General features: G+C 64.2%; 44 protein-coding genes and 6 rRNA genes (1 of these 50 running past the window's edge). 27 read left to right on the top strand and 23 right to left on the bottom strand.

Annotated elements, in window-relative coordinates:
• A protein-coding gene (locus LFT46_RS19795) for an ATP-binding protein (protein WP_236800226.1) crosses the window boundary here: on the bottom strand, positions 1-341 show its beginning. It extends 976 nt beyond the left edge of the window; 341 of the gene's 1,317 nt are visible here — the first part of the coding sequence; the start codon lies at positions 339-341; its stop codon lies off the left edge, out of view.
• 74 nt (positions 342-415) lie between these two features.
• Entirely contained in the window at positions 416-1,363 is a 948-nt protein-coding gene (locus LFT46_RS19790) for an L-lactate dehydrogenase (RefSeq protein ID WP_236800225.1), read from the bottom strand.
• Between the two features lie 87 nt (positions 1,364-1,450).
• On the opposite strand from LFT46_RS19790, the gene ggt reads away from it, so the two are divergent.
• Entirely contained in the window at positions 1,451-3,283 is a 1,833-nt protein-coding gene (ggt, locus tag LFT46_RS19785) for a gamma-glutamyltransferase (protein ID WP_236800224.1), read from the top strand.
• 91 nt (positions 3,284-3,374) lie between these two features.
• On the opposite strand, the gene LFT46_RS19780 is transcribed toward ggt, so the two are convergent.
• The 8 genes from LFT46_RS19780 to LFT46_RS19745 all read right to left on the bottom strand — a co-directional run bounded on the left by LFT46_RS19780 (position 3,375) and on the right by LFT46_RS19745 (position 12,053).
• On the bottom strand, positions 3,375-4,889 hold the full coding sequence (locus LFT46_RS19780) for an amino acid permease (protein WP_236800223.1): 1,515 nt from the start codon (positions 4,887-4,889) through the stop codon (positions 3,375-3,377).
• Between the two features lie 22 nt (positions 4,890-4,911).
• On the bottom strand, positions 4,912-6,342 hold the full coding sequence (locus LFT46_RS19775; RefSeq protein WP_236800222.1) for an aspartate ammonia-lyase: 1,431 nt from the start codon (positions 6,340-6,342) through the stop codon (positions 4,912-4,914).
• Between the two features lie 8 nt (positions 6,343-6,350).
• Positions 6,351-7,433 carry an asparaginase gene (locus LFT46_RS19770; RefSeq protein WP_236800221.1) on the bottom strand — a complete coding sequence of 361 codons (1,083 nt, stop codon included), beginning with the start codon at positions 7,431-7,433 and terminating at the stop codon, positions 6,351-6,353.
• 30 nt (positions 7,434-7,463) lie between these two features.
• Positions 7,464-8,171, bottom strand: coding sequence for a FadR/GntR family transcriptional regulator (locus LFT46_RS19765; protein ID WP_236800220.1), 708 nt, complete (start codon positions 8,169-8,171; stop codon positions 7,464-7,466).
• Positions 8,172-8,213: 42 nt separating this feature from the next.
• Positions 8,214-8,849 (bottom strand): DedA family protein, encoded by a 636-nt coding sequence (locus LFT46_RS19760; protein ID WP_236800219.1) that lies wholly within the window; start codon positions 8,847-8,849, stop codon positions 8,214-8,216.
• A 182-nt stretch (positions 8,850-9,031) separates the two neighbouring features.
• The gene (locus LFT46_RS19755; RefSeq protein ID WP_236800218.1) at positions 9,032-9,649 is read right to left on the bottom strand and encodes a uracil-DNA glycosylase; all 618 of its coding nucleotides are present in this window, start codon (positions 9,647-9,649) and stop codon (positions 9,032-9,034) included.
• Positions 9,650-9,751: 102 nt separating this feature from the next.
• A complete protein-coding gene (locus LFT46_RS19750; RefSeq protein WP_236820794.1) occupies positions 9,752-10,633 on the bottom strand; it encodes a cytochrome c oxidase assembly protein in 882 nt (293 codons plus the stop codon).
• On the bottom strand, positions 10,620-12,053 hold the full coding sequence (locus tag LFT46_RS19745) for an HNH endonuclease (protein WP_236822090.1): 1,434 nt from the start codon (positions 12,051-12,053) through the stop codon (positions 10,620-10,622). Before LFT46_RS19745 ends, LFT46_RS19750 begins: the two co-directional genes overlap by 14 nt.
• A gap of 210 nt (positions 12,054-12,263) precedes the next feature.
• Between LFT46_RS19745 and LFT46_RS19740 the strand changes: the two genes are divergently transcribed.
• Positions 12,264-12,776, top strand: a complete 513-nt coding sequence (locus LFT46_RS19740) for a hypothetical protein (protein WP_236820793.1) — start codon at positions 12,264-12,266, stop codon at positions 12,774-12,776.
• 17 nt (positions 12,777-12,793) lie between these two features.
• Here the strand turns inward: LFT46_RS19740 and LFT46_RS19735 are convergent, their stop codons facing one another.
• From LFT46_RS19735 to LFT46_RS19715, 5 genes are all read right to left on the bottom strand, one after another.
• Complete coding sequence (locus LFT46_RS19735) at positions 12,794-13,177, bottom strand: RNA-binding S4 domain-containing protein (protein WP_236820792.1); 384 nt, start codon at positions 13,175-13,177, stop codon at positions 12,794-12,796.
• Positions 13,178-13,211: 34 nt separating this feature from the next.
• Positions 13,212-14,327: a sulfite oxidase gene (locus tag LFT46_RS19730; protein WP_236820791.1), complete on the bottom strand. Its 1,116-nt coding sequence runs from the start codon at positions 14,325-14,327 to the stop codon at positions 13,212-13,214.
• Between the two features lie 91 nt (positions 14,328-14,418).
• A complete protein-coding gene (locus tag LFT46_RS19725; protein ID WP_442863700.1) occupies positions 14,419-15,216 on the bottom strand; it encodes an SDR family oxidoreductase in 798 nt (265 codons plus the stop codon).
• A gap of 63 nt (positions 15,217-15,279) precedes the next feature.
• Positions 15,280-16,284: an aldo/keto reductase family protein gene (locus LFT46_RS19720; RefSeq protein WP_236820790.1), complete on the bottom strand. Its 1,005-nt coding sequence runs from the start codon at positions 16,282-16,284 to the stop codon at positions 15,280-15,282.
• Between the two features lie 39 nt (positions 16,285-16,323).
• Positions 16,324-16,974: a hypothetical protein gene (locus LFT46_RS19715; protein WP_236820789.1), complete on the bottom strand. Its 651-nt coding sequence runs from the start codon at positions 16,972-16,974 to the stop codon at positions 16,324-16,326.
• Positions 16,975-17,170: 196 nt separating this feature from the next.
• On the opposite strand from LFT46_RS19715, the gene LFT46_RS19710 reads away from it, so the two are divergent.
• Positions 17,171-17,539, top strand: coding sequence for a YchJ family protein (locus tag LFT46_RS19710; protein ID WP_236822089.1), 369 nt, complete (start codon positions 17,171-17,173; stop codon positions 17,537-17,539).
• Here LFT46_RS19710 and LFT46_RS19705 read toward each other — a convergent pair whose 3' ends face one another.
• The 3 genes from LFT46_RS19705 to LFT46_RS19695 form a co-directional block, all read right to left on the bottom strand.
• Positions 17,540-18,448 (bottom strand): TIGR04086 family membrane protein, encoded by a 909-nt coding sequence (locus LFT46_RS19705; protein WP_236820788.1) that lies wholly within the window; start codon positions 18,446-18,448, stop codon positions 17,540-17,542. It lies immediately after the preceding gene.
• Positions 18,449-18,512: 64 nt separating this feature from the next.
• Positions 18,513-20,513, bottom strand: a complete 2,001-nt coding sequence (locus LFT46_RS19700; RefSeq protein ID WP_236820787.1) for an acyl-CoA dehydrogenase family protein — start codon at positions 20,511-20,513, stop codon at positions 18,513-18,515.
• Between the two features lie 61 nt (positions 20,514-20,574).
• Positions 20,575-20,877, bottom strand: coding sequence for a hypothetical protein (locus tag LFT46_RS19695; protein ID WP_236800206.1), 303 nt, complete (start codon positions 20,875-20,877; stop codon positions 20,575-20,577).
• A 267-nt stretch (positions 20,878-21,144) separates the two neighbouring features.
• Here LFT46_RS19695 and LFT46_RS19690 point away from each other — a divergent pair, with 267 nt between their 5' ends.
• The 4 genes from LFT46_RS19690 to LFT46_RS19675 all read left to right on the top strand — a co-directional run bounded on the left by LFT46_RS19690 (position 21,145) and on the right by LFT46_RS19675 (position 27,693).
• The gene (locus LFT46_RS19690) at positions 21,145-22,602 is read left to right on the top strand and encodes a DUF3375 family protein (RefSeq protein ID WP_236820786.1); all 1,458 of its coding nucleotides are present in this window, start codon (positions 21,145-21,147) and stop codon (positions 22,600-22,602) included.
• Entirely contained in the window at positions 22,595-23,413 is an 819-nt protein-coding gene (locus tag LFT46_RS19685; RefSeq protein ID WP_236820785.1) for a DUF4194 domain-containing protein, read from the top strand. The genes LFT46_RS19690 and LFT46_RS19685 overlap by 8 nt, the downstream gene beginning before the upstream one ends.
• Positions 23,410-26,886 (top strand): ATP-binding protein, encoded by a 3,477-nt coding sequence (locus LFT46_RS19680; RefSeq protein ID WP_236820784.1) that lies wholly within the window; start codon positions 23,410-23,412, stop codon positions 26,884-26,886. The genes LFT46_RS19685 and LFT46_RS19680 overlap by 4 nt, the downstream gene beginning before the upstream one ends.
• Positions 26,887-27,009: 123 nt before the next feature.
• Complete coding sequence (locus tag LFT46_RS19675; protein WP_236820783.1) at positions 27,010-27,693, top strand: hypothetical protein; 684 nt, start codon at positions 27,010-27,012, stop codon at positions 27,691-27,693.
• 76 nt (positions 27,694-27,769) lie between these two features.
• Here the strand turns inward: LFT46_RS19675 and LFT46_RS19670 are convergent, their stop codons facing one another.
• Positions 27,770-28,264: an FBP domain-containing protein gene (locus LFT46_RS19670; protein ID WP_236820782.1), complete on the bottom strand. Its 495-nt coding sequence runs from the start codon at positions 28,262-28,264 to the stop codon at positions 27,770-27,772.
• Positions 28,265-28,618: 354 nt separating this feature from the next.
• Here LFT46_RS19670 and LFT46_RS19665 point away from each other — a divergent pair, with 354 nt between their 5' ends.
• The 6 genes from LFT46_RS19665 (at position 28,619) to LFT46_RS19640 (ending at position 34,911) form a co-directional block, all read left to right on the top strand.
• Positions 28,619-29,707: an iron-siderophore ABC transporter substrate-binding protein gene (locus LFT46_RS19665; RefSeq protein ID WP_236820781.1), complete on the top strand. Its 1,089-nt coding sequence runs from the start codon at positions 28,619-28,621 to the stop codon at positions 29,705-29,707.
• A 4-nt stretch (positions 29,708-29,711) separates the two neighbouring features.
• Complete coding sequence (locus tag LFT46_RS19660; protein ID WP_442863699.1) at positions 29,712-30,800, top strand: FecCD family ABC transporter permease; 1,089 nt, start codon at positions 29,712-29,714, stop codon at positions 30,798-30,800.
• A 20-nt stretch (positions 30,801-30,820) separates the two neighbouring features.
• Positions 30,821-31,894 carry a FecCD family ABC transporter permease gene (locus LFT46_RS19655; RefSeq protein ID WP_236822088.1) on the top strand — a complete coding sequence of 358 codons (1,074 nt, stop codon included), beginning with the start codon at positions 30,821-30,823 and terminating at the stop codon, positions 31,892-31,894.
• A 1-nt stretch (position 31,895) separates the two neighbouring features.
• On the top strand, positions 31,896-32,711 hold the full coding sequence (locus tag LFT46_RS19650) for an ABC transporter ATP-binding protein (RefSeq protein WP_236820779.1): 816 nt from the start codon (positions 31,896-31,898) through the stop codon (positions 32,709-32,711).
• Between the two features lie 59 nt (positions 32,712-32,770).
• Entirely contained in the window at positions 32,771-33,778 is a 1,008-nt protein-coding gene (locus tag LFT46_RS19645) for a siderophore-interacting protein (protein ID WP_236822087.1), read from the top strand.
• 290 nt (positions 33,779-34,068) lie between these two features.
• Positions 34,069-34,911 (top strand): SGNH/GDSL hydrolase family protein, encoded by an 843-nt coding sequence (locus tag LFT46_RS19640; protein ID WP_236800197.1) that lies wholly within the window; start codon positions 34,069-34,071, stop codon positions 34,909-34,911.
• Here the strand turns inward: LFT46_RS19640 and LFT46_RS19635 are convergent.
• On the bottom strand, positions 34,908-35,213 hold the full coding sequence (locus LFT46_RS19635) for a YciI family protein (protein ID WP_236800196.1): 306 nt from the start codon (positions 35,211-35,213) through the stop codon (positions 34,908-34,910). The two genes, LFT46_RS19640 and LFT46_RS19635, sit on opposite strands and share 4 nt — an antisense overlap.
• Before the next feature lie 59 nt (positions 35,214-35,272).
• On the opposite strand from LFT46_RS19635, the gene LFT46_RS19630 reads away from it, so the two are divergent.
• Entirely contained in the window at positions 35,273-35,758 is a 486-nt protein-coding gene (locus tag LFT46_RS19630; RefSeq protein WP_236800195.1) for a MarR family winged helix-turn-helix transcriptional regulator, read from the top strand.
• A gap of 56 nt (positions 35,759-35,814) precedes the next feature.
• The gene (locus LFT46_RS19625; protein WP_236800194.1) at positions 35,815-36,576 is read left to right on the top strand and encodes an SGNH/GDSL hydrolase family protein; all 762 of its coding nucleotides are present in this window, start codon (positions 35,815-35,817) and stop codon (positions 36,574-36,576) included.
• Between the two features lie 30 nt (positions 36,577-36,606).
• Here the strand turns inward: LFT46_RS19625 and LFT46_RS19620 are convergent, their stop codons facing one another.
• The 3 genes from LFT46_RS19620 to LFT46_RS19610 all read right to left on the bottom strand — a co-directional run bounded on the left by LFT46_RS19620 (position 36,607) and on the right by LFT46_RS19610 (position 39,414).
• Positions 36,607-37,155: an FAD:protein FMN transferase gene (locus tag LFT46_RS19620; protein WP_336885538.1), complete on the bottom strand. Its 549-nt coding sequence runs from the start codon at positions 37,153-37,155 to the stop codon at positions 36,607-36,609.
• A 247-nt stretch (positions 37,156-37,402) separates the two neighbouring features.
• Positions 37,403-37,948, bottom strand: a complete 546-nt coding sequence (locus tag LFT46_RS19615; protein ID WP_236800192.1) for an FMN-binding protein — start codon at positions 37,946-37,948, stop codon at positions 37,403-37,405.
• On the bottom strand, positions 37,945-39,414 hold the full coding sequence (locus LFT46_RS19610; protein ID WP_236820778.1) for a ferredoxin reductase family protein: 1,470 nt from the start codon (positions 39,412-39,414) through the stop codon (positions 37,945-37,947). The genes LFT46_RS19615 and LFT46_RS19610 overlap by 4 nt, the downstream gene beginning before the upstream one ends.
• A gap of 314 nt (positions 39,415-39,728) precedes the next feature.
• On the opposite strand from LFT46_RS19610, the gene rpmB reads away from it, so the two are divergent.
• The 12 genes from rpmB to LFT46_RS19550 all read left to right on the top strand — a co-directional run bounded on the left by rpmB (position 39,729) and on the right by LFT46_RS19550 (position 57,586).
• Positions 39,729-39,965 (top strand): 50S ribosomal protein L28, encoded by a 237-nt coding sequence (gene rpmB / locus LFT46_RS19605; protein WP_003798559.1) that lies wholly within the window; start codon positions 39,729-39,731, stop codon positions 39,963-39,965.
• Positions 39,965-40,132: a 50S ribosomal protein L33 gene (rpmG, locus tag LFT46_RS19600; protein WP_013602737.1), complete on the top strand. Its 168-nt coding sequence runs from the start codon at positions 39,965-39,967 to the stop codon at positions 40,130-40,132. The genes rpmB and rpmG overlap by 1 nt, the downstream gene beginning before the upstream one ends.
• 2 nt (positions 40,133-40,134) lie before the next feature.
• Positions 40,135-40,440: a 30S ribosomal protein S14 gene (rpsN, locus tag LFT46_RS19595; RefSeq protein ID WP_009358853.1), complete on the top strand. Its 306-nt coding sequence runs from the start codon at positions 40,135-40,137 to the stop codon at positions 40,438-40,440.
• Between the two features lie 661 nt (positions 40,441-41,101).
• Positions 41,102-42,624: ribosomal RNA gene (locus LFT46_RS19590) — 16S ribosomal RNA — on the top strand.
• 505 nt (positions 42,625-43,129) lie between these two features.
• Positions 43,130-46,259: ribosomal RNA gene (locus tag LFT46_RS19585) — 23S ribosomal RNA — on the top strand.
• 171 nt (positions 46,260-46,430) lie between these two features.
• Positions 46,431-46,547, top strand: a 5S ribosomal RNA gene (gene rrf / locus LFT46_RS19580).
• The 16S, 23S and 5S rRNA genes sit together here, the layout of an rRNA operon.
• Before the next feature lie 93 nt (positions 46,548-46,640).
• Positions 46,641-47,651: a LacI family DNA-binding transcriptional regulator gene (locus LFT46_RS19575; protein ID WP_236820777.1), complete on the top strand. Its 1,011-nt coding sequence runs from the start codon at positions 46,641-46,643 to the stop codon at positions 47,649-47,651.
• Between the two features lie 97 nt (positions 47,652-47,748).
• Positions 47,749-50,778, top strand: a complete 3,030-nt coding sequence (locus LFT46_RS19570; RefSeq protein WP_236820776.1) for a glycoside hydrolase family 2 TIM barrel-domain containing protein — start codon at positions 47,749-47,751, stop codon at positions 50,776-50,778.
• A gap of 561 nt (positions 50,779-51,339) precedes the next feature.
• Positions 51,340-52,862, top strand: a 16S ribosomal RNA gene (locus LFT46_RS19565).
• 505 nt (positions 52,863-53,367) lie between these two features.
• Positions 53,368-56,497 (top strand): 23S ribosomal RNA (locus LFT46_RS19560).
• Positions 56,498-56,667: 170 nt separating this feature from the next.
• A 5S ribosomal RNA gene (gene rrf / locus LFT46_RS19555) occupies positions 56,668-56,784 on the top strand.
• A 517-nt stretch (positions 56,785-57,301) separates the two neighbouring features.
• Entirely contained in the window at positions 57,302-57,586 is a 285-nt protein-coding gene (locus LFT46_RS19550; RefSeq protein WP_011693739.1) for an HU family DNA-binding protein, read from the top strand.
• Positions 57,587-57,671 lie beyond the last annotated feature (85 nt).

Raw genomic sequence — 57,671 nt, 5'->3', positions numbered from 1 at the left:
GTTTCGGATTCCGGCATAAGGGCCGACAGTTTGTTCAGGCCGTGCGGGGCCATGCGGTTCTCGACGGCGGCAAGCAGCGAGGTGCCGATGCCCCTGCCACGGTACTCCGGCAGGGTGGCGAGGAAGACGATCCAGCCCTGGTCGTGCGCGGCGCGCCCGACGGCGGCACCCACCACCTGCTCGCCCTGCACCGCCACCACGGCGTGGTCCTTTTCGCAGGACGCGAGGACCTCTGACAGGGCGTAGACAGGCTCCACATTGTGGGCCTTGAGCGTCTCCCAGAGGTGCAAAATCCCGTCCAGGTCAGCCGAATGGAAATCCCTGATGCGCCAGTTGGTCATGCGTTGCTCCTGTTTGGTTCGTCGTTGAGCCTGCGTTGCCGCCTTAGCTGAGCATAGGTGACCGGGCGCGGTGGTCAGATTCCCAAGGCGTCCATGGTGTTGCGCAGGGTGTCCGCGGAATGCCGCAAAGCCGCCAGCTCGCCGTCGTCCATGGGTGTTTCCAGGACGCGGTGCACCCCGCCCCGGCCCACCACGCTGGGCAGGGACAGTGCCACCCCGGAGATCCCGTGCAGCCCCGACAGTACGGTGGAGACCGGCAGGACGGCGTTGTCGTCGCGCAGCAGCGCCTCCACGATTCGGGCGCCGGACAGGCCGATGGCGTAGTTCGTGGCGCCCTTGCCGGCGATCACCTTGTAGGCCGCCTGGACCACCTCCTTGGCGGTGGCGGCGAGGTAGTCGGGCGTGAAGATACGCTCGCCGTCGTCCGTCCAGTCCCGGATCGGGACCGGCCCGATGGTGGCGCCGGACCACAGCGGGAATTCGGTGTCGCCGTGCTCGCCCACCATGCTGGCGTGGACGCTGGTGACGGAAACGCCCGCCCGCCGGGCCAGCAGCCAGCGCAGCCTGGACGTGTCCAGCACCGTCCCGGAGGAGAAGATCCGCTGCGCCGGCAGCCCGGAAATCCGCTGGGCGGCCACCGTCAGCACGTCACAGGGGTTGGTGACCAGGACATAGACGGCGTCCGGCGCGCGCTCAAGCAGCAGCGGCATCAGCTGCTCCAGGATCCGCACGTTGGTGCCGGCCAGGTCCAGGCGGCTTTGGCCCGGATTCTGCTTGGCACCCGCCGTGATCACCACGACGTCGGCGCCTTCCGTCACGCCGATATCCCCGCCTCCGGTGACGGTTGCCGAGGCTGCGGCGAACTGGCTGCCGTGCGCCAGGTCCAGGGCTTCCGCCTCCGCCTTTGGCGCGTTGACATCGAACAGCGCGATGTTGCTGGCGGAGCCGCGGATCAGGGCGGCGTACGCCAGCGAGGTGCCGACGCTGCCCGCGCCCACCACTGCGAGTTTGGATCCTGCCATCGTGTCCGTCCCATCCGGAGTCGTTGAGAGTGTCCTACCCGAAGAGTAGCGTGGCCCACACCACTCGAACCCCATGTAGGAGCCACCATGCCACATCTCGGACGCCGGCTCGCGGCTGTTACTGCCGCGCTGGCAATGAGCGTCAACACCGGGGCCATCAGCCCCGCGTCTGCCGACCCCCGGCAAACCGACAAGAATCCCACGGCCACCGGCTACGGTGGGGCCGTCAGTACGGTGGACCCCGACGCTTCAGCGGCGGCCATCGAAGTCCTCAGCAAGGGTGGAAACGCGGTGGACGCCGCCGTCGCCGCGGCAGCCACCCTTGGCGTCACTGAACCGTACAGTGCCGGGATCGGCGGGGGCGGCTACTTTGTCTATTACGATGCGAAGTCCGGGAAAGTCAGAACCATCGACGGGCGGGAAACGGCACCGGCCGGGATCAAGCAGGATGCGTTCATCGATCCAGCTACGGGCAAGCCTTACCGTTTCACTCCTGAACTGGTCACCAGCGGCGTCTCGGTAGGCGTTCCCGGCACGCCGGCCACCTGGGAACGGGCGCTGGAACGCTGGGGCACACTCAGCCTGGGCGACGCCCTGAAGCCTGCCATCAAGGTTGCAGACCGTGGTTTCGTGGTGGATGAGACCTTCCGTAACCAGACCCAGGACAACCAGGCACGGTTTGCGGCCTTCACCTCCACCAAGGACCTGTACCTGCAGGGCGGCAAGCTGCCCGAGGTTGGCTCAATCTTCAAGAACCACGACCTCGCCGCCACCTACCGCATGCTGGCCAAGGATGGCATGAGTGCCTTCTACACCGGCCCGTTGGCGGAGGAGATCGCCAAGACGGTGCAGAATCCGCCCAAGTCCCCGGACACCACCCTCCCCGTCCCGGTGGGTTCCATGACGGCGGAGGACCTGGCCGACTACGAAGCCCTGGACCAGGATCCAACGCACGTGAACTACCGCGGCTATGACGTCTACGGCATGGCCCCCTCCAGCAGCGGCGGCACCACCGTTGGTGAGTCCTTGAACATCCTGGATGTGTTCAACCTTCCGGCGCTGAAGAAGGACCAGCCTGCTGTGCTGCACCACTACCTCGAGGCCAGCGCCCTGGCGTTCGCGGACCGCGGAAAGTACGTAGGAGACCCCGCATTTGTGAAGGTGCCGACCAAAGCCCTGACTGACCCCATCTTCGGCAAGGAACGCGCCTGCGAACTCGACCCCAACAAGGCGGCAACCAAGCCCGTGCAGCCCGGCGACGTCACCTCGTACGACGGCACCTGCCCGGCGGCACCGGCGGCGCCCGCCGATGAGAAGGACACCGAGAACATCTCCACCACCAATATGACTGTCTCGGACAAGTGGGGCAACGTGGTGGAGTACACGCTGACCATTGAGCAGACCGGCGGCTCGGGCATGGTTGTCCCCGGCCGTGGCTTCCTGCTCAACAACGAGCTCACCGACTTCTCCACGGTCTACAGCGCCACCGACCCCAACCGGATCGAGCCGGGCAAGCGGCCGCGTTCGTCCATGTCGCCAACCATCCTCCTGGAGGATGGCAAGCCGTTCCTGGCCCTGGGTTCCCCGGGCGGTTCCACCATCATCACCACCGTCCTGCAGACCATCGTCAACCGGATCGACCTGGGCATGAGCACCCCTGATGCCATTGCTGCACCCCGTGCGTCCCAGCGGAATACGGCCAGCGTCACTGCCGAGCCGGCCTTTATCGACAAGTACGGCGCGGCCCTGACATCCCGCTTCGGCCACAAGCTGACACCGTCGGGTGACTCGTTCACGTCGGCCTCTGAGATTGGCGCAGCCACCGCCATCGAGTTCCTTGATGACGGTCGCGTCCTGGCGGCCGCGGAGCCGGTCAGGCGCGGCGGCGGATCAGCCATGGTGGTCAAACCGTCCAAGTGACGGGCAGCAGCCACCGTTAAACCCCGACGGCGGCACTTGGATTCTGCGAATTCCAGAACCCAGGTGCCGCCGTCGGATGTTTAAAGCGCGGTTACTTCTTGAAGGTGTCAGCCGGGGCGTTGGCGACCACGGGGGACATTCCCGTGAAGCCTTCGCGGGTTTCGGCGATCTCGCGGATGCGCGTGCGGCAGGCGTACCAGCCGATGACCATGAGGATGGAGGCGATCGCGGTGACGAGCATGGTGAGCGGTGAGTCGATGAAGACCATGATCAGGACGCCGACCAGGAAGAGCAGTGAAAGGTAGCCCGTGTAGGGGGCGCCGAACATCCGGAACGAGGGGCGTTCCACCCAGCCCTTGTCCGCCCAGCGTTTGAGCTGGATCTGGCAGAGCACGATGGTGGCCCAGGTCATGATGATGCCCACGGAGGCGATGTTCAGGACGATCTCGAAGGCTTCGGCGGGGACGAGGTAGTTCAGCGGCACGCCGAGAAGGGAGACGACGGCGGTGATGGCGATGCCGCCGTAGGGGACGCCGGCTTTGTTCATGCGGGAGGCGAACTTGGGGGCCGAGCCGTTGACGGACATCGAGCGCAGGATCCGGCCGGTGGAGTAGAGCCCTGCGTTCAGCGAGGACAGGGCGGCGGTGAGGACCACGAGGTTCATGATGACATCCACGCCCTGGACGCCGATGGAGCCGAAGAAGGTCACGAAGGGGCTGACGCCCTTTTGGTAGGACGTGAACGGCAGCAGCAGGGCCAGCAGGATTACGGAGCCGACGTAGAACACGGCGATGCGGAAGACCACGGAGTTGATGGCCTTGGGCATGATCTTTTCCGGGTTTTCGGTTTCGCCGGCGGCGGTGCCCACCAGTTCGATCGAGGCGTAGGCGAACAGGACGCCCTGCATGAGGATGATCATGGGCAGCAGGCCGTTGGGGAAGATCCCGCCGTTATCGGACAGCAGGTTGATGCCGACCTGTTGTCCGTCCACGGGGGTGCCGAAGATGACGAAGTAGGTGCCGATGATGAGGAAGGCGACCAGGGCGGCGACCTTGATCAGGGCGAACCAGAATTCCATTTCGCCGAAGACCTTCACGGAGACCAGGTTCAGGGCCAGGACCACGATCAGGGCGGTCAGTGCCCAGGCCCACTGGGGGACGTCGGCCATCCAGGGGATGTAGTTGCCGAAGAAGTGCATGTAGAGGGCGGCGGCGGTGATGTCCACGATGGTGGTGGTGGCCCAGTTGATCCAGTAGAACCAGCCGGAAACGAACGCGGCCTTTTCACCGAAGAATTCGCGGGCGTAGGAAACGAACGAACCCGACGAAGGGCGGTGCAGGACCAGTTCGCCCAGGGCGCGCAGGATCAGGAACGCGAAGAACCCGCACACCGCGTAGGCGATGACCAGGGACGGGCCTGCAGCGTTCAGCCGGCCGCCGGCGCCCAGAAACAGGCCGGTACCGATCGCACCGCCGATCGCGATCATCTGGATCTGCCGCGGCTTCAGGTTCTTGTGGTAACCCTTGTCCTCCGCGTGCAGGGAGGTCTCGGTGGCATGCGCGTGCCCACCATCGATCAGGTGGTCTGGAAGGGGGGTGTTTGTCATGGGGGTGTCCTTACAAGACGGATTACTTGCTGAGGTTGGCCAGGCGTTCGGGGCTGAGGAGTTCCTGGAGCTGGGCGTCGGTGAGGAGCCCGTGTTCCAGGACCAGTTCCGCCACGCCCTTGCCGGTGGCAAGTGCTTCCTGCGCGATGGCGGTTGCAGTGGCGTAGCCGAGGTGGGGATTCAATGCGGTGACCAGGCCGATGGACTGCTCCACGGTGCGGCGCAGGTGATCGGTGTTGGCGGTGATACCCCGGATGCAGCGGGCCGTAAGGGTGCGGCAGGCTGCTTCCAGGTGGGAAATGCTCTTGTGGAGGCTGTGGACAATGATCGGTTCGAAGGCGTTGAGCTGCAGTTGCCCGGCTTCGGCGGCCATGGTGATGGTGACGTCGTTGCCGATCACCTCGTAGGCCACCTGCGAGACCACTTCCGGGATGACCGGGTTGATCTTGCCGGGCATGATCGAGGACCCGGACTGCACCGCCGGCAGGTTGATCTCGCCGAAGCCGGCGCGCGGGCCTGAGGAGAGCAGACGGAGGTCGTTGCAGATTTTGGACAGCTTGACCGCCACCCGCTTGAGCACGCCGGACAGGTGCACGAAGGCGCCCACGTCCTGGGTGGCTTCAATCAGGTCGACGGCGGTCACCAGCGGGAGTCCGGTGATCTCGGCCAGATGACGGCAGGCTGTTGCGGCGTAACCGGCGGGGGCGTTCAGGCCGGTGCCGATGGCGGTAGCTCCGAGGTTGATCTCGTGGATCAGCAGCTCGGCCTCCGCCAGGCGCAGCCGGTCCTCACCGATGGTGATGGCGTAGGTTCCGAATTCCTGGCCCAGGGTCATGGGGACGGCGTCCTGCAGCTGGGTGCGGCCCATCTTCACCACGGTGCGGAACTCCATGGCCTTGGCGGCGCAGGCTTCCTCGAGTTCTTCGAGTGCCGCCAGCAGTTCCCGGCCGGCGAAGATGGTGCCCAGCTTGACGGCCGTGGGGTACACATCGTTGGTGGACTGGCTGAGGTTGACGTGGTCGTTAGGGTGCAGCCGCGCGTAGTCACCCTTGGGGTGGCCCAGGATTTCCAGGGCGCGGTTGGCGATGACCTCGTTGGCGTTCATGTTCGACGACGTCCCCGCACCGCCCTGCACAACGTCCACCACGAACTGGTCGGCAAGTTTGCCGTCCAGGACGTCCTGGCACGCCTGCCCGATGGCGTCGGCGCGTTCGGCGTCCAGCAGGCCGAGCTCACGGTTGGTGCGGGCGGCGGCCAGCTTCACCGCCGCAAGGCCGCGGACCAAGTGCATGTTGGATGACAGCTTCTGGCCGGTGATGGGGAAGTTTTCCACGGCGCGAAGCGTGTGCACGCCCCAGTACGCGTCGGCTGGGACGTCCCGGTCGCCGAGCAGGTCGTGCTCCGACCTGGCTGGGGCGGAGGTGGCTTCCGCCGCGGTTTCGGTGATGGTCATGGTTGTCCTCACAGGGCTTCGTTGTCGGGCGTGGACTGGTTGGTGTTCAGGAAAGCAGGGTTCAGGAAGTCGGTGGCCAGGAGCTGGCCCACAGGGTGGCCGCCGCCCAGGACAGGGGCCGTGGCGATCCCGGCAAGAGGCTCGGTATCCATTCCCAGCGCTTCCAGGAGGCTGACGGTGGCGGGCATCCGGGCGCGGTCGCCGCCGTCGGAAATCTTTACGGCGACGGCGCTGCCGTCGGGCAGGCCCACCAGCTGCACGCCTTCAAAGCCGTCCTTGGCTACGGCGCCGGGGACCAGGCGCATCAGGGCGGTGACATCGCGGCCTTCCCCGGCCACCATCTCCGGGTGCCGCTGCATGGCGAGCCCGACGGCGGCCGCCGGGCTGCCGTCGTCGTCGTTTCCGTCCAAGGAGGCCGCGGCCGCCCGGGCGATCCGGCCGAAGGCTCGGGCCATGCCGCCCAGCGTCAGGGCGAACAGCGGGGTGCCGCAGCCGTCGGTGCTTACAGCTGAGGGCTCCTCGCCGGTCAGGTCGAGGACCGTTTCCGCCACGAGCTGCTGCAGCGGGTGCGACGGGTCAAGGTACCCCCGCACGGGCCAGCCGTTGATCTTGCAGGTGGCCACCATGGCGGCGTGCTTGCCCGAGCAGTTCTGGGTGATCTGCGTGGCGCTGCCCCCGGTGCGGAGCCAGTCCTCGCGCTCCGCCGTGCCGTAGGGCAGGTCCGTGCTGTTTTCCAGGTCGGTCGGGGCCAGCCCGTGCAGTTCGAGGATGCGCAAAGCGCCGTCCCGGTGTGCAGCCGCACCGGAATGGCTGGCGGCGGCCAGGGCCAGGAGGTCGGCCGGGAGTTCAAGGCCGGCGCGGACCATGGCAACCGCCTGGAGGGGCTTGAGTGCGGAGCGCGGGTAGAAGGGGGCCAAGGGATCACCCGCAGTTGCCGCCACTGAACCGTCGGCACCCAGGGCGATTGCGGAGCCGTAGTGGACGCTCTCCACCAGGCCGTCGCGCACGGTGGCGACCAACGGGGTGTGCTGCGGCAGGGCCAACTCGGCCGGGGCAGCAGTATGGGCAGCAGAAAAGACGGGGGAGGGCATGGGGTCCTTGGAAGGGTCGGTTGAAGCTGGCTAGTTATTGAGGATGGAGTCGAGGGCCACGCCCACGGCGTCCAGATGGTGCGCCATCGCAGCGCGGGCCTTTTCCGCGGAGCCGGACTCGATCGCGGCAAGGATTTGCTGGTGCTCAATGTCGGAGGCGTGCTGGCGGTCCGCCACCATGTTCAGTGTCTCGGACTGGTGCGCCAAGGCATCCCGGATGTCTGCCACGACGCTGGCAAACACTTTGTTGCCGCTGGCGCGGGCGATGGTGGCGTGGAAGCTGGAGTCCAGGGCCACCCAGGACTCCGGATCGGTTTCCACGGCCATGGCGGCGACGATCCCCCGCAGGATTTCCAGTTCCTCCGCAGTGCGCCGTTCAGCCGCCAGTCCAGCGGCCGGGACTTCGATGTGCGGGCGTGCTTCCGTCAGGTCGCGTGCCGAGTACTGCCCCAGGGTGAGGTCATTGGCCACCTTGCTGGCGACGACGAACGTGCCCTTGCCGGTCCTGGTTACCGTCAGCCCCAGGGCGGTGCAGGATCGGAGGGCTTCCCGAATCACCGAGCGGCTGACTCCATACACCTGTGCGAGGGTGGCTTCCGAGCTCAGTTTGCTCCCCACCGGAAGCGCGCCGGACTCGATGTCCTGGCGGATGGTGTTGAACACCGCCTCGGCAGCGCTCAGCCGGGCAAGGGGGCGGACTACAGGCTGTCCTGCTGTCCGGCTGTCTGACAGGTTCACGCCTTAAATATGGCACTGGTCACAGTGGGTGTCAAACTCTCCCTAGTCCTGCCGCTGGTTCGCTGCGCGCCGCCGCTGCTGCCGCCGTCGTGAGCGAAAGTGCCAGGCGATGAGCCCTGCCACCGCAACTGCGGCGATGACGACGGCGAGGTCCCGGCCCACTGCCTGGGCTACGGCCTCGTAGGAGTTGCCTGCGAGGAAGCCCAGCAGGACGAAGCCGATGCCCCAGACAATGCCGCCGGCAGCGTTGTAGGCGAGGAACCGGCCGTAGGGCATCCGGGATGTACCGGCCAGGGCGGGCATGACGGCGCGCAGGAAAGCGGTGAAGCGGCCCAGGAACACGGCGGAACCGCCCTTGCGCCGGAGGAATTCCTGCGCGTTTTCCAGCTTGCGGGAGTGCCGTGCCAGCACTTTTGTCTTCACGAGCCGGGCTCCCAGGTGCTTGCCGACTTCATAGCCCACGCTGTCGCCGATGATGGCGGCGAACACCACCAGGGCCATCATGATGCCCAGCTGCACCTCGCCCCGGCTGGCCACCACACCGCCCAGGACGGCTGCCGTCTCACCTGGGATCACGAAACCGACGAATATGGCGTCTTCGGCGAAGACCAGGCAGAAGACGGCTATGTACGCCACGATCGGGCTGACGTTCAGGAGTCCGTCGATGAAGCCCGTCATGGAACCAACTTTAAGCCCGCGGAGCGGGGACGGGGCCGGGCTTCACCAGGAATCTCCCGGCTGGGGATGCTGCCCCGGTTGGGCGCTTTGCGGAGGACGTCAAGGTTCAGCCTGGTTCTTTCGCCGGTCAGGTGTACCTACGAGTATGCGCAGGTGCGGCTGAAAGAAAGCTGTGGTATCCGTTAGAGGTGCTGGATTCCGGCCCGCTGCATCGCGTCCCGGTAGGTCTCCACGTTCTTGGCCAGGAGCTCTTCCTGCTTGGCCTCGGAAACAGCAAAGGCCCTGCCGCCAAGGGCAGTGGCCTTGTAGATTTTGATGCCGTTGTTCTTCAGCGACGAGTGGTAGGTCTTCTCGAACAGGGTCAGGAACGTGGATGCATCCGTACCGTGGGCGATGATGGCCGAAACGCGGGAGTTGATCTTGAGGAACTGCCGGAATGGGCGGAGGCCGTCGGTCTTCTCCTGGACGCTAAGGGCCGACGGGCTGCCGCTCTCGCGCACCCAGGGATAGGCGTTCCAGGGCATGACGTAGCGGGGGTCCAGTTCTGCGAGCTCATAGATTTGGGTCGCACGGCGGGCCGCTTCGTCATCGTTGTAATGGGAGACAAATCCCGATTCCGTCCCCTTGCCGGGGCTGGCCTGGAGGCTGATGATCCTGCATTCATCTTCGTCGTGGACGGGGTCGATGTAGGGGACGGTGGAACCCGGCTTCTTTTCCATCAGTTCATCGCACAGTTGGGTGACCTGCGCGATATTCGGTTCCTGCAGCAGGGCCTTTTTTTCGTCCCAATCAATCGTCACGATTTCTCCTTGGCAGCGAGGCGTCCAGAATCAGGCGTCCTATGTCACTCTACGCTTCCCCGGGGAGGGGTGGGCACACCGAATTTTTTGGAGCAGGCCAACCTAGTCCGGGCCGCGCAGGTGCTGCTTGTGCAGTTCGCTGAGCTGCTCATCGGTCAGCTCGTCAAAGGCGCCCGCTTCACGCTTGTCGCTTCGTGAGAAGCGAACGAACATAAGGATGATCAAGGGGAGGTCCAACACTTCGCAGATGAACCACAGCAGATTTCCCGCAAACTGCTGGTCCTGGAACGCGTCCCTGAACCACCACTGCGGGCTGGGGACTGACATCACATGGTCAAGCACCTGGCCGTTGAGGCTAAGCAGGATTCCGGGGATCGCATCGATCAACAGTTCGATGAACACGAACATGAATTCCAGGGTCAAGTAGGCGCTGGACCGCTGGAAGTCGGATTCCTCGATGATGGGCAGCGCCATCAGCATGCCAAGCAGAGGTACACCGAGGGTGAGGAGTCCGCCGGCCACGGGATCTGTCCGGAGCGTGTAGAAAGCTGGGGTCAGGAATGTGGAAAAGAGCGCCAGCCCCAGCAGTGGCGCGCCGAAAGAGTTGCTGACGAACCTAGCAGGCCGGCTGGCCAGGACCGTGTTTAGGGTGTCTATGCCCTTGGCGGGCAACGCTGTCCTGGCCAGGGTGAGTGGCTTTCCCAGCCCGATAAACAGCGGAACAACAAAGAGCAGCATGGAGATCTTGATGGTGAACGCCCACCGCTGCTGCGCGCCGTACACGCCGGTGAACCCACAGGTCAGGACAACAAAAGAGCCCAGGCCCAGGACGTAGAACGCAACGGCCCGCCACACGGGCCAGCCCTGGCCACGGCGGGCGGCTGAGCGCATTCCCCACCCGTATAAGACAGCGGCCACGACGACGAAGGCGGCGGCGGCCCAGTCGAGTTGCCAGGAGGACATCAGGATCTCAAGGGGTGGCACGCGCCAAGGATAGCCGCCGTTCCTGAGAGCTGCATGACCGAGTGCCTCCCCTGGGCTGCGCTCCCGCCGGCGGGGTTCCGGGGAGTGGTGGTGCGGTGGAGTGGTAGGTGTGGCCTGTTGGAGTGGAGGTTGCCACGGTGTGGCGTGCACCCGGGACGGGTTTGGCGGTCCAGCCAGGTGTTTCCTTGGCGTGGTTGCAGGCTTCGCAAAGTCCCTGGCCGTTGCCGGTGGTGGTGGGGCCGCCGCTGTGCCAAGGCCTGATGTGGTCGTGGTGCCTGATCGAAGCGTCGCAGTACGGGGTCCGGCACGTGTCGTCCCGGACCTGGAGGAAACGCTTCAAACCCGCCGGGAACAACCGGGCTTTGGAGTCCATCGCCACCAATTCACCTGTGCCGGGGGCGGTGTAGAGCCTGCGGATCCAGAGATTCAGGTTGTGACGGCCGGACGCGTCCACGGTGGCGTCACCAGCGACTTCAGGGGTGGCCGCGGCATCCGTGGCGGTGCCGGCAATGCTGCGAAAACCGACGCTGCTGGTGCCCCGCGCTGTTACGGGCGTTCCCGGGGCTGGTTCGCCGGTGAGGGCGATGGTCCGGGCCCACACCGCCGGGATGACACCATAACCGGGCAGCCGTGCGGGTTCGGAGTCGGCTTGGAGGAGGGTGTGGTCGGTCATGACGAGCTGGACCTCCACGCCTTTGATCCCGCCGGGGGTGCCGGTGACCCTCTCGACGAGGGTGTCTGCCATGACCTGCCCCCGCGACCTCTCATCCCCGGCCGAACGTAGCGTGTCGGCATCCCGGGCCAGGGCGGCGTAGGCGGCCACCCCCTGTGAGACGGGGAGCAGGGCGGTCAGGTACGTCATGGTGTCCGGGGCCGGGCGCAGGCTCACACACCGCTCGGCCACGGCCCGGGCTGCCCGCTTCGCGACCGAGGCGGGGTCGCGCCGGTAGGCGGCGGCGCGGACGGCGGCGGTGATGGCTTTGTCGCCCATGTTGTCGAGGGCGCCGGTGTCGGCGGCGAGTTCCTCATCCACCCCGGCCCGGTCCTCCGGGGAGAGGCAAATGGTTTCCTTCACCACCAGCGTGGCCCGCCACTCATTCAACAAACCACTTCGAAATGCGGTGGAGGTGTGCGGCATCCCGGTGAGGGTTTTGGCTAAGCCCAGCAGTCGAGAGCCCTTCGCCGGCGACTCCCGCCGGGCCAGCGCGACCTGCGCCGCCACCCCGGCACCCTGCTCCCCGGCAGGGACCCCGGCGGCAGCCTGCACCTGCCGCTGCTGACGATCAAACGCCACAGCAACCTCGGCCTGCTGCGCACCCGCCAGGCACTTCAGGTCCTCCAGACCGCGCAGCTGGTCCATCATCCCCGCACCATCCGCAGGGACCGGGACGCGGGCCAACAGGCTCAGGACATCACCCATGGAAGGGGCGGCGGGTTGAACAGCAGGCGGGAACCGACGCCCCTCAGCAGCAAACAGCCCCCGAGGCTCTGCCTGCAGCACTCCCGCCGTCCCCACAACCGCTTCCATAACCAAAGTCTTCCACCAGGGTGTGACATCGAGAGCCACCGAAAACCCCTATGTGGAAAACGCAAAGTCGGCGGTGGTCCCAGGCCTGCTGTTCAATGGATTATGCAGTTCACCAGGAAAGGCCTGAAGGCCGAAGGTTTCGCCGGCTTCCGGCCGATCCGGGACCTCGAGACCATGAGGATCCCACAGGGAACAGGCCTCTTCGCCGTGATTGCCCCGGACGGCTTCCAGCCCCGCCTGCTCACGAAAAGCACCGCAGGCGTCTTTAAGAAGAAGGACCCGTCCCTCCCCGCGGCCGCGTTAGCCGCCGAGTGGGTGGACGCCGCCGTTGTTCTATACGTGGGAAGGGCCGGCCCCGGAAGCAAAAGTAACCGCGGACTTCGGCGCCAGATTCAGGAATTCGTTGACTTTGGGCAAGGGAAGCCGCCCGGCCACTGGGATGGGCGGCTTATTTGGCAACTCGCCGACGCCGGGTCACTGGCCATTGCGTGGAAGGAACTTCCGGCGGACCAGCTGAACCGCGCAGAAGCGGGTTACCACGCTGCTTTTGTGGAGGAATTCGGCCGTTTACCGTTCGCTAACCTCGTACAGGCACGCACCAAGGCAGGCGCCTGACGTCGCCAGCACGTCTGTCACGCAGGCCCGCGAAGCCGCTCCATCTCCCGGCGGTCCTTCTTGGTGGGCCGGCCGGCGCCCCGGTCCCGCTGAGGAAGTCCAAGTGCCGGCAGGACGGGCCGAGGGGGAGTGTGGTCGGTATAGCAGTGGGAGGCGGCCTCGGCCCCCACGCGTTTGGCGATGAGCCGCCGCACCTCGAGGATGCGTTCGTATCCGGGCATACGGACCGTGACCGTATCGCCGGTTACCAGGGTGGCCGATGCCTTGGACGGGTTGCCGTTGAGGCGGACATGCCCGGCGCGGCAGGCTGCGGTGGCGGCAGAACGCGTCTTATAGGCGCGGACGGCCCACAGCCAGGCATCGATGCGGACGCTGGCGGGGGAGGAAGGGAGGCTGGTCATGATTGGCACCGAGTATAGCCCCGGGCCCGCAACTTCACTCCACCGTCACGTGCACCCGCTGCACCACATTGTTGCCCATCCCTTGCAGGTTCCAGTTCTGCTCCAGCGGCTGGCTGGCACCTGTGATGTCCGTCGCGCGGCAGGAAAGGACATGCTCGCCGGGGTTGGCGACCCAGGGCAGGCTCCACCTCCGCCACGCGTAGCCACCCGCCGGCTTGTCCAAATGGGCGGGCAGCCAAGTGCCATCGATTCCCACGTCGACGGCGGTCACGGCACCTTCCCCCGACCACGCCCTGCCCACCAGCAGGACTGGACCCGCGCGGAGGAACCGCTGCCGGGTGAAGAAGTCCGGAACGCCCGGCGGGACCATCAGCGAACGCACCCTGATCCGCGAAACCGGCGTGCCGGCGTCGTCCGCGGAGTCTTGGTAGCGGTACGCGACCTCCTGCTGGAAGCCGGCGAAGGGCGTCTTTACCACCTCGATGGACTCCAGCCACTTCACGCTGGCCATCCCGTACCAGCCCGGGACCACCAGCCGCAGGGGGTAGCCGTGCTGCGGCGGCAGGTCGGTGCCGTTCATTTGGTAGGCGAGGACGACGTCGGGACGCAGCGCCTCGCGGATCGGCAGGCTTCGTGCGTAGCGCTGGGGGACGCCGCCCTGTACCCCGGCGTCGGCCCCGGTGAAGACCACCTCTACCGCGTCCGGGAGCACCCCCGCTTTGCCAAGGAGGTAGGCAAGCGGAATGCCGGTCCAGTGCGCCGTACCCACCGCCTCCAGGACCCATGGCTGGCTCAGCGGCCGCGGCTCAAGCAGCGACCGGCCGTTCCCCGCGCACTCGAGCGTCACGGGAACGGTGATGGCCGGGTCCCTGCGGAGCGCTGCCATGCTGAGTTCCAGGGCCCGTTCCACTGCCCCGCTGATCCGCAGATGCCAGGACGAACCGTCGAGGTCCGGGATGTCGAAGTGCGTCAGCACGTAGTGGAGCCCGGGCGGGGTGACGTCGCGGCGGAGTGCCTCCAGCGGCATGGAATGGTTCCGTGCGGCGAGCTGCAGTTCCTCCCGGGTGAGCGGACCGGACGTGGGCTGCGCGGCGGTGGCAGGAGCCGGCGCCGGCCCCTGCCGGGTTGACTGAGGATTGCTGTATTTCATGGCGGTGCGATTCTGCTTGGCGGACTGACAACGCCCCCGGCACCAACAGGTCTACGCCGGGCCACCACGCCCGTCAACGGGTTTGAGCCGGCTAAAGCACCGGCCGGGTCAGGAACTCCGCAAGCGTGATGGGGTCCTGCCCGGTGAGGCCGTGGACGTCAGGCGAAAGCCCTGCCATCTCGCCCGCTGCCATGGCCGTGTAGGTGCTGACCCAGGCGTCCAGCTGCCACTGCGGAGCGCCGTAGGAGGCCCGGGACGCGTAGGCTTCCTCCACCGTCTCCGGCTGGTAGCGCACGGTCCGCCCGGTCCCTGCGCTCAGTATCTCAGCGGCCTGCGCCATGGACAGTTCCTCCGGGCCGGTCAGGTTGTACGTCATGCCCTTGTGGATGGCGGGATCGCGCAGCACCGCGTGGGCGGAGCGGGCAATGTCCTCCCGCGCCACCCCAGAAAACACGCCGTCACCGGCAGGTCCGCGGATCACGCCGTCGTCCCCGGTCATCAGCGGCAGGAAGTCCAGGTAGAAGTTGTCGCGCAGGAAGGTGTAGGCCATCCCGGACGCCTTGATCCGCTCCTCCGTGGCGTAATGGTCCCTGGCCAGGGTGAAGATGGCATCCGGCGCGGCCCCATAAAAGGACGTGTACACCACGTGCTCCACCCCGGCATCCGCGGCGGCGTCCACGAATGCATAGTGCTGCTGCAGCCTGTCCTCGGCCTCCGCGGCGGACACCATGAACAGGACTTTCGCCCCCTCAAGGGCGTGCCGGGAGGCGGCGCCGTCCCCGTAGGAACACACCACCGCGTGCGCGCCGTCCAGCTGCGGGGCCCGCGCGGCGTCGCGCACCAGCAGGCGCTGGGCGAAACCGGACGCGGCAAGCTGCCGAGCCACCATTCCGCCCAAGCCTCCGGTGGAGCCGGTGACCGCGAGGTCCGGCAGTTCCGACGGGGACGCCACTTACGCTTCCCGCGTGGCCGGCGATTTGGTCTGTGCCGGGTCCCGTTCGGCGAGGCCGCCAATGGCGTCGTCGATCCGCTTGAGGACCTCCGCCTCCAGCTTCACGCCAGCGGCGCCTACGCTGTCGGCAATCTGTTCGGGCCGGGATGCACCCACAATGGCGGACGCGACGTTGGGGTTCTGCAGCACCCACGCCACGGCCAGCTGAGGCATGGACAGCCCTGCCTCCTGGGCAATCGGCTTCAGTTCCTGCACGCCGGCCAGGACGTCGTCGCGCATCCAGCGCTGGATCATCTTGGCGCCACCCTTTTCATCCGTGGCGCGGCTGCCTTCGGGAGCGGGTTGGCCGGGCAGGTACTTGCCGCTGAGGACACCCTGCGCCATGGGGGACCAGACAATCTGGGACACGCCCAGCTCTTCCGACGCCGGGACCACCTCGGCTTCGATCACGCGCCACAACATGGAGTACTGCGGCTGGTTGGAGATGAGCTGGAAGCCCAGTTCCTTGGACAGCTTGTGGCCCTCTCGGAGCTGCTCCGCGGTCCACTCGCTCACGCCGATGTACAGCGCCTTGCCCTGCCGGACGATGTCAGCGAACGCCTGCATGGTCTCTTCCAGCGGCGTTTCGAAGTCGTAGCGGTGTGCCTGGTAAAGGTCCACGTAGTCGGTCTGCAGCCTGCGCAGGGACCCGTTGATGGATTCCATGATGTGTTTGCGGGACAGGCCAAGATCGTTCTTGCCCTTGGGGCCCGTGGGGCCGAAGACTTTGGTGAAGATTTCCAGGGACTCGCGGCGCTCATCCTTCAGGGCCTGGCCCAGGACGGTCTCCGCGGCCGTGTTCGCGTAGACGTCCGCTGTATCGAAGGTGCTGATGCCGGCGTCGAGGGCGGCTCGTACGCACTGGGTGGCGACATCGTTCTCCACCTGCGAGCCGTGCGTCAGCCAGTTGCCGAACGTGATTTCCGAGACTTTGAAGCCGCTGTTTCCGAGGTATCTGAATTCCATGTGTTCACGCTAACGCAGATGGTTGCTCAGGGTAAGGGCTTAGCCGTTCTCCTTGGCCTGTTCCTTGAGCACCTGCTGCGGGCCGGCGAGCGACACGAGGGACCCGGTATCCAGCGGCGGCACCGGGTGCAGCGGCTGCGGCTTCTTGAATGACCTCGGCATTTCATGCGGCGGTCGGTGGTTGTGCAGGGCGGACTCCACCAGCGGGGCCACTTCGGAGACCTTGTCCGCAGGTACGGCCGGGTCCGGAAGATCCCGGACCGACAGCTTGATTTCGGGCCGTTCCGCACGTGCCCTGGCTTGGGCGCGCTTATCCGCCTCGGCAACGGCGGAGGCCCAGTCTTCAGCGAGGACCGCGGGTTCAGGGCGTGCGGCGGCAAGCTTGGGATGGCGTACGACGGCGGTGCGGAGCGACTCCTTCACCCGGTCCGGCTTCAGCGCGGCGGCCCGTTCCCGGAGCGGCTTGCGGGGCTGAGTGCGGCCGGTTTCCCCGTTGGCGAAACGCCCTTCGCCGGTCCTGCCCGGAACGCGGCCGAACAGGGCCATCAGCACGAGGGCGGCCAGCCGGCCAAGGCCCGCGAGAACCAGGGTGACGACCCCCAGCAGGAAGAGGACTCCGAACATCATCAGGGCCACGCCCACAGTGCCAAGGAAGGTCAGGTTGAGGACGAGAGTGTCCGGGTGGTCCACGTCATCTCTCCTCTCTGCCTGCATCCTGGGCCTGCGTCCGGGCAACAAATGCCGGACCCGAAAGCTCCTTCTCCACCATACGGATTTTTGGCCGGACGTGCCGCCGTCCACAGCATCATGGCCGGGGTTGTAGCGAACCTGTTACCGGATGTGACAGCATCGCCGGGTGACCGAGCCAATTGATTCCTTAAACTGCATGTGCCTGTCCGGGGAGCCGTACAACGAGTGCTGCGGCCGGTTCCATTCGGGCCGGGCCCAGGCGGCAACCGCGGAGCAGCTGATGCGGTCCCGGTACAGCGCATTTGTCCGGCTGAATGAGGATTACCTGCTGCGCACCCACTATCCCTCCACTGCGCCGGCGAGCCTTGACCTGGATCCGGCCATGGAGTGGCGCCGCCTGGACATCGTGGCCACCGGCAAGGGCGGCCCGTTCGATACCGAGGGCACTGTGGAGTTCAAGGCGTATTACCGGCACGGCAAGGAACGGGGCGTCCTGCACGAGAACAGCAGGTTCGTCCGCGAGGGCGGCCGGTGGTTCTACGTGGACGGCGACATCCTCGCCTGACTACTCTTCGTCGTCGTAAAACTCGCTGTCCGGGGTGAAGCCGGCGCGGTCAACCTTGCGGTGGAAGCGCATGCCGGCCAGGCCACCGAGGATGGCCCCGATGAGGGCCACCGCTGCCACCACGACCGCGGCGATGATGCTGGTGGTGGTGAGCTGTCCCTCGTTGATGGGGATGCGGGGGAAGCTGTTCAGGTTGGCCAAAACGTTGAACTGCTGCCCTGCCACCAGCCCCAGGATCGCTACTACGATGGCCGCGATCAACGCCCACACCCACACCATGAGCCCCTGCTTGGCGCCGTTAAAGCGCGCCATCCGGCCGGCAACGTAGCCGCCGCTGTAGTAGGAAAGGAACAGGATCACCAGGAGGACGATGATGCCCACCAGTCCAACCGTGCCGCTGTTCTGCGCGGCCTGGTTCACCGCCTGGTTGACGTCCGTGTTGTTGGCGAGCCCCACCGCGGTCCCCGCGGCGGCCACCAGCGCAGTCAGCAGCACAGCCATGCCGGTGGCGGTCAGCCAGCCAAAGAACGCCGAACCCACCTTGATGCCGCCGAACCGCTCCCTCTGGCGGGCGACGGCGGTTTCCCTGTCCGCGAGGCCGGCGTCCACCACGGGGGTGGCAGTGGTGGGGGCCGGCTGGTACTCCCGCTCCGCCTTGGGCGGGGTCGCGTCGTAGTCGCGTTCGGCGCTGAGGTCCCTGGCGCGCTCCCGGTCAGAGAGGCGCTCCCGGTCCACTGAACGGGCAGTTGCCCCGTCCCGGGCCGGTGCCCCTTCCCGGGCAGGCGCCTGGTCAAACGAGCGCGTGGCCGTGTCGTCCGCGGCTGCGTCGCGGTAGCTTCCGCTGCGGGTGGTTTCGTCCTCCCGGGCGCGGCGGGGAGGCAGGTTCTCTGGGTCCGTTGAGCTGCTCATGCCTCAACTCAACCACCCGCCCCACCTGATAGCAAGCGTGCTTACTATTTTGTGACCTGCGGTTTTACCGGTATTTCCGGTGCAGGTCCTGCTTTTTTGACGGGCCCGGCGACGCGTCGGCAATCCACGGGCCGGTGCCTTCCGACTGGTCCAGGACTCCCGCCTCAAGCCAGGTGTAGTCGCCGGCCAGGACCTTGCGCGTCAGCTCCCGGTCGGCGTCGTCCGTGTTCCGCCACAGCTGGTCGAAGTACTCGTCAACGCGCACCTTGGCCTGCTCGCAGTAGGCGTCGGCCAGCTCATAGGCGCCAGCGGCCTTGTCAGGGGAGGTCTTGAGGAGCATCTCGGCGCGGGAACAGCAGGCCGTCATGGCGAAGAGTTCAGCGCCGATGTCCACCACGCGGCCCAGGAATGCCTGCTTCCGCTCCAGCTTGGCCTGCCACCGACCCATGCCGTAGAAGGTTTGCCGCGCCAGCCGCCGCGACGAGCGTTCCACGAAGCGGAGGTGCTTGGCCAGCCTGCCGAACTCGCTGTAGGAGCGGGGGTCCATGCCGGCGCCGGCCACCAGCTTGGGCAGCCATTTGGCATAGAAGCTGGAAGCCCCGACGGCGGCCTTCGCTTTGTCGGCAAGGCTCGCATCCAGGGACGCAAGATCGCCCGCGGCCGCCAGGTGCGCATCCACCGCTTCCCGGGCGATCAGCAGCCGCATGATTTCGGAAGAGCCTTCGAAGATCCTGTTGATGCGCAGGTCCCGCAACTGCTGCTCGGCCGGCACCGCACGTTCACCGCGCGCAGCGAGCGACTCCGCGGTCTCAAAGCCCCGCCCGCCACGGATCTGGACCAACTCATCCGCGATGGTGCAGCTGATCTCCGTGGCCCACAGCTTTGCAAGCGCCGCTTCGATCCGCACGTCCTTCTGTCCGGCGTCCGCAAGCTCGGCCGAGAGTTCAAAGACCGCGTCCAGGGCAAAGGCCGAGGCCGCGATGAAAGCGATCTTCTTGCCTACGGCTTCGTGTTCGCCCACGGGCCGGCCCCACTGCGTGCGGGCGTTGGACCATTCGCGGGCAATCTTCAGGCTCCACCGCCCGGAGGCCACGCAGAGGGCGGGCAGCGCCAGGCGGCCGGTATTAAGCGTAGTGAGCGCGATCTTCAGGCCCTGCCCTTCGCGGCCCAGTCGATTGGTGGCCGGCACCCGCACCTGGTGGAAGCGGGTCACCCCGTTCTCGATGCCGCGCAGGCCCATGAACGTGTTGCGGTTCTCCACCGTGATGCCCGGCGAGTCCATTTCCACTACGAACGCGCTGATGCCGCCCTTGTGCCTGGTGCCGTCCGGGTCGGTGTGCGCCGGCACCACCGCCATCACCACCACGAGTTCGGCGATCACCCCGTTGGTGGTCCAAAGTTTCACGCCGTCCAAAAGGTACGCGTCGCCGTCGTCCGTTGGCGTTGCGGTGCTGCCCAGGCGGGCGGGATCGCTGCCCACGTCCGGTTCGGTGAGGAGGAACGCGGTGACGGCGCCGGCGGCACAGCGCGGCAGGTACTCGCGCTTCTGTTCCGGCGTACCAAAGACTTTTACCGGCTCCGGCACGCCAATGGACTGGTGGGCAGAGATGAGGGCACCCAGGCTGGGGTGCACGCTGCCCAGCAGGGCAAGGGCGCGGCCGTAGTACACCAGCGAGAGCCCAAGCCCGCCGTATTCCTCCGGGATCTTCATGCCAAAGACGCCTAGATCCGCCAGGCCCTTGATGTAGTCGTCGGGAATCTTCGCATCCCGCTCAATGACGCGGCCGGACATGGTTTTGGCGAACTCCGTGAGGCGGGCCATAAAAGCCTCGCCCCGTTCCACGGACGCAGGGTCCGCGGCGGGCCAGGGATGGACCAGATCCAGGTCGAAGCTGCCAAGGTAAAGGCCCTTGGCGAAGCTTGGACGGTCCCAGCCGGATTCACGGGCGGCTTCGGCGACGGCCCGGGCATCTTCAGCGGTGGCCCCGGCGCCGATCTTGCCGGCCGGGACGGGGGTCTCATCAGCCGGGGCGTCCTTGGCCTGGCTGTCAGTGGCGGAGGTCATGAGTCATCTCCTTGGCCGGATGGCCGGTGTAGCCATGGATCCGCCGGGGTTGGAGAACCCTTCAGCTGTCCCTCAAGATTACCCGCGGGTAGGTTCCCGTGCCAGGGGACGTTTGGCCCTGGAAGTCCCCGGGAAGGTCCACGGCGGAGGCGCGGTGGACCACCTTGTCCCAGCCCGCGTTGATCCCGTGAACTACAGCCAGGAGTGTGTTGGCCACCACCATCCAGGTGAGCTTGCCGGCGCCCAGGACCACCAGGGCGATCAGTCCTGCGGTGAGCACGAATGCGGCCAGGATTGCGCCAAACACCAGTGTCCCGATGAAGACCAAAGTGGCTGTTTCCACGGAGCTTAGATCGAACTGCATGAATCCCCCTGCTGCGACGTTGCTTTGCGAAAGACTGCGGTGGCGAGAACCAGTAGCAGAAGCGTAGGGGGACGGGTGCGCGCCCAGCCAGAGCCGGTGGGGCCTATGTGACTCTTGATACGGGATTGAAACACTACCGGCAGGTAGGTCACGGAGCGGTAGCGGCGGCCTGCGTTAACCTTGTAGTTGGCAGTTTCCGGTCCGTTCTGTTCGGAGCGCCCTGCCCAGACCCCGAACAACCACCAGCCAACAGCCCAAGGAGAGTGTGTGCCCCGCTCCGCCAGGTCATCTGCTGACGCCATCAGCGCCCGGCTCCGGGACCTCGAACTCCTCACAAAGGGACCTGCCTGGGCCCTGACGCGCTCGGCCCCGTGGGTGATCGCGGTACTGCAGGCTTCCTTCACCCGCACACGTCCGCAGGTGCCGCTCGAGGAATTCCATGCCGACGTCGACACCTTCCTTGAGGAGCTCCGGCGCCAGGATCCCGGCCTGGGAGGAGGTGCCAATGGCAAGGCTTTTGGCGATGAGTGGACCCGGCGGCAGTTCCTGACGCGCCGGAACCAGTCCGGCCAGATCGTTTACGAGGCCACCGAGCCTGCCGCCCGTGTGCTCGCCTTCCTCGACAGCCTCTCCAGTGAACGGTCCACTTTGAACGGTTCCCGCCTGGGCACCCTGCTGGGGGACGTGGAAAAGCTCGCCAACGAAACCAACCCGGACCAAAGCGCCCGCCTCGAAGCCTTGGAAGAGGAGATCGAAGAGCGGCAGCAGCTGATCCAGGACATCAGCACCGGCGAGTTCGACGGCCTGCTCGACGACGACGAAGCCGTGGAAGCCGCCGGGAACATTCTGGACCTCGCTGCCAGCCTGCCGGCGGACTACAAGAAGATGCGCGACCGGATCGAGGAACTGGTGGGCGAGCTCCGCAACCAGATCATCGAGGAGTCATTGACCAAGGGCGCCACCATGGCCCAGGTCCTTGAAGCCGACAAGCGGCTGCGCCAGAGCCCCGAGGGCAGGACGTTCCGGTCCTTCACCGCGTTCCTAGAGGACCCGCAGCAGCAGCTTCGCTTCCGCTCCGCAATCGGCGAGGTCCTGAGCCGGCAGTTCGCGGACGACCTCTCACCCGAGGACCGGGAGACCCTGAAGAGCCTGGTGGCCGAGCTCCGCCAGCAGCATAGCCAGATCCAGCGCATCTACGGCAAGCTCAGCGAAAGCCTCAACACGTACGTGCAGAGCGACGACTTCCGCCAGTCGGTCCGGCTGCGGCAGGTCCTGCGCGAAGCCGAGCAGGCCATCCGCTCCCTCCCGTACGAGCGGGAACGCCCCGGCCTTGTTCCGGGGCCGGTCCTGTACAACGCCGGGTTCGAGTCCCTGTCCATGGTCAAGCTCTTCGACCCGGACGAGTTCGCGGCGCCGCCCCGCCTGGCGGACCCCATCGCCTTCACCGACTCGGACCGGGTGCGCTCGCCGCGGACGGGCAAGGCCAAACCGGCGGTGGTCCGGGCGGCCATGGCAGGAGCTGCCACGCTCGCCGATGCATGGCAGCAGCTGCCGCCCGGGGAGCAGCACATCAATTCCATCCGGGCCCTGTTGTCCGAAGCCCTGCACGCCGGGGCCGATTTCAACCGCGGCGCCTGGGACGGCCTGGACTTCGAACAGATAGACGGCTCCACCCGCAGGGCCTACCTGCCGGTGGTCACGCTCGCAAAGGATTCAGATGACTGAGGTTTCACACGACAACGGGCTCGATGAGGCGGAGGACATCCAGCCAGACGCCGAGCAGGTGCCGGCGGCCGAGCGCCCGTTTACCGTTTCCCCGCGCGACACCTTCGTCGACGGCGCTGCGCTGTTCCCCGGCGACACCGGCGTCCTGTCCATGAAGGTGCGCCAGGCCCTGGTGAAGCTGCTCAAGGGGCCGTACATCGACGGCGGCCGGGACGAGAAGCTGTGGACGGTGCTCCTGGACAACCAGGTGATCCTGCGCAGCCGCCTCTCCGAGCTGTTCCTGACCCTGCAGCTGGACCACGAGCGGAAAATCGCGGTTCTTCGCCCTGTTGATCCGGAGGTGATCGGCGGCAGCACCCGGTCCAGCATCCTGCGCCAGCAGCGCGCCCTGAGCCGGGTGGAAACCATCGTGCTGCTCCGCCTCCGCCTGCTGCTGGACCGGCACGTCACCGCCCAGACAGACCCCACGATCACCCGCGAGGAAATCACGGACCTTGTGGCGCACTACCAGCCCGCCGGTCAGCAGGACGCCCTCCGCGACTCCGACGTGGTGACCCGCGCCATCACCAAGCTCCTGGCCCGCCAACTCCTGCTCCCCACGGGCCTGGACGACGTGTACACCATCTCGAACGCCCTGCCCCTGGCCTTGCCGTTCGAAAACATCGGCGACATCCCGGCCCATATCGAAGCCCTGGTAGCCGCCTCGGCCGACCCCACTGGCACAGAAGCGATGCTCGACCTTGAGTCAGATCCTGCGGTTGAGCCTGCCGAAACCGGGGACGACAACGACGACACGGAGGACGCCAAGTGAGCATCGCGAGCATGCTTCCGTTGGGGGATGTCACGAACCCCGGCCAGATGCGCCTTGCGTTGGTGCAGGTGGTCAACTGGGGGACGTTCCATGGGGCCCACACGATGCACGTGGACCGGAACGGCACCCTGCTGACGGGTAATTCGGGCGTGGGTAAGTCCACGCTGTTCGATGCGATGCTGCGGGTTTTCGATGCGCGGCCGCGGTCGAATGAGGCGGCAGCGCAGCGGTCGGGCGGTGCCGTGGAGGACAAGCGGACCACGTTCACGTACATGCGCGGCAAGGTGGGCGACAAGGCCGTGGGCGAGGGGTCGGCGAGTGCCTTCCAGCGCCCCGGTGCCACATGGTCCGCCGTCGCGCTGACGTTCGATAACGCCGCCGGCACGCGGGTGACGGTGTCGGCGCTGTTCGACCTGCCCAAGAATGGCACGGAATCGAGCGTGGGCCGGTTCTACCTGGTGGACAACGTGCCCCTGGACCTGGAGGCGCTGGAGGGCATCGCCGACAAGCGGTTCACCAAGGGTGCGCTGGAGGCGATCTTCCCGCATGCCCAGGTGTTCGACGTGCACAAGGCGTTCGCAGAGCGGTTCCGCCGGCTGCTGGGCATCAACTCGGACCAGGCCCTGCCCCTCCTGCGCGTGATCCAGGCCGGCAAGGGCTTGGGCGGCAGCGTCAACACGTTCTTCCGCGACCAGGTCCTGGACGCGCCCGCAACATTGGCCGCCGCGGACGATGTGGTGGAGGAGTTCAGCAACCTGATGTCCATCCGCCAGCGGCTGGAGGATGTCCGGCAGCAGCGCGACCAGCTGGCGCCGGTGCCGGGGCTGAACCGGGAGTACGCGCAGTCGCTGCTGGACGCGAACCGGCTTCGGGAACTGGTGGGCGAGGAATTCGAGGCCTACAGGCAGCAGCTCGCCGTCACGGTCCACCAGAAGACCCTGCTGCGCTTCCGCGAGCTCGCCCAGGCGAAAGCCAAGGAACTCGGCGCCGAGCGTACGGTCCGGGACGGACTGGCCAAGGAACTGCGGCAGCTGGAAACCGACTACAACAACCAGGGCGGCAACGCGATCTCGGCAATCGAGCAGTCGCTGGAGAACGCCCGGGTGGGGCTGAAGCTCCGCCAACAGGTGGAGGAGGCGGCCCAGCAGGCACTGGCCGACGCCGGGCTGCAGCTTGAGTGGAGCGCCGCTGGCTGGGAGCAGGCCCACGAGCAGGCGGCCGCCCGGTCCGCCGAGCTGAAGGATGATTCGCAGGCCCTGCAGGAACTGCGATTTGAGGCGTTCGATGCGCACGCCGGCCGGAAACGTGAGCTGGCGGCTGCCGAGCAGGAGCTCGTCTCGCTGAAGACGCGCAAGTCCCTGCTTCCGCCGTCGAGCATTGAAAACCGCGCCGCCATTGCCGCCGCAACAGGTATCCCCGAGGACCGCATGCCGTTCGCCGGCGAACTCATGGACCTCGCTGAAGGTGAGGAGCGGTGGCGCCCGGCAGCCGAGCGCGCGCTCCGCAGCCTGGCCACCACCCTGCTGGTGCCGGGTGAGCACTTCGGCGCCGTGACCCGCTACCTCAACGACCACAACGTCCGCGGCGCCTTGCGGGCAGTGGATGTCTCCAAACCGCTCGCCGGCGGCGCGCTGGCCGTGGAGGACGCGCGCGACGGCGACCTGATCACCAAGCTGGACATCCTCGCCTCGGGCACGGCTGCCGAAGCGGGCGAATGGGTGCGCGAGCGCATCGCGCTGGACTTCGCTTTCCCCTGCGTGGAGGACCCCGACGAGCTTGCGGCGCTGGACAAGGGCCTGAGCCTGGGCGGGGTGGTCAAGCGCAACCGGCACACGGTGGAGAAGGACGACCGCTTCACCAGCCGCCAGGACTACGTCCTCGGTTTCGACAACGCCGCCAAGCTGGAACTCGTGGCAGCCCAGGTGGAGGACCTTCGGCAGGAAGTGGCCAAGGCCGCCGAGCTGGCGCAGAGCCGCGAGGACTCACACCAGGGCATGAGCCGGCAGCTCGATGCGCTGCGACGGATCGCCGAAGACGACCGCCCCTGGGAACAGGTATCGGCGGCCGTTGCAGCCGACGAGCTCGCCCGGATCGAGCAGCGGCTCAAGGACGCCCTCGCCGCGCAGGCGAACCTGGAGCCACTCCGCGCCACCATCGAGGAGGTCCGGCAGAAGCACCAGTCCAGCACCGAGTCCGCTGCTGTGCTGCAGAGCGAATACAAGGCACTCGACCGCCAGCTGACGGCTGCGGACACCCTGCTGGAAGCCGCACGCGACCGCCTTGCCCAGGCGCCGCCGTCGGACGCCACCGTCAAAGCCCTGGACCCGTACTTCGCGGAATTTGGCGACGTCACTGAGATGCACGAGCTGGACAACCTGGCCAACCGGGTCCGGACCGCCCTGCTGGGTGAGCTGCACACCGCGGAGTCCCGCGGACAGGCGACGGCCGAGCGGCTCACCCGCATTTTCGAAGGCTTCGTGCGCGAGTGGGGCAGTGCCATTTCGGCGGACCACGGCACCAGCATCGGCGCCGCCAGCGAATTCGAGGCCCGTTACCACGCGATCGTGAACGACGGGCTGCCCGCCCAGGAGGCGGAGTTCCGGCAGTTCTTCAACCAGCGCACCCACGAGTCCTTCAGCACCCTGCTGCACCTGCTGGACGAGGAACGCCGCTCCATCACCAGCCGCATTCTGCCCCTGAACGGCATCCTGTCGCAGGTGAACTTCCACGAGGGCAGCTACCTGGAACTGGACATCAAGCAGACGCTGCCGCCCACGGCCAAGCAGTTCAAGGACGCCATCCAGAACGCCTTGAAGGCGCGTCATACCCGCCCTGCAAAGTCGGAAGCTGGCCGTGCAGAGGGTTCCGGCCCGGAGAGGGACGACGACGGCGAGCTCACCGCCCGCTACAAGACCCTGGAAACCCTGGTCAAGAGGCTCGGCTCGCAGGCACCCGAGGACCGTCGGTGGCGCGCCGAGGTGCTCGATGTCCGCGGGCACCTGTTCATCCAGTGCAAGGAACACCGGGAGGTCACCGGCCCGGCCGCCGGAAAGAAGGGCGGCGTCAGGACCGAGGTGTTCATGCACGCCGACACCGGATCCATGTCCGGCGGCGAGCGGCAGCGGTTTACGGCCTTCATCATGGCCGCGGCCCTCAGCTACCAGCTGGGCATCGCGGAGCAGGGCTTCACCACCTACGGCACGGTGATGATGGACGAGGCGTTCGTCCTCGCCTCCGAGGAGTTCGCAGGCGCCGGGATCAAGGCCCTGCACGAATTCGGGTTCCAGCTGCTGCTGGCTGCGCCTGAAAACGTGATCGACCTGTCCCGGCACCTGGGCTCGGTCACGGAGATCCTCCGCGACCGCCGCACCAACCGCTCGGGCATCCTCACCGCGCCGGTGATCCGGCCCCGTCCGGGGCAGGAAGGGGCCTGGCGCTCCGAGGCGAACCCGGTGGACATCGTCCTGCGTTAGCTGCTGCCGGCGCCCGTACTTTATAACAAATCAATGGATATATCGTTCGGGTGCTGTTGAACGGTGCTGTCCTGGTGCCATCCTGTGGGCATTAACCACTTGCCTTCATGAAAGGCAGCGCAAATGCGCCCAGCACATCGCGCCACCACCTTCATGGCGCTCGCCGCGGCTGGGGCCCTCGGCCTCGCGGGCTGTGCGGACGGCACGGCAGGCGGCGGAGGTGCCTCGACGGGACCTGCCGCCGGGACGAGTGCGGCAGGTCCGCCTGCATCAATCATTCCCGCCGCCACCTCGTCTCCTGCTCCTGCTGGGCCGGTGATCTTCACATTTGCAGACGGCCGCCTGTCCTTTGCGCGGCCGGAGGGCTGGGATGTGAAGCATGAACAGGTATCGGCGTCCCCGGCAGTGGAAATCGCGACAGTCTCCGATGCCGGCGGCAAGGAGCAGGTGGCCATCTACTACAGCCAGGTGGGTGACGTCACGGCCGGCAACGTCTCCAGGTTCGTCCTCGATACTGACCCGGTGCCGGGGTTGATCGGGGCTGCTGTTCCCACGCCCAGTTCATCGTTCTTTGTTGATCACGCTTTCGGCACTGCCACTTACCACATGGGGCTAACGGCGGGACCACCGGTGTCTCCGGACGGTCAGGTGCAATATGGCCTCGTGATGCTCGGCGACCGCATCCTGACCGCAGATGTGTTGTTCGCCGGTGCCCCGTTCCCTGACGATGAGGCGGCAAAAGCCTGGTACTGGAGCGGCGAAGGCCAAATGCTGAAGGCCTTGCTGATGAGTTTCTCCTACCGGTGAGCGGCAAGCGGGGAAGCCCTCCCCCTCCCAAGCGTGGGGGAGGGCTCCCATATGACTGCCTACTTGCCCGGCACTCCTATTTCGACTGGACGCGGGCCAGGAACTGCGCGGTGCGGTCCTGCAGGCCCCGGATCTGGCGTTCCACGACGACGGCCGGGTCCGGATTGATCTCGTTGGCCGGCGGTTCCTTGCGGACATTGCCGCAGCACAGGAATTCGGCGCAGATCAGCGTTCCCACGGTGTTGCCGTCACGACCCGACTGGCCGGCGCGCTTGGCGACCCAGAGGAGCACATCCTCCTTTGAGAACACGTCGCGGCAGAGCTCGCACAACACGGAGCGCTTCTTCCGGGCCCCTCCTTCAGGCGCCCGGAGCATGATTCCGGTAAGGCCCTTGGGTCCGGGAACCACCAGGTAGCCGCGCAGCGGCATCTTCTCATCGCGCCAGCCCAGGAACTCCAGGCTGTCCCAGGCGATGGAGTCAAAGTTCTTGGGTAGCGTGAGCTTTGCAGCTTCCGAGCGGCTGGCGTTGACAAAGGATGAGCGGATCTGTTGAGGCGTGACTGATTGCATGGCTGAACTTTCGTAAAGGGTGGGCGGCCCGGAGCCGGGCCAGGGTAACGAGGGGGGAGTCAGTCAGTCTCCGCGGTGCAGGCCAAAGCGGCCACCCCGCTTTCCACGGCAGCGGCGGTCCAAGTGACCATCTGCGTGCGCATTGTTCCCGTTGTCCTGTTCCTGTTCAGCATCTCGGTGTCTCTGCCACCGGTCCGGCAAGGACATCCTGCCAGTTCAGTGGCTTCCTGTCCAAGGACCTGCGCTCATTTGTGCTCTCCATCACCTTCCCTGCATTAGGCAATGAAAGTGTTGCGTAATAGACATTTACATAGGTTAGCCTTACTTAAGTTTTCGTCTGATTCAAGGAGTCCCGTGACCAGCCCCTTATTCCCCGGCCCCGCACCCACCCGCCGGACGCTCTTCTCTTCCGCCGGCAAGGCTGCGGCGGTGGTGGCCGCCGCAGCCCTCACGCTTTCCGCCTGCAGCACGGGCCCAACCTCCTCAGTTGCGGATGCAGGCAACGCAACCAGCAGCACCGCATTCCCGGTCAGCATCAAGCACGTCTACGGCGAGACCACCATCGAGAAGCAGCCCACCCGCGTTGCCACTGTCTCCTGGGTGAACGACGACGTCGCCATCGCCCTGGGTGTTGTCCCGGTGGGCGTTCCAAAAACTGACTGGGGCGGCAACTCCCAGGGCTCGACACCCTGGAAGGACGCGGCCCTCGAAAAGCTGGGCGCCGGCTTCGGCTCGGACAAGGCGCCGGTCCAGTACTCGGAGGCCGACGGCATCAACTTCACTGAGATCGCCAAGCTCAGCCCCGACGTCATCCTCGCCGCCTACTCCGGTCTCACCGAAGAGGACTACAAGAAACTCAGCGGGATTGCCCCCGTGGTGGCCCATCCGGACGTGGCCTACGGAACCTCCTGGCAGGACGCAACCACCATTATCGGCAAGGCACTGGGGAAGGACACCGAGGCTGCCAAGCTCGTCGCCGACACCGAGGCCACTGTCAAGGACAAGGTCTCCGAGTTCCCGCAGCTCCAGGGCAAGAGCTTCATTTACGGAAACCTGGAACCCGCCAAGGGTGATGGCGTCAACGTCTACACCGCCAACGACAACCGCCCCCGCTTCCTCACGGAAATCGGCATGACCCTGGCCCCGGTGGTTGCGGACAAGTCCCAGGGCTCCAAGGAGTTCTACATTCCGTGGTCGGCTGAGAAGGCGAACGAACTCAAGTCGGACATCTTCGTCACCTGGGTTCCCGACGCGTCCACCGCGGACGCCATCAAGGCCGACCCGCTGCTCGGCCAGATTCCGGCCATCAAAAATGGCGCCCTGGTGGCCGATTCGGACAACACCCTCACCCTGTCCATTTCGGCTTCATCGCCGCTGAGCCTGCCCTGGTCGCTGGATACATTCCTGCCCCGGCTGGCCGCCGCCGCAGATGCCGTGAAGTAGGGGAATTCCCATGAGTACGACGACGGCGCGCCCCGCAGGAGGCACAGGCACGCATGTGCCTGGCAAGGCAGCCGGCGCCACCCTCCGCGGTGATCTTTCGAGAGGGAAGCGGACTGCCTGGCTGGGTGCCGCCGTCGTCGTGCTGGTGCTGCTGGCCGGCACATCGCTGGCCGTGGGTGCCCGTGACGTTCCGCTCGGCAGCGTATGGCGTGCCCTCACTGCATTCGACCCCATGAACGGTGACCATGCCGTGGTCCACGCCCGCATTCCGCGGACTGTCCTGGGCCTGCTGGCCGGCGGCGCGCTGGGCCTGGCCGGGGCCGCGATGCAGGGCGTGGCCCGCAATCCGCTGGCCGACCCCGGCATCATCGGCGTCAACGCCGGCGCCGCCCTGGCAGTGGTCACCGGCATCTACCTCTTTGGTGTCACCACCTTCTCCGGCTACATCTGGTTCGCCTTTCTCGGGGCCTCCGCAGCCGCCGTCGTGGTGTACCTCATCGCCTCGCTGGGGAGGGACGGTGCCACACCCGTGAAACTCGCGTTGGCGGGTGCGGCACTCAGCGCCGGGCTGTCCTCGCTCATGAACGTCATCCTGGTCTCCAGCCAGGACACCCTGGACAAGTTCCGCTTCTGGCAAGTGGGGGGCATCGCGGGCCGGGACTGGTCCGTTCTCCTGCCTGGCCTGCCTTTCCTGGCCGCCGGTGCGCTCATCGTGCTGCTGGCCGGGCGCAGCCTCAACAGCCTGGCCCTGGGGGACGATGTGGCCCGCGGACTGGGGCAGCGGGTTGGCCTGTCCCGTGCCGTGACCGCCCTGGGAATCGTCCTGCTGTGCGGCACGGCAACAGCGCTGGCGGGGCCCATCGGGTTCGTGGGCCTGGTGGTGCCCCACGCGGTACGGTTCCTCACCGGCCCCGATTACCGCTGGATCCTGCCCTTCTCCCTGGTCGCCGCCCCCGTGCTGCTCCTGGGCGCGGACGTCATCGGCCGGGTGGCGCTGCTGCCTGGCGAAGTCCCGGCGGGCATCATGACCGCCCTGGTCGGTGCTCCGGTGTTCGTGTGGCTGATCCGCCGCGGCAAGGGAGCCGGGCTGTGAGCCTCACCAAACCCCGCGAGATGGCACTTAACGGCAGTCCTGCGCGCAGACATTGGGGTTATCTGCCATCTCGCGGAGGAAACCGGACCGCGATCCTGGCCGCCGGTGTGATGCTGATGTTTTTCGCATCGGTCCTGCTGGGCAGCTACACGGTGACCATTCCGGATTTCTTCACCATCGTCGCCAACCACCTGACCGGCGGACCGAGGATGCCAGGCGCCAGCTTCATCGTGATGGAGAGCAAGCTGCCCCGGGCCGTGATCGGCACCCTGATCGGGATTGCCTTCGGCCTGGCGGGCGCTCTCTTCCAGACCATGCTGCGCAACCCCCTGGCCAGCCCGGATGTCATCGGCATCAGCTCCGGCGCCAGTGCCGCCGCCGTGGTTGCCATCGTCGTATTCGGGGCAGCCGGCGCCGCGGTGTCCGGGGCGGCGCTGGCGGGGGCCCTGGCCGTTGCTGCCCTGATTCACGCAATCTCGAGCGGCGGGAAGCGCCGCGGAACCGGTCGGGGCAGCGCTGCGGGAAACCGGCTGGTGCTGGCCGGGGTGGGCATCGCCGCTGCCCTGCAGGCTGTGGTCAGCTTCCTGATGACCCGCGCCGACATCCGCAGCGCCGCCGACGCCCTCGTATGGCTCAACGGATCCCTGAACTCCGCCAACTGGGAACGCGCAGGCATCCTGATCCTCGCGCTCGCGGCGCTGGTCCCCGCCGTCGCGCTCATCGCCGGGCCGCTGCGAATCCTTGAGCTCGGTGACGACGCCGCTGCGGGCCTCGGCGTCCGGGTGAACACAGCGCGGCTGGTCTTGGTGTTCGTTGCGGTGTCACTGGCAGCAGTGGCGACGGCGGCAGCCGGGCCGGTCTCATTCGTCGCCTTCCTGGCCGGGCCCATCGCCCGCCGCGTGACCGGGAAAGCCAGCCTGCCGGCGTCGGCCCTTGTGGGTGCACTGATTGTCCTGGCCGCGGACTACTTCGCTGCCAACCTGGCGCCCCTGCTGCTGGACGGCACCGTCCTGCCGGTGGGCGTCATTACCGGTGCGCTCGGCGCCCCGTTCCTGCTGTGGCTCCTGGTCACGGCCAACCGAAAGGATGCCTGACGTGGCAGTTCTCGAAGCCCAGGACCTGACCCTCAAATACGACCAGCGCTGCGTCGTGGACGGGCTCAGCGTCCGGATCCCCGAAGGAAAGGTGACCATGATCGTGGGCGCCAACGCCTGCGGAAAATCCACCCTGCTCCGCGGCCTGTCCCGGCTCCTGAAGCCCGCTGCCGGCACGGTGGCCCTGGACGGCAAGGACATCCACACCCGCCCGGCCCGGGAGCTGGCCCGTACCTTGGGCCTCTTGCCCCAGCACCCCACCGCTCCGGACGGCATCACCGTGCGCGACTTGGTGGGCCGGGGCCGCTACCCGCACCAGGGCTTCTTCCGCAGCTGGAGCGAAAAGGACGACGCCGCGGTGCAGCGCGCGCTGGAAGCCACCGGAACGCTGGAGCTTGCCGGGCGCGACGTGGACGAGCTCTCCGGCGGGCAGCGGCAGCGGGCCTGGATCGCGATGGCGCTGGCGCAGGAAACCGAGGTCCTGCTGCTGGACGAGCCCACCACCTACCTCGACCTGGCTCACCAGGTGGAAATCCTGGACCTGGTGACGGACCTGAACCGCACCCGCGGCACCACAGTGGCCATCGTCCTGCACGACCTAAACCTCGCTGCACGGTACGCGGACAACGTCATCGCCATGAAGGACGGTGCGGTAGTGGCCATGGGTTTACCGGCTGAGGTGGTGACCGAAGGCCTGGTCCGTGACGTGTTCGGTTTGGACAGCAGTGTCATCCCCGATCCCGTTTCCGGTACCCCACTCATCATTCCCATTGGCCGCCACCACGCCACAGCCAACGAACTGGAGCTCATCCCGTGAGAACCCGCGAAACCGCAGCAGCCCAGCCAATCGCCGCGCAGCCGGTGTCGGCCCAGCCCATGAGCCTGGCTTTCGAGGTCACGGTCTCCGCCGTCCGGCAGCTCAGCCCCACGTTCCGGAGGATCACGTTCGGCGGCTACTCGTTGCGGGACTTCGGCGTTCATGGGGAGACGCGGGACCTGCGGATCAAGCTCGTGATTCCGTCGCTGGCCGCGGACGGCACACCCCTGCCGCTCCCAGCCTTCCAGACGAGTGATGCCGGCTGGTACCGGAACTGGCTGGCGATGGATCCGGATCTGCGCGGCTCGATGCGCACCTACACCGTCCGGGAAGCCCGGCTGGACGGGGTGTACCCGGAGATCGACGTCGACTTCGTGATGCACGTGGACGGGGACGGGCTGGCCGGGCCGGCCGCGGGTTGGGCATGGAACGCCCAGCCCGGCGACGCACTGACCATCATCGGCCCCAACAACCGGGCCGCGCACTGCATCACGGCGGAAACCTACTCCGGCATCGAGTGGCGCCCGGGCCTGGCCCAGCGCATCCTGCTCGCCGGCGACGAAACAGCCGTCCCGGCCATCTCCGCCATCCTCGAAACCCTCCCGTCATACATGAGCGGCCACGCGTTCCTGGAGGTTCCACAGGCGGGCGACTTCCTGGAACTCAGCTCTCCGGCCGACATCGAGATCACGTGGCTGGCCCGCGGTGCCGCTATCGGCAGGTCCCGGCCGCACGGTCAGCTGCTGCAGGAGGCGGTCCGCAAAGCCGTCCCCGTGCCCGGCTGGGTGGGCATCAAAGTGGACGACGGCGGCGCAGGGCCCGAGCCCGAAGACGTCAACGTCGATGAAGACATCCTGTGGGAGACACCCGCCCGCCTGGGCACCGAGGGGATCAGCGCCACCAGGAACCCCCACCTGCCGGCCGGCGCACTGCCCTTCTACGCCTGGATCGCGGGCGAAGCCGCCGTCATCAAGGACCTCCGCCGGTACCTTGTCCGGGACGTAGGGATTGACCGGAAGCAGGTGGCGTTCATGGGTTACTGGCGGCAGGGCAAGGCCGAGGGGTAGGGTTTCTTCCTCCTGGCTGGCTCCGCCGCCGGCGCCGTTTTGCCGTCGCTTAGACACCTCCCGACGCTTCGCTCGGCCGCGGGCGGCCTTGCTCCGCTCTGGTCGGCGATGCGCTCCTACGCAAAACCGCGCCGCTGGCTTGTCGCGCACGGCACCTAAACGCCCGCTCATCTTTGGTTGCTTTCCCGCCAACGCCCGCTCACTTTTGGTGGGCCAAACCGAAACGCGCGCTCACTTACTGTTCATCCCGGCGTCGTACTTCCTTTTCCTTCCGCCGTTACGTTGGGGCGGTGCCTGAATCCTTGCTTCCTGATTCCGGGCGGCGGGTGTTTGTTGCCCTTGGGGACTCGTTTACCGAAGGGGTGGGGGACCGGGATGAGCGGTTGCCCAACGGGGTGCGGGGCTGGGCCGACCGGGTGGCCGAGAAACTTGCCAAGGCGCAGCCCGGGTGGAGATACGCCAACCTGGCCATCAGGAGCAAGCGCCTGCGGCACATCATCGTTGAGCAGCTGGAACCCGCACTGCGGATGCGGCCCACACTAGTCACCCTGTACGCCGGCGGCAATGACATCCTGGACCTGAAAACGGACATGCCCGCGCTCATGGAGGCGTACGAGCAGCTGGTCGCGAAACTCGCCGGCACGGGTGCGGTTCTTGTCCTCTTCACCGGTTTCGACGTCAAGGTGTCCGCGCTGCTGGAGCCGCTGAAGAAGCGCAACACCTACTACAACCAGCGGGTTCGGGAGATTGCGGAGAAATACGGGGCCGTACTGGTGGACTACTGGTGCCTGGACGCGTTCCACGACCGCCGGATGTGGGATTCGGACCGGCTCCACATGTCCAGAGCCGGGCACAAATACCTGGCGGGCCAAGTTCTGGACCAGTTGGGCGTTCCGCACAAGATCAAGCCCAAGGACTGGGAACCGCCGCCCAGGCTGGGGCTGCGCGAATGGGAGCGGCGGCAACGGCGCTGGGTCCACGACTGGGTCCTGCCGCTCTTTGGCCGCAAGCTCCGCGGCGTCACGCTGGGGGACACGCTCACCCCGCGCTGGCCGCAGCCGGTGAGGGTGCCGCGGAAAGGCGGACTGAAGAAGCTGGCCGCAGAAGAATACGACGGCGGGACGGCGCCTTAGGCGGTAGGCGCGGGCGGGGTGTCCAGCAGGATTTCGTACCCGGAGGCCACCCGGCCGGCGTGGAACTCCATCACTTCGAAGTCGGCAACACCGTTGGTGTAAAACGGATCCTGCGCCAGGCTCGCATCGAGGGTTTCCCGTTCGGCCTGCGAGAGGAGCAGCCCTCCGGTCCGGGGAATCTTTCGGCCGGCGGCGATGAACACGCCGTCGTCGAACGCCTTCTGCAGCCAGGCGATGTGGGCGTCGTTGTGGAAGTCGACAATCTCCTGGGGCACGCGGTAGGTGAGGGAGACAACATACATGCGGCAAGCCTACCGGGGCCGGAGCGGCTGGTTGAAAGATCAATCGTAGAATGGGGACCATGACCGAACCCCGCTGGCTGACCGCTGACGAACGCCGCGCCTGGCTGGCACTGGTGAGCATCAACACCCTGCTGCCGGCGGCCCTGGACACCAGGCTGCACGCTGCGGGGAAGCTGTCCCTCTTCGACTACACCGTGCTGGCCATGCTCTCCGAAGCGGAGGACCGGTTCCTGCCCATGAGCGAACTCGCTGCCCGCAGCAGCGCGTCGCTGTCCCGCCTTTCGCACGTGGTCACCAAGCTGCAGAAGCGGGGCTGGGTGGAACGCCGTCCGCACCCCTCCGATGCCAGGGTGACCACCGCGCACCTCACCGAGGAAGGCATGGCCACTATCGTGGGGCTGGCTCCAACCCACGTGGAGGACGTCCGGGACCTGTTCCTCGACGCCCTGACTGAGCAGGATGTGCTGGACCTGGCCCGCATCGGCGAAAAAGTGGTGGGCCGGCTGGACACGGACCATTGGATTCTTCGCGAAAAGCCGGCCTGACCCGGGCAGACGCCGGTCGATTGGTTGCTTCTGGCAACGGATGGCAAACTAGCCGCATGGATTTCACTTCCCGGTTCGTGGCACTTGGCGACTCCTTCACGGAGGGTGTTGGTGACGACGATCCCACGCGCCCCAACGGTGTCCGCGGCTGGGCAGACCGCGTAGCTGAACAGCTCTGCGCCGCCGATCCCAACTTCGGTTACGCCAATCTCGCCATCCGGGGTAAGAAACTCCGCCAAATCCTGGCAGAGCAGGTGGACGCCGCCGTCGAACTTAACCCCACCCTGGTGACCATCTACGCCGGTGCCAACGACATCCTGCGTCCCAAAGTGGACATCGACGACCTCCTGGCGGAATACAACGACGCCGTCGGAAAGTTGTCTGCAACCGGCGCCACCGTGGTGATGTTCACCGGATTCGATGCCCGGGGTTCAAAGGTTTTCGGCACCATGCGCGGCCGCACGGCCATCTACAACGAGCTGGTCCGGGGGATCGCGGGGGACCATGGCGCCCTGTTGGTGGACTACTGGCGCTTCAGCGAGTACTACGACTGGGGCATGTGGGGGCACGACCGGATGCACATGTCCGCCGCCGGCCACGGCAACATGGCCAAGCGCGTCCTTGAGGTCCTCAAATACGACCACTCCATCGACGTCCCGCCCATGACGCCCGTCCCGGAGCTGAGCCGTTCCGAAGCCATCCGCGCCAACGCCCAGTGGTTCCGTGAGTATGCAGCGCCGTGGGTGGTCCGCCGCGTCACCGGCAAGTCATCCGGGGACAACCTGCAGCCCAAGTACCCGCAGTTCACCCGGCTGTAGCGGGAATACCGGCCAACCGCCCAACCCGCGTCAGGAGGGCTGAAAGCCCGGCGTGGCCAGCATGGAGCCGTCGGCCCGGATGGCCATCACAGCAACATCCCACCCGACCGCGGCGCGGTTCAGCATGCGCGTCCCGCCGGCGACGATTGCGGTGGCCAGGACATCGGCGGTAACGATGTCCGCGGCTGCCACGGTGACCTGGACGAATTCGCCGCCGTTTCCCACCCGCCAGATGTGCTCGCCGCGTTCGGCAGAGCCGGATGTGGCTATTGCCGCGTGGCGGCTGTTCCCGCCCAGCGGATAACCGGTGATCAGGGTGCGGCGGTCCGCGGGATCCACGACGCCGGCCTTCCACGGCTGCGTTCTTTCGGGATGCGGCGAGCCGCTCACCAGGACGTCGCCGCCGGCGTTGAGGCACCAGTCCCGCCAGCCCAGGGCCAGCAGCGACGTTCCTGCCTCGCGGATGGCATGGCCCTTGACGATCCCGGACAGGTCCAGCACGCCGTCAGGCCTTTCCGGGGTGAAGGCGCCTTCCGTGCGGAGCCGCCATTCATGCGCCTCGGCGTACCGTTCGCGCATCTGCGCCGGGGCCTGCGGAAGCTTCAGGTCACCCCGGGCCAGTTTGCTGGCCTCCGAATCGGGGCGGTACAGGCTGAACGTTTAGTCCAGGTCCCGGAAAAGGCATTCGACGACGGCGGTGGCGGCGCCCAGCTCATCGAACCCCGGCTGCCCTTCCGCGGGGGAGTCCACGGGCATGGTGAGCCCGATGACGGTTCCCATGCACTGAAAAGTGCGCGCCTTCAATGTGCTGGTCGCCGTCCGGGGGTCAGAGGTTTGCTGCATCGATGGCTGCCTGGAGTGAGGTCAGGTACGCGTCGCTGGTGATGGTGGCGCCGCTGACGGTTTGGACATTTGCCGACTGTGCCGCGAGGACCTTGCTGCGAAGCAGGGGAGCCGCGCGGTTGCTGATCTGGATGGACTTGCCGTCGGTATTGGTGAGCTGGAGGGCTGTGACATCCGTGATTTTCCCGTTGGCCACCGTGATCTGGACCTGCACGGGACCGAACCGGGTCTGCACCGTGTTGCCCTTGTAGGTGCCGGCGGCCGAGGAGTTCGAGGACCCGGAGGAGCCGGACGACCCTGAGGTACCTGAGGAGCTGGACGGGCCGGCGGCTCCGGAAGTGCCGGCGGTGCCCGAAGACCCGGACGTTCCCGGGCCGGACGAGCCTGTACCCGTCGAACCCGTGGTGCCTGCCGCCGTCGTACTCGATGCGACGGTGCTGATGCCGCCTGCCTGCGTGCCCGTCTGCCAGCCCGCCAGGAGGATCCCGGCGGAGGCCAGGGCCGCTGCAATTGTTCCGCGTATTTTCACCAGTCAAACCTTTCGTGATGGATCTGTTCCTCGGGGACGCCGGCCTTCCCGGCGTCCGCTATGACGTTGGCCGCCCACACCGCCGGGCCGCAGACGTAGACGTCCGCATCCGCGATGTCCGGCACGTAGGAGGTGAGGCTGTAACCGCTCCGGACGGCGTCCTCGGGAAGCCACGTGGACGTGGTGCGGGAGCGTTGTCCCGTGAGGTGGAAGAGCCGGACGCCGCGGGCTTGGCAGAGGTCGAGGATCTCGCTGCTGAGATACAGCTCCTGGTCTGTATGGCCGCGGAGCAGGACCGTCGCCTCGCCGGGTGCAAAAGGCGTGGTTTCCAGCAATGCCCGCAGGGGCGTGATGCCAATCCCGGCGCCGATCATCACCACCTTGTTCCTGGTCCGGGCAGCTGTGCTGAGCAGGCCGTAAGGGCCCTCCAGTGCCACTTTGGTTCCCTTCCGCATCCGGAGGAGCTGGGCGGAGCCATTGCCAAGGTTGCGGACCGTCACCCGCAGGGTCCCCTGGCCGTCCGGGCCGTTGAAGACGGGTTCGGCGGACAGGCTGAAGGGGTGGGGATGCCACCACATGCCCGGGGAGAGGAAACGCCAGATGAAGAAGCGTCCGCCCGTTCCAGCCAGCTGGTCAAGCTTCCGGCCCCGCATCACAATGTTCACCACGCCCGGTGCCACGGGCTCAACGCGGGCCACGGTCAGCTGGTGCCGTGCCGATGCCAGTACCGGCTCCAGGATGCGGAAGTACACCAGGGCCGTACCGGTGTAGATGCAGATGGCAAGCCAGTACCAGCGCTGCCACGTCCCGGCCGCAAAGAGGCCGCCCACACTGAACTGGTGCGGGATCGAGGTGGCAACGGCCGCGTACGTCAACAGGTGGACCACGTACCAGAACTCGTAGGGGAAGCGGCGGCGGACAGCCACCAGCGACGTCACCACGACGGCGATGAACAGCGCCATGGAGACGAAGGCCAGCCACATGTCGGGCACCTGCGTCCACAGGTTGATGGACCCGCTGACCGGGTCCAGTCCTTCTGCCATGCCATACCCGATGGCCAGCAGCGCGCCGTGTGCCAGCAGCAGGTAGAGGGAGGGTTTCCCCAGTTTGCCGTGGAACTCCAGCGCGCGGTCGTGACCGATGGTGCGGTCAATGAAGGGGATCCTTGCGGCCAGGAGCAGCATGAGCAGGACCAGGTCCATGCCCGCCAGTCCGGCTACGACCCCTGCCGCCGTGAACAAAGAGGCGGGCGACGTGATGTCGGTGGCCCCGCCGTCGGCAAGCCACAGAGCGATTGCGGCGGCAACGGACGCCCAGGCAATGACGGTCAGGAGATCCGTCCGCAGCATGCGCTGGCGGTGTTGCCGGGAGAACCAGCCGCGGGCGGGGCTCTTTGTGGTCGGTGATAGCTCCGGGCGGCCGGAGCTGCTTGCAGCCGGTGATGCCGGCAGGAGCTGCGTGTTCATGCATCCAACATGCTGGGCGAAGCTATGCCGCTGCTGTGAAAAGGGGCAACCGCAGGCTGTGACCTTGGACGGCGGCGGCGCCCTTATACACCCGATTGGTCTTTAATTGCGTCAACTCGTAGACTTGGTAGGCGCTAAGTGCGCGGAGCGTGCGCAATTGCTCCGGTTGCCCGGTAATTTTCTCCAGGGTGGCCGGTAGTTAGGGGCTCAAGTTGCGTAACTAACCGTTGCCCGTACATTCTGTGGGTCGCCCTTAGCAGCATGGTCCAGCAGCAGATATGCGGATCATTACTTTCAATTCTTGAGGAGAAGTCATGGCAGCACACTGCCAAGTGACCGGGGCCGAGCCGGGCTTTGGGCACAGCATTTCGCACTCGCACCGCCGCAACAAGCGTCGGTTCGATCCGAACATTCAGAAGAAGCGCTACTGGGTTCCGTCCCTGCGCCGTAATGTCACGCTGCAGGTTTCTGCAAAGGGCATCAAGACCATCGACGTACGCGGCATCGACGTTGTCGTCGCCGACATTCTGGCTCGCGGGGTGAAGCTCTAGTGGCTAAGGACAAGGACGTACGTCCCATCATCAAGCTCAAGTCGACCGCGGGCACGGGTTACACCTACGTAACCCGCAAGAACCGTCGTAACGATCCTGACCGCATGGTCCTGAAGAAGTACGACCCCAAGATCCGCCAGCACGTCGAATTCCGAGAGGAGCGCTAAACATGGCTAAGAAGTCCAAGATTGCTCGCAACGAGCAGCGCAAGGTCATCGTTGAGCGTTACGCTGCTAAGCGCCTCGAGCTGAAGAAGACCCTGGTTGACGAAAACGCAACCGACGAAGCACGCGAAGCAGCCCGCCTGGGCCTGCAGAAGCTGCCCCGCAACGCGTCCCCGATCCGTCTGCGTAACCGCGACATCATCGACGGCCGCCCCCGTGGCACCTTCCAGAAGTTCGGCATCTCCCGTGTTCGCTTCCGCGACATGGCACACAAGGGCGAACTCCCGGGCATCACCAAGTCATCCTGGTAATCCAGCACCGCTGATACCAGCTGCTTGAGAAGGGCCGGCAACCTTAGGGTTGCCGGCCCTTCTGCGTTTAAGTTCCTCCCCTGCGCGCTGGGGAGCGCCACGTTGGCGCCTGTGCCGGAGACCACAGAAGGGAATCACGACGACGGCAGGCAGCCTGGGCGGCACAATGGCCCGTCCTGCCGCGCAATTCCGGGGTTTTCACCGCTTCCGGGCGACGGTTTGCGGTGGGCCCCGACTCCGTGTATTGTTTTCTAAGTCGCCGCGGGGGAGACAGTGAAGAACTGATCACCACGGGCGGCCAAAACCCCCAAAAATCAAAGCCAGAATCTGGTTGCTCTTTAGGGCGCTGGAAACTGGTGGGGAACCGACCTCCATATCGATGAGAATCCTGAAAGACGGGTTTGCGTCGGATGCGGGGATCGGGTAAGTTTGAAAAGTTGCTCCGGAGCGATCCTGAACGTTGGTTTGGGTGGTGCCGGGTGTGTCTGTTGTTTGAGAACTCAATAGTGTGCCAAGTTTGTTGATACCGATTATGTAATGTGATTGGTTGATTGTGCTGTGCCGCCACGCCGTGGTGTGCATGGTGTTTTTGGCTGGTTTCAAATTTTGTGCAGCCGTGGTCGCCGTTATTTCCGGTGGTTGTGGTTGTGTCTGTTTGTTTTCAACGGAGAGTTTGATCCTGGCTCAGGATGAACGCTGGCGGCGTGCTTAACACATGCAAGTCGAACGATGATGCCAGCTTGCTGGTGGATTAGTGGCGAACGGGTGAGTAACACGTGAGTAACCTGCCCTTGACTCTGGGATAAGCCTGGGAAACTGGGTCTAATACCGGATATGACTGATCATCGCATGGTGGTTGGTGGAAAGCTTTTGTGGTTTTGGATGGACTCGCGGCCTATCAGCTTGTTGGTGGGGTAATGGCCTACCAAGGCGACGACGGGTAGCCGGCCTGAGAGGGTGACCGGCCACACTGGGACTGAGACACGGCCCAGACTCCTACGGGAGGCAGCAGTGGGGAATATTGCACAATGGGCGAAAGCCTGATGCAGCGACGCCGCGTGAGGGATGACGGCCTTCGGGTTGTAAACCTCTTTCAGTAGGGAAGAAGCGTAAGTGACGGTACCTGCAGAAGAAGCGCCGGCTAACTACGTGCCAGCAGCCGCGGTAATACGTAGGGCGCAAGCGTTATCCGGAATTATTGGGCGTAAAGAGCTCGTAGGCGGTTTGTCGCGTCTGCCGTGAAAGTCCGGGGCTCAACTCCGGATCTGCGGTGGGTACGGGCAGACTAGAGTGATGTAGGGGAGACTGGAATTCCTGGTGTAGCGGTGAAATGCGCAGATATCAGGAGGAACACCGATGGCGAAGGCAGGTCTCTGGGCATTAACTGACGCTGAGGAGCGAAAGCATGGGGAGCGAACAGGATTAGATACCCTGGTAGTCCATGCCGTAAACGTTGGGCACTAGGTGTGGGGGACATTCCACGTTTTCCGCGCCGTAGCTAACGCATTAAGTGCCCCGCCTGGGGAGTACGGCCGCAAGGCTAAAACTCAAAGGAATTGACGGGGGCCCGCACAAGCGGCGGAGCATGCGGATTAATTCGATGCAACGCGAAGAACCTTACCAAGGCTTGACATGAACCAGACCGGGCTGGAAACAGTCCTTCCCCTTTGGGGTTGGTTTACAGGTGGTGCATGGTTGTCGTCAGCTCGTGTCGTGAGATGTTGGGTTAAGTCCCGCAACGAGCGCAACCCTCGTTCCATGTTGCCAGCGGGTAGTGCCGGGGACTCATGGGAGACTGCCGGGGTCAACTCGGAGGAAGGTGGGGACGACGTCAAATCATCATGCCCCTTATGTCTTGGGCTTCACGCATGCTACAATGGCCGGTACAAAGGGTTGCGATACTGTGAGGTGGAGCTAATCCCAAAAAGCCGGTCTCAGTTCGGATTGGGGTCTGCAACTCGACCCCATGAAGTCGGAGTCGCTAGTAATCGCAGATCAGCAACGCTGCGGTGAATACGTTCCCGGGCCTTGTACACACCGCCCGTCAAGTCACGAAAGTTGGTAACACCCGAAGCCGGTGGCCTAACCCCTTGTGGGAGGGAGCTGTCGAAGGTGGGACTGGCGATTGGGACTAAGTCGTAACAAGGTAGCCGTACCGGAAGGTGCGGCTGGATCACCTCCTTTCTAAGGAGCACCTACAATGATCCGTCGCCAATGCATGTTGGTGGTGGGTGTGTTGTCAGGAGTAAAGGCCCGTTGCACGGACGACTGTTCCGTGGCGGGTGCTCAAGGGTGGAATATCAACAAATAGCGGCTGTCTGGTCTTGTGGTCTTCTTTAGTACGAACCCTGGTGGTTCTGGAACGGTGGGCCGGGGGTTTTCCGGGTGGTTTAGTGTTTGGCACACTGTTGGGTCCTGAGACAACAGGACCGGGGAGGCTTTCGGGTCTTGCCGGGTTTGTTTGTTTCTGGTTTCCCTGCCATGACGTTTCTGCACGTGTTTGACTCCTTTTTTGGGGGGTTGTGTGTGGGGTGTGTGGTGTGGGGTTGTTGTTTGAGAACTACATAGTGGACGCGAGCATCTTGTATAAGAAGCAATTTCCAAGATTATGAACCTGGATCTGGTTCGTGTGCCTTTGGGTGCGCGGGACAGTTTCTGTGGTTCTCTCGAAAATGTTTTTGATCTTTGTGGTCAAGTTTTTAAGAGCACACGGTGGATGCCTTGGCATTAGGAGCCGAAGAAGGACGTAGGAATCTGCGATAAGCCTGGGGGAGTCGATAACCGGACTGTGATCCCAGGGTGTCCGAATGGGGAAACCCCGCCAGGGGCGTGAGTTGCCTGGTGACCCGCATCTGAACACATAGGGTGCGTGGGGGGAACGCGGGGAAGTGAAACATCTCAGTACCCGCAGGAAGAGAAAACAATAGTGATTCCGTTAGTAGTGGCGAGCGAACGCGGATCAGGCTAAACCGTTCCATGTGTGATAGCCGGCGGGCGTTGCATGGTCGGGGTTGTGGGACTTTCCATACCAGTTCTGCCGGGCTGGTGGGGTGTGATGTGCGCGCATAGGTGAACGGTTTTGAAAGGCCGGCCAGAGAGGGTGTTAGTCCCGTAACCGTAATGTGTTTGTACCGCCTGTGAGAGTATCCCAAGTAGTACGGGGCCCGAGAAATCCCGTGCGAATCTGTCAGGACCACCTGATAAGCCTAAATACTCCCTAATGACCGATAGCGGACCAGTACCGTGAGGGAAAGGTGAAAAGTACCCCGGGAGGGGAGTGAAACAGTACCTGAAACCGTGTGCTTACAATCCGTCGGAGCCAGTCTGATTCTGGTGACGGCGTGCCTTTTGAAGAATGAGCCTGCGAGTTAGTGTTACGTCGCGAGGTTAACCCGTGTGGGGCAGCCGTAGCGAAAGCGAGTCTGAATAGGGCGTGTGAGTGGCGTGATCTAGACCCGAAGCGAAGTGATCTACCCATGGCCAGGTTGAAGCGACGGTAAGACGTCGTGGAGGACCGAACCCACTTCAGTTGAAAATGGAGGGGATGAGCTGTGGGTAGGGGTGAAAGGCCAATCAAACTTCGTGATAGCTGGTTCTCCCCGAAATGCATTTAGGTGCAGCGTTGCGTGTTTCTTGCTGGAGGTAGAGCTACTGGATGGCTAATGGGCCCTACAAGGTTACTGACGTCAGCCAAACTCCGAATGCCGGTAAGTGAGAGCGCAGCAGTGAGACTGTGGGGGATAAGCTTCATAGTCGAGAGGGAAACAGCCCAGACCACCAACTAAGGCCCCTAAGCGTGTGCTAAGTGGGAAAGGATGTGGAGTTGCCCAGACAACCAGGAGGTTGGCTTAGAAGCAGCCACCCTTAAAAGAGTGCGTAATAGCTCACTGGTCAAGTGATTCCGCGCCGACAATGTAGCGGGGCTCAAGTACACCGCCGAAGTTGTGGCATTCACATATTGTCCTAGCCTTCGTGGTTCAGGAGTGTGGATGGGTAGGGGAGCGTCGTGTGGGCGGTGAAGCTGCGGTGTAAACCAGTGGTGGAGCCTACACGAGTGAGAATGCAGGCATGAGTAGCGAAAGACGGGTGAGAAACCCGTCCGCCGAATGATCAAGGGTTCCAGGGTCAAGCTAATCTGCCCTGGGTAAGTCGGGACCTAAGGCGAGGCCGACAGGCGTAGTCGATGGACAACGGGTTGATATTCCCGTACCGGCGAAAAACCGCCCATGCTGAGCGGGGGATACTAACTGCCCGAAACCTGCCCGACCGTCCTTTGGACGGAAGGGTTTTGGTGGAGCGCAGGACCTGATCCCGGGAGGCAAGCGTATTAACAGGTGTGACGCAGGAAGGTAGCCGAGCCGGGCGATGGTTGTCCCGGTCTAAGGATGTAGGGCGAATGGTAGGCAAATCCGCCATTCATATGGCCTGAGATCTGATGGGACCCCCGTATGGGGGGATTTGGTGATCCTATGCTGCCGAGAAAAGCATCGACGCGAGGTTTTAGCCGCCCGTACCCCAAACCGACACAGGTGATCAGGTAGAGAATACCAAGGCGATCGAGAGAATTATGGTTAAGGAACTCGGCAAAATGCCCCCGTAACTTCGGGAGAAGGGGGGCCCCAACCTTGAACACCACATCGCTGGTGGGAGGGGATCGGGGCCGCAGAGACCAGGGGGAAGCGACTGTTTACTAAAAACACAGGTCCGTGCGAAGTCGCAAGACGATGTATACGGACTGACTCCTGCCCGGTGCTGGAAGGTTAAGAGGACCGGTTAGCCGTAAGGCGAAGCTGAGAATTTAAGCCCCAGTAAACGGCGGTGGTAACTATAACCATCCTAAGGTAGCGAAATTCCTTGTCGGGTAAGTTCCGACCTGCACGAATGGAGTAACGACTTCCCCGCTGTCTCAACCATAAACTCGGCGAAATTGCAGTACGAGTAAAGATGCTCGTTACGCGCAGCAGGACGGAAAGACCCCGAGACCTTTACTATAGTTTGGTATTGGTGTTCGGAGTGGCTTGTGTAGGATAGGTGGGAGACGTTGAAGCCCGGACGCCAGTTCGGGTGGAGTCATCGTTGAAATACCACTCTGGTCACTTTGGACATCTAACTTCGGCCCGTAATCCGGGTCAGGGACAGTGCCTGATGGGTAGTTTAACTGGGGCGGTTGCCTCCTAAAAAGTAACGGAGGCGCCCAAAGGTTCCCTCAGCCTGGTTGGCAATCAGGTGTCGAGTGTAAGTGCACAAGGGAGCTTGACTGTGAGAGAGACATCTCGAGCAGGGACGAAAGTCGGGACTAGTGATCCGGCGGTACATTGTGGAATGGCCGTCGCTCAACGGATAAAAGGTACCTCGGGGATAACAGGCTGATCTTGCCCAAGAGTCCATATCGACGGCATGGTTTGGCACCTCGATGTCGGCTCGTCGCATCCTGGGGCTGGAGTAGGTCCCAAGGGTTGGGCTGTTCGCCCATTAAAGCGGTACGCGAGCTGGGTTTAGAACGTCGTGAGACAGTTCGGTCCCTATCCGCTGCGCGCGCAGGAAATTTGAGAAGGGCTGTCCTTAGTACGAGAGGACCGGGACGGACGAACCTCTGGTGTGTCAGTTGTACTGCCAAGTGCACCGCTGATTAGCTACGTTCGGATGGGATAACCGCTGAAAGCATCTAAGCGGGAAGCTCGCTTCAAGATGAGATTTCCATACACCCTCGGGTGTGAGAGGCCCCCAGCCAGACCACTGGGTTGATAGGCCGGATGTGGAAGCGAGGACTAACGACTCGTGAAGCTGACCGGTACTAATAGGCCAACAACTTACACCACACAGAACATACAAAACTCTGCTTGCGTCCACTATGTGGTTCCCAACCAACAACCCCAAAACACCGGGGTCGATGGCACGGAACCAACAACTGAATACAACAACACCACCAATGTTGTAACCACAAAGTCTTCCCACCCCCGGCATTACCTAAGGGGTTCGGGTGAAAAGGTTACGGCGGTCATAGCGTGGGGGAAACGCCCGGTCCCATTCCGAACCCGGAAGCTAAGACCCACAGCGCCGATGGTACTGCACCCGGGAGGGTGTGGGAGAGTAGGTCACCGCCGGAACATCATTAACTGGTCGAGGCCCCAACCACACGGTTGGGGCCTCCCACATTTAACAACCAATAAGGGTACCGGGGACGCTTAGACTTACCGGTTATGACCCCCCGAAGCTCCGGCCCCGCGCCCAAGCGCGCCACCATCCTGGACGTGGCGGCGGCAGCAGGCGTATCACGCCAAACCGTGACCCGAGCCATGAACGGTATGACAGGCATCAGCCAGGAGACCAGGGAACGGGTCCAGAAGCTCGCGGCAGAGCTGGGCTACACCCCCAGCCGCTTCGCAAAGGGATTGGTCCAGGGCGCCCGGATCTCTGTAGGCCTCGCCATCCCCGATCTGACCAACCCTTATTTCCCTGCCTTTGCCTCCAGCGTGGTGGAGGCGGCCACCTCCCGCGGGTGGAATGTGGTGGTGGACGATTACGGCCACGGCAGCGGAAGCGCGGTGGACGCTGCCGCCCGGCTGGCACCCCAGGTGGACGCGCTGATTGGCTACCTCGCGCCCCATCCCGACGAAGCCCAGGACATCATGGGCCGCCGCCCCGTCGTGGCACTTGACTCGCCAAACGCGGGCACGGCCGGCGGAATTGCTTTTGATTTCCACCACGCAGCCCGGCTCGGGCTCACGCACCTGGTGTCCCGGGGCTGCCGTAACATCGCCTTCCTGGACTCCGACCAGGGAGGCCCGCCCAGCAGCCGCAGCGCCGCCGCAGCAACTGTGGCGGCTGGCGCCGGCATGCAGCTCACCCGCCTCCAGGCCGCGCCATCCGCGGACGGGGCTAGGCTGGCCATAGCTGGCCTCGGACCGGCCGGCGGCGGATGGCCCGACGGCATTCTCGCTTTCAATGACCTCATGGCCGCAGGAGTGCTGAAGGCCCTGCAGGAAGCAGGCGTAGCTGTTCCCGGCGACTGTGCGGTCATGGGCATGGACGGAATACCGCTGGGCGAACTCTTGACGCCCGAGCTGACCACCCTGTCGCTGGACCTCCGCGCGGTGGGCCGGGCCGCCGTCGGACTCCTGGACGGGTTGCTGTCCGGCTCAATCGCGGAGCGCAGCCCTGCCGCCTACCTGACCCTTCAGCATCAGCTGGTTCTGCGGCAATCCGCCTGACCCCTACTCAAATGACGCGCAAAGCGATAAGCTCTTGCTGCGCCTACGTGAACGTTCACGCAGCGGCCCCGGTCAACGTCCCAAGCAAGGAAACCACATGTCTGTGCACCTCCCCGCCGCGACCGCCGGCGTCCACTCCGGCAGGGCAACCGCAGGCGCTTCCCGCAGCCTCGAGCTAGGCAGCGAGGAAGTCGCCGAACTCGCCTCACTGGAACCAGGCCAGGGTAGCCTCCCTGCGCGGGCCTACATGTCGTCGGACGCAGCACGGCTGTCCCTGAACGGTGAGTGGCAGTTCCGGCTGAGCCCAGGAATCCGGACGGCCCCCAAAGACGGATGGCAGCAGGGAAAGAACCTGGATGGCTTCACCACCCTTCCCGTCCCATCCAGCTGGAACATGCACGGCCACGGGTCACCCGCCTACACCAACGTCCAGTTCCCGTTCCCGGTGGAACCGGCCCATGTGCCGGACGCCAACCCGATCGGTGACCACGTGGTGACCTTTCACGCAGGCCAGGAGTTCTTCCCGCACGCGCTCCTGCGGTTCGACGGCATCGACAATGCCGGAACCGTATGGCTGAACGGAGTGGAGCTTGGTACCACCCGGGGTAGCCGGCTGGCCCACGAGTTCGACGTCTCGGGGGTCCTTGTCGAAGGCACCAACACGTTGGCCGTGAGGGTGGCCCAGTTCTCCGCCGCAAGTTACGTGGAGGACCAGGACATGTGGTGGCTCCCGGGGATCTTCCGGGACGTGACACTCCAGGCCCGGCCGGCGGACGGCATCGATGACGTATTTGTCCACGCAGGCTATGACCCGGGCACTGGCGAAGGCGTGCTCCGCACTGAGGTGACCCGAGCCGGGCAGCCGGTTGACGCCGTCGTACGTGTTCCGGAACTTGGCCTTGAACTGCTGTCGGGCACCGAGCAGCGCATTCCCGCCGTGGAACCCTGGTCCGCGGAAGTCCCCCGCCTCTACGACGCAACGGCCAGCACGCCCGGCGAGACGGTTTCGCTGCAGCTGGGCTTCCGGAGCATCACCATCGAAGACGCCCAGTTCAAGGTGAACGGCCGCCGCATCCTGCTGCGCGGCGTGAACCGCCATGAGCACCATCCCCGGCTGGGCCGTGCCGTGCCCCGGGAGGCCATGGAATCGGAACTGCGGCTGATGAAACAGCACAACATCAATGCCATCCGGACTTCGCACTACCCGCCGCACCCCGATTTCCTGGCGCTGGCGGACCAGCTGGGTTTCTACGTGGTCCTTGAATGCGACCTCGAAACCCATGGCTTCCACAGTGCCGGGTGGGCGCAGAACCCCAGCGATGACCCGCGGTGGGAAGGTGCACTGCTGGACCGGATGCAGCGGACGGTGGAGCGCGACAAGAACCACCCCTCCGTGATCATGTGGTCGCTGGGCAACGAGGCGGGCACCGGGCGGAACCTCGCGGCCATGTCCCGCTGGACCAAGGACAGGGACCCGTCCCGGCCCATCCACTACGAAGGCGACTGGTCCTCGCCCGATGTGGATGTCTACTCCCGGATGTATGCCAGCCAGGCCGAGACGGCGCTCATCGGCCAGGGCATCGAACCGCCGCTGGAGGACGCCGGACTCGACGCGCGCCGCCGCGCCATGCCGTTCGTGCTGTGCGAATACGTGCACGCCATGGGCAACGGGCCGGGCGGCATGAGCGAGTACCAAGAGCTGTTCGAAAAGTACCCGCGACTCATGGGAGGCTTCGTCTGGGAGTGGCTGGAGCACGGGATCACGGTGCCTTCTCCGGGAGGCGGTGAGCATTTCGCATACGGCGGGGACTTCGGCGAAGAGGTCCACGATGGAAACTTCGTCACCGACGGGCTGGTGGACGCCAACCGGAAACCCCGTCCTGGACTCCTGGACTTCAAGAAGGTGGTTGAACCGCTGCATATCGACGTCTCACCGTCCTGGACCGGCTTCATTGTCCGGAACGGGCAGGACTTCGCGGACACTTCAGCCTTCCGCTTCCAGTACAAGGTGGAGGCCGACGGCGTGGCACAGCATGAGGGAACGGTGGCCGTCGCGCCGCTGGCACCCCAGTCCCAGGCTGCTGTGGAGTTGCCGGCGGAGGTTGGAGAGTTAGCGGCGGGGCTATCAGAGGACTCCGACGCCATACTCACTGTCAGTGCCGTGCTGGCCGCAGACACCGCCTGGGCCGGTGACGGCCACGAGATCGCCTGGGGGCAGGGGGCCCGCTTCGCTCCTCCGGGTGCGGGGGTGCCGGCGCGTGACTCCGTGGAGGTGGGCGACGAGGAGCTGCGGCTCGGCACCGCGGTATTCGACCGGGCCACGGGGATGCCCACCTCGATTGCCGGGCTGCCTGTTGAGAAACTTTCCTTGGTCCTGTGGTGGCCGCCGACCGACAACGACCTTGGGCGCGAATGGGGCGGCACGGACCCCCGCCCGCTTGCCACCCAATGGCAGGACGCAGGACTCCACCGGTTGCACCCCCGCCTGCTGGGAATCAGTGCGGAGTCAACGGACGACGGCGGTGAGCACCTTCGCGTGAGCACGCGCGTCGCCGCGGCGGACAAGCAGTTTGGGGTACTGGTGGACTACCTGTGGACCAGCAGCGACGGTTCGCTGGCACTCCGGACGCAGGTCAAACCTGTAGGGGACTGGGTCAACGCGGGCTTCGACGTCGAGTGGGCCCGGATCGGCCTGGAGCTCATTCTGGGGGCGGAGATAGGCTCTGTGGGATGGCTGGGCCAAGGTCCGCATCAGAGTTACCCGGACACCGGCCAGGGCGCACGTCTGGGATGGTTCGAATCGACTCCCGCCGGCCTGGATGTTGACTACGTCCGCCCCCAGGAGTCGGGCGCCCGGTCCGGCGTGCGGTCCGCCGTCCTGCAGACCGGGGGTAGGCAGCTGCGACTTTCCGGCGAGCCGTTTGCCCTGACCGTTCGGCCCTATGGCCTGGACGTGCTTGCCGCTGTGAACCACAGGCCGGACCTCGCGCCGGACGGCCGCACTTACATTTACTTGGACCATGCCTTGAGGGGCGTGGGGACCGCGGCCTGTGGACCCGGGGTGCTGGAGCCCTACCGACTGAAGCCGCGGGAGGCTGACTTCGAGGTAGTCCTGCGCGTGGAGTAAGAAGCCCGTCCGGATGTGACCCACTCCATAGAAGCCGTTCTCCTGCTCTGTTCGCATGCCAGGCCTGGTGTTTGCCGCCGGAAACCCCGCCATTCCGGGGTTTTCGGCGGTACCTTGGGCTCCTTCTACCCGATTTGCGGTGGGGGTTGTGTGGGGGTATTGTTTTCTGAGTCGCCGCCGCTGAAGCGGAAAGATAGCGGCCAACCCCCCTTTTTTGAACGGCCTGGAAATGGTTCGCTTTTGTGGCGTGCTGTGTGTGGGTGGGGGCTGATTCTGGTGGTTTTGGACGCGGGAACGTGGTTTGCAAAGCCGGGCCGGATCGGGTAAGTTTGAAAAGTTGCTCCGGAGCGATCCTGAACGTTGGTTTGGGTGGTGCCGGGTGTGTCTGTTGTTTGAGAACTCAATAGTGTGCCAAGTTTGTTGATACCGATTATGTAATGTGATTGGTTGATTGTGCTGTGCCGCCACCCCGTGGTGTGCATGGTGTTTTTGGCTGGTTTCAAATTTTGTGCAGCCGTGGTCGCCGTTATTTCCGGTGGTTGTGGTTGTGTCTGTTTGTTTTCAACGGAGAGTTTGATCCTGGCTCAGGATGAACGCTGGCGGCGTGCTTAACACATGCAAGTCGAACGATGATGCCAGCTTGCTGGTGGATTAGTGGCGAACGGGTGAGTAACACGTGAGTAACCTGCCCTTGACTCTGGGATAAGCCTGGGAAACTGGGTCTAATACCGGATATGACTGATCATCGCATGGTGGTTGGTGGAAAGCTTTTGTGGTTTTGGATGGACTCGCGGCCTATCAGCTTGTTGGTGGGGTAATGGCCTACCAAGGCGACGACGGGTAGCCGGCCTGAGAGGGTGACCGGCCACACTGGGACTGAGACACGGCCCAGACTCCTACGGGAGGCAGCAGTGGGGAATATTGCACAATGGGCGAAAGCCTGATGCAGCGACGCCGCGTGAGGGATGACGGCCTTCGGGTTGTAAACCTCTTTCAGTAGGGAAGAAGCGTAAGTGACGGTACCTGCAGAAGAAGCGCCGGCTAACTACGTGCCAGCAGCCGCGGTAATACGTAGGGCGCAAGCGTTATCCGGAATTATTGGGCGTAAAGAGCTCGTAGGCGGTTTGTCGCGTCTGCCGTGAAAGTCCGGGGCTCAACTCCGGATCTGCGGTGGGTACGGGCAGACTAGAGTGATGTAGGGGAGACTGGAATTCCTGGTGTAGCGGTGAAATGCGCAGATATCAGGAGGAACACCGATGGCGAAGGCAGGTCTCTGGGCATTAACTGACGCTGAGGAGCGAAAGCATGGGGAGCGAACAGGATTAGATACCCTGGTAGTCCATGCCGTAAACGTTGGGCACTAGGTGTGGGGGACATTCCACGTTTTCCGCGCCGTAGCTAACGCATTAAGTGCCCCGCCTGGGGAGTACGGCCGCAAGGCTAAAACTCAAAGGAATTGACGGGGGCCCGCACAAGCGGCGGAGCATGCGGATTAATTCGATGCAACGCGAAGAACCTTACCAAGGCTTGACATGAACCAGACCGGGCTGGAAACAGTCCTTCCCCTTTGGGGTTGGTTTACAGGTGGTGCATGGTTGTCGTCAGCTCGTGTCGTGAGATGTTGGGTTAAGTCCCGCAACGAGCGCAACCCTCGTTCCATGTTGCCAGCGGGTAGTGCCGGGGACTCATGGGAGACTGCCGGGGTCAACTCGGAGGAAGGTGGGGACGACGTCAAATCATCATGCCCCTTATGTCTTGGGCTTCACGCATGCTACAATGGCCGGTACAAAGGGTTGCGATACTGTGAGGTGGAGCTAATCCCAAAAAGCCGGTCTCAGTTCGGATTGGGGTCTGCAACTCGACCCCATGAAGTCGGAGTCGCTAGTAATCGCAGATCAGCAACGCTGCGGTGAATACGTTCCCGGGCCTTGTACACACCGCCCGTCAAGTCACGAAAGTTGGTAACACCCGAAGCCGGTGGCCTAACCCCTTGTGGGAGGGAGCTGTCGAAGGTGGGACTGGCGATTGGGACTAAGTCGTAACAAGGTAGCCGTACCGGAAGGTGCGGCTGGATCACCTCCTTTCTAAGGAGCACCTACAATGATCCGTCGCCAATGCATGTTGGTGGTGGGTGTGTTGTCAGGAGTAAAGGCCCGTTGCACGGACGACTGTTCCGTGGCGGGTGCTCAAGGGTGGAATATCAACAAATAGCGGCTGTCTGGTCTTGTGGTCTTCTTTAGTACGAACCCTGGTGGTTCTGGAACGGTGGGCCGGGGGTTTTCCGGGTGGTTTAGTGTTTGGCACACTGTTGGGTCCTGAGACAACAGGACCGGGGAGGCTTTCGGGTCTTGCCGGGTTTGTTTGTTTCTGGTTTCCCTGCCATGACGTTTCTGCACGTGTTTGACTCCTTTTTTGGGGGGTTGTGTGTGGGGTGTGTGGTGTGGGGTTGTTGTTTGAGAACTACATAGTGGACGCGAGCATCTTGTATAAGAAGCAATTTCCAAGATTATGAACCTGGATCTGGTTCGTGTGCCTTTGGGTGCGCGGGACAGTTTCTGTGGTTCTCTCGAAAATGTTTTTGATCTTTGTGGTCAAGTTTTTAAGAGCACACGGTGGATGCCTTGGCATTAGGAGCCGAAGAAGGACGTAGGAATCTGCGATAAGCCTGGGGGAGTCGATAACCGGACTGTGATCCCAGGGTGTCCGAATGGGGAAACCCCGCCAGGGGCGTGAGTTGCCTGGTGACCCGCATCTGAACACATAGGGTGCGTGGGGGGAACGCGGGGAAGTGAAACATCTCAGTACCCGCAGGAAGAGAAAACAATAGTGATTCCGTTAGTAGTGGCGAGCGAACGCGGATCAGGCTAAACCGTTCCATGTGTGATAGCCGGCGGGCGTTGCATGGTCGGGGTTGTGGGACTTTCCATACCAGTTCTGCCGGGCTGGTGGGGTGTGATGTGCGCGCATAGGTGAACGGTTTTGAAAGGCCGGCCAGAGAGGGTGTTAGTCCCGTAACCGTAATGTGTTTGTACCGCCTGTGAGAGTATCCCAAGTAGTACGGGGCCCGAGAAATCCCGTGCGAATCTGTCAGGACCACCTGATAAGCCTAAATACTCCCTAATGACCGATAGCGGACCAGTACCGTGAGGGAAAGGTGAAAAGTACCCCGGGAGGGGAGTGAAACAGTACCTGAAACCGTGTGCTTACAATCCGTCGGAGCCAGTCTGATTCTGGTGACGGCGTGCCTTTTGAAGAATGAGCCTGCGAGTTAGTGTTACGTCGCGAGGTTAACCCGTGTGGGGCAGCCGTAGCGAAAGCGAGTCTGAATAGGGCGTGTGAGTGGCGTGATCTAGACCCGAAGCGAAGTGATCTACCCATGGCCAGGTTGAAGCGACGGTAAGACGTCGTGGAGGACCGAACCCACTTCAGTTGAAAATGGAGGGGATGAGCTGTGGGTAGGGGTGAAAGGCCAATCAAACTTCGTGATAGCTGGTTCTCCCCGAAATGCATTTAGGTGCAGCGTTGCGTGTTTCTTGCTGGAGGTAGAGCTACTGGATGGCTAATGGGCCCTACAAGGTTACTGACGTCAGCCAAACTCCGAATGCCGGTAAGTGAGAGCGCAGCAGTGAGACTGTGGGGGATAAGCTTCATAGTCGAGAGGGAAACAGCCCAGACCACCAACTAAGGCCCCTAAGCGTGTGCTAAGTGGGAAAGGATGTGGAGTTGCCCAGACAACCAGGAGGTTGGCTTAGAAGCAGCCACCCTTAAAAGAGTGCGTAATAGCTCACTGGTCAAGTGATTCCGCGCCGACAATGTAGCGGGGCTCAAGTACACCGCCGAAGTTGTGGCATTCACATATTGTCCTAGCCTTCGTGGTTCAGGAGTGTGGATGGGTAGGGGAGCGTCGTGTGGGCGGTGAAGCTGCGGTGTAAACCAGTGGTGGAGCCTACACGAGTGAGAATGCAGGCATGAGTAGCGAAAGACGGGTGAGAAACCCGTCCGCCGAATGATCAAGGGTTCCAGGGTCAAGCTAATCTGCCCTGGGTAAGTCGGGACCTAAGGCGAGGCCGACAGGCGTAGTCGATGGACAACGGGTTGATATTCCCGTACCGGCGAAAAACCGCCCATGCTGAGCGGGGGATACTAACTGCCCGAAACCTGCCCGACCGTCCTTTGGACGGAAGGGTTTTGGTGGAGCGCAGGACCTGATCCCGGGAGGCAAGCGTATTAACAGGTGTGACGCAGGAAGGTAGCCGAGCCGGGCGATGGTTGTCCCGGTCTAAGGATGTAGGGCGAATGGTAGGCAAATCCGCCATTCATATGGCCTGAGATCTGATGGGACCCCCGTATGGGGGGATTTGGTGATCCTATGCTGCCGAGAAAAGCATCGACGCGAGGTTTTAGCCGCCCGTACCCCAAACCGACACAGGTGATCAGGTAGAGAATACCAAGGCGATCGAGAGAATTATGGTTAAGGAACTCGGCAAAATGCCCCCGTAACTTCGGGAGAAGGGGGGCCCCAACCTTGAACACCACATCGCTGGTGGGAGGGGATCGGGGCCGCAGAGACCAGGGGGAAGCGACTGTTTACTAAAAACACAGGTCCGTGCGAAGTCGCAAGACGATGTATACGGACTGACTCCTGCCCGGTGCTGGAAGGTTAAGAGGACCGGTTAGCCGTAAGGCGAAGCTGAGAATTTAAGCCCCAGTAAACGGCGGTGGTAACTATAACCATCCTAAGGTAGCGAAATTCCTTGTCGGGTAAGTTCCGACCTGCACGAATGGAGTAACGACTTCCCCGCTGTCTCAACCATAAACTCGGCGAAATTGCAGTACGAGTAAAGATGCTCGTTACGCGCAGCAGGACGGAAAGACCCCGAGACCTTTACTATAGTTTGGTATTGGTGTTCGGAGTGGCTTGTGTAGGATAGGTGGGAGACGTTGAAGCCCGGACGCCAGTTCGGGTGGAGTCATCGTTGAAATACCACTCTGGTCACTTTGGACATCTAACTTCGGCCCGTAATCCGGGTCAGGGACAGTGCCTGATGGGTAGTTTAACTGGGGCGGTTGCCTCCTAAAAAGTAACGGAGGCGCCCAAAGGTTCCCTCAGCCTGGTTGGCAATCAGGTGTCGAGTGTAAGTGCACAAGGGAGCTTGACTGTGAGAGAGACATCTCGAGCAGGGACGAAAGTCGGGACTAGTGATCCGGCGGTACATTGTGGAATGGCCGTCGCTCAACGGATAAAAGGTACCTCGGGGATAACAGGCTGATCTTGCCCAAGAGTCCATATCGACGGCATGGTTTGGCACCTCGATGTCGGCTCGTCGCATCCTGGGGCTGGAGTAGGTCCCAAGGGTTGGGCTGTTCGCCCATTAAAGCGGTACGCGAGCTGGGTTTAGAACGTCGTGAGACAGTTCGGTCCCTATCCGCTGCGCGCGCAGGAAATTTGAGAAGGGCTGTCCTTAGTACGAGAGGACCGGGACGGACGAACCTCTGGTGTGTCAGTTGTACTGCCAAGTGCACCGCTGATTAGCTACGTTCGGATGGGATAACCGCTGAAAGCATCTAAGCGGGAAGCTCGCTTCAAGATGAGATTTCCATACACCCTCGGGTGTGAGAGGCCCCCAGCCAGACCACTGGGTTGATAGGCCGGATGTGGAAGCGAGGACTAACGACTCGTGAAGCTGACCGGTACTAATAGGCCAATAACTTACACCACACAGAACATACAAACTCTGCTTGCGTCCACTATGTGGTTCCCAACCAACAACCCCCAACACCACGGGTTAATGGCACGGAACCAACAACTGAATACAACACCAGCACCAATGTTGTAACCACAAAGTCTTCCCACCCCCGGCATTACCTAAGGGGTTCGGGTGAAAAGGTTACGGCGGTCATAGCGTGGGGGAAACGCCCGGTCCCATTCCGAACCCGGAAGCTAAGACCCACAGCGCCGATGGTACTGCACCCGGGAGGGTGTGGGAGAGTAGGTCACCGCCGGAACAACTATTAGAGTAGGGCCCTGACAACGAAACGTCAGGGCCCTACCACTTTAACCACCACAGCCGCCAGGCCCCGGCTCCCAGAAACCCCAGCCCACCTCCGGCGGGTAAAACACCAACCCCCGCTCACCTTTGACCGGTAAACGATCAACCCCAGCTCACTTCTGGCGGGTAGAACATCAACCCCCGCTCACCTCTAGCCATGCCCCGTGAGCGGGCGCCGGGTGAGAACCTGCCAGAGGTGAGCGGGCCTCGGGTGAGAACCCGCCAGACGTGAGCCGGCGTCGCGGGAGAACCCGCCAGAAGTGAGCGGGCGCCGGTGAGGAAACCGGGCCGGGAGCGCAAAGTAGTCTCGACGGGGCGCGAATATGGCCCGGAATCGGTGATTAACCTCAAAAAGTCCCGGAAACACGCGGAATTTGCGGATCGGAAGGGCCCAAGCTGGTAAGTTTTCGGACAGTGGCCTGTGCGCATGCCGCGTGCAGGCTCCAGAATCAGAACCGTCCAGGAGGACATAAATGGCTAAGAACCGTAGTGAACTTGTTGCAGAGGTAGCAGGCAAGGCCGGCACCAGCCAGGCTGCCGTTAACTCCGTCCTTGATGCACTGTTCGAGGTTTTCGAGACTTCTGTCGCCGCCGGCGAGAAGATCACCATCCCGGGCTGGCTCGCAGTTGAGCGCACCGACCGTGCAGCCCGCACCGGCCGCAACCCGCAGACCGGCGAGACCATCCAGATTGCAGCAGGCCACAGCGTGAAGCTGACCGCAGGCTCCAAGCTGAAGGCTGCAGTCTCCAAGAAGTAGGCTTCCCCTGCCGGCATATCACCGGCCGGAACAGGAGCGGCAACCGAGAGGTTGCCGCTCCTTGCTTTTTAACCCGGATTCGCGG

The sequence above is a fragment of the Arthrobacter sp. FW306-07-I genome, from assembly GCF_021800405.1.
GTDB lineage: Bacteria > Actinomycetota > Actinomycetes > Actinomycetales > Micrococcaceae > Arthrobacter.
Note: the sequence above shows the minus strand (reverse complement) of the source record. Positions and strands in the feature narration are given on the sequence as shown.

Bases quoted from the DNA above. Each gene is read 5' to 3' on its own strand.
- LFT46_RS19780 (WP_236800223.1), bottom strand. From the start codon at position 4,889: ATGACAAACACCCCCCTTCCAGACCACCTGATCGATGGTGGGCACGCG.
- LFT46_RS19550 (WP_011693739.1), top strand. From the start codon at position 57,302: ATGGCTAAGAACCGTAGTGAACTTGTTGCAGAGGTAGCAGGCAAGGCC.
- LFT46_RS19735 (WP_236820792.1), bottom strand. From the start codon at position 13,177: ATGACCAGCCTCCCTTCCTCCCCCGCCAGCGTCCGCATCGATGCCTGG.
- LFT46_RS19675 (WP_236820783.1), top strand. From the start codon at position 27,010: ATGCGCCCAGCACATCGCGCCACCACCTTCATGGCGCTCGCCGCGGCT.
- LFT46_RS19725 (WP_442863700.1), bottom strand. From the start codon at position 15,216: ATGGTGGCTCGGCAGCTTGCCGCGTCCGGTTTCGCCCAGCGCCTGCTG.
- LFT46_RS19740 (WP_236820793.1), top strand. From the start codon at position 12,264: ATGCAGTTCACCAGGAAAGGCCTGAAGGCCGAAGGTTTCGCCGGCTTC.
- LFT46_RS19575 (WP_236820777.1), top strand. From the start codon at position 46,641: ATGACCCCCCGAAGCTCCGGCCCCGCGCCCAAGCGCGCCACCATCCTG.
- LFT46_RS19720 (WP_236820790.1), bottom strand. From the start codon at position 16,284: ATGGAATTCAGATACCTCGGAAACAGCGGCTTCAAAGTCTCGGAAATC.
- LFT46_RS19685 (WP_236820785.1), top strand. From the start codon at position 22,595: ATGACTGAGGTTTCACACGACAACGGGCTCGATGAGGCGGAGGACATC.
- LFT46_RS19730 (WP_236820791.1), bottom strand. From the start codon at position 14,327: ATGAAATACAGCAATCCTCAGTCAACCCGGCAGGGGCCGGCGCCGGCT.
- LFT46_RS19645 (WP_236822087.1), top strand. From the start codon at position 32,771: ATGAGCCTGGCTTTCGAGGTCACGGTCTCCGCCGTCCGGCAGCTCAGC.
- LFT46_RS19630 (WP_236800195.1), top strand. From the start codon at position 35,273: ATGACCGAACCCCGCTGGCTGACCGCTGACGAACGCCGCGCCTGGCTG.
- LFT46_RS19760 (WP_236800219.1), bottom strand. From the start codon at position 8,849: ATGACGGGCTTCATCGACGGACTCCTGAACGTCAGCCCGATCGTGGCG.
- LFT46_RS19655 (WP_236822088.1), top strand. From the start codon at position 30,821: ATGGCACTTAACGGCAGTCCTGCGCGCAGACATTGGGGTTATCTGCCA.
- LFT46_RS19620 (WP_336885538.1), bottom strand. From the start codon at position 37,155: ATGCGCGAACGGTACGCCGAGGCGCATGAATGGCGGCTCCGCACGGAA.
- LFT46_RS19635 (WP_236800196.1), bottom strand. From the start codon at position 35,213: ATGTATGTTGTCTCCCTCACCTACCGCGTGCCCCAGGAGATTGTCGAC.
- LFT46_RS19670 (WP_236820782.1), bottom strand. From the start codon at position 28,264: ATGCAATCAGTCACGCCTCAACAGATCCGCTCATCCTTTGTCAACGCC.
- LFT46_RS19745 (WP_236822090.1), bottom strand. From the start codon at position 12,053: ATGGGTGATGTCCTGAGCCTGTTGGCCCGCGTCCCGGTCCCTGCGGAT.
- LFT46_RS19790 (WP_236800225.1), bottom strand. From the start codon at position 1,363: ATGGCAGGATCCAAACTCGCAGTGGTGGGCGCGGGCAGCGTCGGCACC.
- rpmB (WP_003798559.1), top strand. From the start codon at position 39,729: ATGGCAGCACACTGCCAAGTGACCGGGGCCGAGCCGGGCTTTGGGCAC.
- LFT46_RS19770 (WP_236800221.1), bottom strand. From the start codon at position 7,433: ATGCCCTCCCCCGTCTTTTCTGCTGCCCATACTGCTGCCCCGGCCGAG.
- LFT46_RS19775 (WP_236800222.1), bottom strand. From the start codon at position 6,342: ATGACCATCACCGAAACCGCGGCGGAAGCCACCTCCGCCCCAGCCAGG.
- LFT46_RS19710 (WP_236822089.1), top strand. From the start codon at position 17,171: ATGTGCCTGTCCGGGGAGCCGTACAACGAGTGCTGCGGCCGGTTCCAT.
- LFT46_RS19705 (WP_236820788.1), bottom strand. From the start codon at position 18,448: ATGAGCAGCTCAACGGACCCAGAGAACCTGCCTCCCCGCCGCGCCCGG.
- LFT46_RS19610 (WP_236820778.1), bottom strand. From the start codon at position 39,414: ATGAACACGCAGCTCCTGCCGGCATCACCGGCTGCAAGCAGCTCCGGC.
- ggt (WP_236800224.1), top strand. From the start codon at position 1,451: ATGCCACATCTCGGACGCCGGCTCGCGGCTGTTACTGCCGCGCTGGCA.
- rpsN (WP_009358853.1), top strand. From the start codon at position 40,135: ATGGCTAAGAAGTCCAAGATTGCTCGCAACGAGCAGCGCAAGGTCATC.
- LFT46_RS19700 (WP_236820787.1), bottom strand. From the start codon at position 20,513: ATGACCTCCGCCACTGACAGCCAGGCCAAGGACGCCCCGGCTGATGAG.
- LFT46_RS19695 (WP_236800206.1), bottom strand. From the start codon at position 20,877: ATGCAGTTCGATCTAAGCTCCGTGGAAACAGCCACTTTGGTCTTCATC.
- LFT46_RS19570 (WP_236820776.1), top strand. From the start codon at position 47,749: ATGTCTGTGCACCTCCCCGCCGCGACCGCCGGCGTCCACTCCGGCAGG.
- LFT46_RS19625 (WP_236800194.1), top strand. From the start codon at position 35,815: ATGGATTTCACTTCCCGGTTCGTGGCACTTGGCGACTCCTTCACGGAG.